General features: G+C 64.5%; 62 protein-coding genes and 1 tRNA gene (1 of these 63 running past the window's edge). 33 read left to right on the plus strand and 30 right to left on the minus strand.

From position 1 onward, the window contains the following. Positions 1 to 22 precede the first annotated feature (22 nt). From L0C59_RS08745 to L0C59_RS08770, 6 genes are read right to left on the minus strand one after another with little or no spacing between them, the layout of a single operon-like run. Positions 23 to 679: a hypothetical protein gene (locus tag L0C59_RS08745; protein ID WP_243090977.1), complete on the minus strand. Its 657-nt coding sequence runs from the start codon at positions 677 to 679 to the stop codon at positions 23 to 25. A gap of 9 nt (positions 680 to 688) precedes the next feature. After that, on the minus strand, positions 689 to 1,168 hold the full coding sequence (locus L0C59_RS08750; RefSeq protein ID WP_243090978.1) for a flavin reductase family protein: 480 nt from the start codon (positions 1,166 to 1,168) through the stop codon (positions 689 to 691). A 13-nt stretch (positions 1,169 to 1,181) separates the two neighbouring features. Further along, the gene (locus L0C59_RS08755) at positions 1,182 to 1,976 is read right to left on the minus strand and encodes an inositol monophosphatase family protein (protein WP_243090979.1); all 795 of its coding nucleotides are present in this window, start codon (positions 1,974 to 1,976) and stop codon (positions 1,182 to 1,184) included. A gap of 7 nt (positions 1,977 to 1,983) precedes the next feature. After that, positions 1,984 to 2,598 (minus strand): phosphoribosylanthranilate isomerase, encoded by a 615-nt coding sequence (locus tag L0C59_RS08760; RefSeq protein WP_243090980.1) that lies wholly within the window; start codon positions 2,596 to 2,598, stop codon positions 1,984 to 1,986. A gap of 23 nt (positions 2,599 to 2,621) precedes the next feature. Then, complete coding sequence (locus L0C59_RS11140) at positions 2,622 to 2,858, minus strand: Uma2 family endonuclease (protein WP_279232635.1); 237 nt, start codon at positions 2,856 to 2,858, stop codon at positions 2,622 to 2,624. A gap of 53 nt (positions 2,859 to 2,911) precedes the next feature. Beyond that, positions 2,912 to 5,884, minus strand: coding sequence for an adenosylcobalamin-dependent ribonucleoside-diphosphate reductase (locus L0C59_RS08770; protein WP_243090981.1), 2,973 nt, complete (start codon positions 5,882 to 5,884; stop codon positions 2,912 to 2,914). 174 nt (positions 5,885 to 6,058) lie between these two features. On the opposite strand from L0C59_RS08770, the gene L0C59_RS08775 reads away from it, so the two are divergent. Both L0C59_RS08775 and L0C59_RS08780 read left to right on the plus strand, forming a co-directional pair. Continuing rightward, positions 6,059 to 7,366, plus strand: a complete 1,308-nt coding sequence (locus L0C59_RS08775; RefSeq protein WP_243090982.1) for a MiaB/RimO family radical SAM methylthiotransferase — start codon at positions 6,059 to 6,061, stop codon at positions 7,364 to 7,366. A 9-nt stretch (positions 7,367 to 7,375) separates the two neighbouring features. Beyond that, a complete protein-coding gene (locus tag L0C59_RS08780; protein WP_243090983.1) occupies positions 7,376 to 7,699 on the plus strand; it encodes a histidine triad nucleotide-binding protein in 324 nt (107 codons plus the stop codon). Here the strand turns inward: L0C59_RS08780 and L0C59_RS08785 are convergent. Both L0C59_RS08785 and L0C59_RS08790 read right to left on the minus strand, forming a co-directional pair. Next, positions 7,680 to 8,447, minus strand: coding sequence for a metallophosphoesterase (locus L0C59_RS08785; protein WP_243090984.1), 768 nt, complete (start codon positions 8,445 to 8,447; stop codon positions 7,680 to 7,682). The genes L0C59_RS08780 and L0C59_RS08785 overlap by 20 nt on opposite strands. After that, a complete protein-coding gene (locus L0C59_RS08790; RefSeq protein ID WP_243090985.1) occupies positions 8,447 to 8,875 on the minus strand; it encodes a bifunctional nuclease family protein in 429 nt (142 codons plus the stop codon). The genes L0C59_RS08785 and L0C59_RS08790 overlap by 1 nt, the downstream gene beginning before the upstream one ends. A gap of 22 nt (positions 8,876 to 8,897) precedes the next feature. Between L0C59_RS08790 and L0C59_RS08795 the strand changes: the two genes are divergently transcribed. Then, a complete protein-coding gene (locus L0C59_RS08795; protein ID WP_243090986.1) occupies positions 8,898 to 9,434 on the plus strand; it encodes a phosphoribosyltransferase family protein in 537 nt (178 codons plus the stop codon). Between the two features lie 8 nt (positions 9,435 to 9,442). Then, positions 9,443 to 9,970, plus strand: a complete 528-nt coding sequence (locus tag L0C59_RS08800) for a type I phosphoribosyltransferase (RefSeq protein ID WP_243090987.1) — start codon at positions 9,443 to 9,445, stop codon at positions 9,968 to 9,970. Here the strand turns inward: L0C59_RS08800 and L0C59_RS08805 are convergent. Both L0C59_RS08805 and L0C59_RS08810 read right to left on the minus strand, forming a co-directional pair. Continuing rightward, a complete protein-coding gene (locus L0C59_RS08805; protein WP_243090988.1) occupies positions 9,965 to 10,621 on the minus strand; it encodes an HAD family hydrolase in 657 nt (218 codons plus the stop codon). The two genes, L0C59_RS08800 and L0C59_RS08805, sit on opposite strands and share 6 nt — an antisense overlap. Positions 10,622 to 10,658: 37 nt before the next feature. After that, entirely contained in the window at positions 10,659 to 11,180 is a 522-nt protein-coding gene (locus L0C59_RS08810; protein WP_243090989.1) for a 5-formyltetrahydrofolate cyclo-ligase, read from the minus strand. Positions 11,181 to 11,255: 75 nt separating this feature from the next. On the opposite strand from L0C59_RS08810, the gene L0C59_RS08815 reads away from it, so the two are divergent. Continuing rightward, entirely contained in the window at positions 11,256 to 11,483 is a 228-nt protein-coding gene (locus tag L0C59_RS08815; protein WP_243090990.1) for an FmdB family zinc ribbon protein, read from the plus strand. Positions 11,484 to 11,518: 35 nt separating this feature from the next. Here L0C59_RS08815 and L0C59_RS08820 read toward each other — a convergent pair whose 3' ends face one another. From L0C59_RS08820 to L0C59_RS08835, 4 genes are read right to left on the minus strand one after another with little or no spacing between them, the layout of a single operon-like run. Next, positions 11,519 to 11,968 carry a DUF192 domain-containing protein gene (locus L0C59_RS08820; RefSeq protein WP_243090991.1) on the minus strand — a complete coding sequence of 150 codons (450 nt, stop codon included), beginning with the start codon at positions 11,966 to 11,968 and terminating at the stop codon, positions 11,519 to 11,521. A 1-nt stretch (position 11,969) separates the two neighbouring features. Further along, entirely contained in the window at positions 11,970 to 12,455 is a 486-nt protein-coding gene (locus L0C59_RS08825) for a DUF192 domain-containing protein (RefSeq protein ID WP_243090992.1), read from the minus strand. A gap of 7 nt (positions 12,456 to 12,462) precedes the next feature. Then, entirely contained in the window at positions 12,463 to 13,062 is a 600-nt protein-coding gene (tmk, locus tag L0C59_RS08830; protein ID WP_243090993.1) for a dTMP kinase, read from the minus strand. Next, a complete protein-coding gene (locus L0C59_RS08835) occupies positions 13,059 to 13,787 on the minus strand; it encodes a Nif3-like dinuclear metal center hexameric protein (protein WP_243090994.1) in 729 nt (242 codons plus the stop codon). Before L0C59_RS08835 ends, tmk begins: the two co-directional genes overlap by 4 nt. A 65-nt stretch (positions 13,788 to 13,852) precedes the next feature. Between L0C59_RS08835 and L0C59_RS08840 the strand changes: the two genes are divergently transcribed. Beyond that, positions 13,853 to 15,661: a S9 family peptidase gene (locus tag L0C59_RS08840; protein ID WP_243090995.1), complete on the plus strand. Its 1,809-nt coding sequence runs from the start codon at positions 13,853 to 13,855 to the stop codon at positions 15,659 to 15,661. A gap of 49 nt (positions 15,662 to 15,710) precedes the next feature. Here the strand turns inward: L0C59_RS08840 and L0C59_RS08845 are convergent, their stop codons facing one another. From L0C59_RS08845 to L0C59_RS08870, 6 genes are read right to left on the minus strand one after another with little or no spacing between them, the layout of a single operon-like run. After that, positions 15,711 to 15,977 (minus strand): DUF3467 domain-containing protein, encoded by a 267-nt coding sequence (locus tag L0C59_RS08845; RefSeq protein WP_243090996.1) that lies wholly within the window; start codon positions 15,975 to 15,977, stop codon positions 15,711 to 15,713. Beyond that, positions 15,974 to 16,324 (minus strand): roadblock/LC7 domain-containing protein, encoded by a 351-nt coding sequence (locus L0C59_RS08850; protein ID WP_279232632.1) that lies wholly within the window; start codon positions 16,322 to 16,324, stop codon positions 15,974 to 15,976. The genes L0C59_RS08845 and L0C59_RS08850 overlap by 4 nt, the downstream gene beginning before the upstream one ends. A gap of 13 nt (positions 16,325 to 16,337) precedes the next feature. Continuing rightward, on the minus strand, positions 16,338 to 16,667 hold the full coding sequence (locus L0C59_RS08855; RefSeq protein WP_243090997.1) for a roadblock/LC7 domain-containing protein: 330 nt from the start codon (positions 16,665 to 16,667) through the stop codon (positions 16,338 to 16,340). Continuing rightward, on the minus strand, positions 16,655 to 17,065 hold the full coding sequence (locus tag L0C59_RS08860) for a roadblock/LC7 domain-containing protein (RefSeq protein ID WP_243090998.1): 411 nt from the start codon (positions 17,063 to 17,065) through the stop codon (positions 16,655 to 16,657). The genes L0C59_RS08855 and L0C59_RS08860 overlap by 13 nt, the downstream gene beginning before the upstream one ends. A gap of 16 nt (positions 17,066 to 17,081) precedes the next feature. After that, a complete protein-coding gene (recR, locus tag L0C59_RS08865; protein ID WP_243090999.1) occupies positions 17,082 to 17,666 on the minus strand; it encodes a recombination mediator RecR in 585 nt (194 codons plus the stop codon). Between the two features lies 1 nt (position 17,667). After that, positions 17,668 to 17,985: a YbaB/EbfC family nucleoid-associated protein gene (locus L0C59_RS08870; RefSeq protein WP_243091000.1), complete on the minus strand. Its 318-nt coding sequence runs from the start codon at positions 17,983 to 17,985 to the stop codon at positions 17,668 to 17,670. A 30-nt stretch (positions 17,986 to 18,015) separates the two neighbouring features. On the opposite strand from L0C59_RS08870, the gene hemB reads away from it, so the two are divergent. Continuing rightward, entirely contained in the window at positions 18,016 to 18,996 is a 981-nt protein-coding gene (gene hemB / locus L0C59_RS08875) for a porphobilinogen synthase (RefSeq protein WP_243091001.1), read from the plus strand. 1 nt (position 18,997) lies between these two features. On the opposite strand, the gene L0C59_RS08880 is transcribed toward hemB, so the two are convergent. After that, a complete protein-coding gene (locus tag L0C59_RS08880; RefSeq protein ID WP_243091002.1) occupies positions 18,998 to 20,203 on the minus strand; it encodes an MFS transporter in 1,206 nt (401 codons plus the stop codon). A gap of 41 nt (positions 20,204 to 20,244) precedes the next feature. After that, entirely contained in the window at positions 20,245 to 21,996 is a 1,752-nt protein-coding gene (locus L0C59_RS08885; protein ID WP_243091003.1) for a hypothetical protein, read from the minus strand. A 23-nt stretch (positions 21,997 to 22,019) separates the two neighbouring features. On the opposite strand from L0C59_RS08885, the gene L0C59_RS08890 reads away from it, so the two are divergent. From L0C59_RS08890 to L0C59_RS08925, 8 genes are all read left to right on the plus strand, one after another. Continuing rightward, complete coding sequence (locus L0C59_RS08890; RefSeq protein ID WP_243091004.1) at positions 22,020 to 22,775, plus strand: PP2C family protein-serine/threonine phosphatase; 756 nt, start codon at positions 22,020 to 22,022, stop codon at positions 22,773 to 22,775. Next, positions 22,775 to 24,730, plus strand: coding sequence for a protein kinase domain-containing protein (locus tag L0C59_RS08895; protein WP_243091005.1), 1,956 nt, complete (start codon positions 22,775 to 22,777; stop codon positions 24,728 to 24,730). Before L0C59_RS08890 ends, L0C59_RS08895 begins: the two co-directional genes overlap by 1 nt. Further along, positions 24,727 to 25,380: a response regulator transcription factor gene (locus L0C59_RS08900; protein ID WP_243091006.1), complete on the plus strand. Its 654-nt coding sequence runs from the start codon at positions 24,727 to 24,729 to the stop codon at positions 25,378 to 25,380. Before L0C59_RS08895 ends, L0C59_RS08900 begins: the two co-directional genes overlap by 4 nt. Then, positions 25,355 to 26,659, plus strand: coding sequence for a sensor histidine kinase (locus L0C59_RS08905; protein ID WP_243091007.1), 1,305 nt, complete (start codon positions 25,355 to 25,357; stop codon positions 26,657 to 26,659). Before L0C59_RS08900 ends, L0C59_RS08905 begins: the two co-directional genes overlap by 26 nt. 24 nt (positions 26,660 to 26,683) lie before the next feature. Continuing rightward, positions 26,684 to 27,262 carry a hypothetical protein gene (locus L0C59_RS08910; protein ID WP_243091008.1) on the plus strand — a complete coding sequence of 193 codons (579 nt, stop codon included), beginning with the start codon at positions 26,684 to 26,686 and terminating at the stop codon, positions 27,260 to 27,262. Positions 27,263 to 27,264: 2 nt separating this feature from the next. Next, a complete protein-coding gene (locus L0C59_RS08915) occupies positions 27,265 to 27,699 on the plus strand; it encodes a hypothetical protein (RefSeq protein WP_243091009.1) in 435 nt (144 codons plus the stop codon). Positions 27,700 to 27,816: 117 nt separating this feature from the next. Further along, entirely contained in the window at positions 27,817 to 30,015 is a 2,199-nt protein-coding gene (locus L0C59_RS08920) for a PD-(D/E)XK nuclease family protein (protein ID WP_243091010.1), read from the plus strand. Further along, the gene (locus L0C59_RS08925) at positions 30,012 to 32,636 is read left to right on the plus strand and encodes a UvrD-helicase domain-containing protein (protein WP_243091011.1); all 2,625 of its coding nucleotides are present in this window, start codon (positions 30,012 to 30,014) and stop codon (positions 32,634 to 32,636) included. Before L0C59_RS08920 ends, L0C59_RS08925 begins: the two co-directional genes overlap by 4 nt. Here L0C59_RS08925 and rpsI read toward each other — a convergent pair. Together rpsI and rplM are read right to left on the minus strand one after the other, a co-directional pair. Further along, entirely contained in the window at positions 32,633 to 33,019 is a 387-nt protein-coding gene (gene rpsI / locus L0C59_RS08930; protein WP_114312894.1) for a 30S ribosomal protein S9, read from the minus strand. The genes L0C59_RS08925 and rpsI overlap by 4 nt on opposite strands. Next, positions 33,019 to 33,450 (minus strand): 50S ribosomal protein L13, encoded by a 432-nt coding sequence (gene rplM / locus L0C59_RS08935; RefSeq protein ID WP_243091012.1) that lies wholly within the window; start codon positions 33,448 to 33,450, stop codon positions 33,019 to 33,021. Before rplM ends, rpsI begins: the two co-directional genes overlap by 1 nt. Positions 33,451 to 33,586: 136 nt before the next feature. On the opposite strand from rplM, the gene L0C59_RS08940 reads away from it, so the two are divergent. Next, complete coding sequence (locus L0C59_RS08940) at positions 33,587 to 35,248, plus strand: CTP synthase (protein WP_243091013.1); 1,662 nt, start codon at positions 33,587 to 33,589, stop codon at positions 35,246 to 35,248. A gap of 3 nt (positions 35,249 to 35,251) precedes the next feature. On the opposite strand, the gene L0C59_RS08945 is transcribed toward L0C59_RS08940, so the two are convergent. The 6 genes from L0C59_RS08945 to cycA form a co-directional block, all read right to left on the minus strand. Continuing rightward, a complete protein-coding gene (locus L0C59_RS08945) occupies positions 35,252 to 36,982 on the minus strand; it encodes a GmrSD restriction endonuclease domain-containing protein (protein ID WP_243091014.1) in 1,731 nt (576 codons plus the stop codon). Positions 36,983 to 37,015: 33 nt separating this feature from the next. Next, the gene (locus L0C59_RS08950; protein WP_243091015.1) at positions 37,016 to 38,062 is read right to left on the minus strand and encodes a DUF815 domain-containing protein; all 1,047 of its coding nucleotides are present in this window, start codon (positions 38,060 to 38,062) and stop codon (positions 37,016 to 37,018) included. A gap of 36 nt (positions 38,063 to 38,098) precedes the next feature. Beyond that, positions 38,099 to 38,174 (minus strand) — tRNA-Lys (locus L0C59_RS08955). A gap of 79 nt (positions 38,175 to 38,253) precedes the next feature. Then, entirely contained in the window at positions 38,254 to 38,865 is a 612-nt protein-coding gene (locus tag L0C59_RS08960; protein WP_243091016.1) for a thiamine diphosphokinase, read from the minus strand. Beyond that, on the minus strand, positions 38,862 to 39,812 hold the full coding sequence (locus L0C59_RS08965) for an ABC transporter ATP-binding protein (protein WP_243091017.1): 951 nt from the start codon (positions 39,810 to 39,812) through the stop codon (positions 38,862 to 38,864). The genes L0C59_RS08960 and L0C59_RS08965 overlap by 4 nt, the downstream gene beginning before the upstream one ends. Before the next feature lie 55 nt (positions 39,813 to 39,867). Further along, positions 39,868 to 40,314 carry a cytochrome C-552 gene (gene cycA / locus L0C59_RS08970; RefSeq protein WP_243091018.1) on the minus strand — a complete coding sequence of 149 codons (447 nt, stop codon included), beginning with the start codon at positions 40,312 to 40,314 and terminating at the stop codon, positions 39,868 to 39,870. A 240-nt stretch (positions 40,315 to 40,554) separates the two neighbouring features. Here cycA and L0C59_RS08975 point away from each other — a divergent pair, with 240 nt between their 5' ends. From L0C59_RS08975 to ccsA, 17 genes are all read left to right on the plus strand, one after another. Next, positions 40,555 to 40,989: a SoxW family protein gene (locus L0C59_RS08975; protein WP_243091019.1), complete on the plus strand. Its 435-nt coding sequence runs from the start codon at positions 40,555 to 40,557 to the stop codon at positions 40,987 to 40,989. After that, positions 40,982 to 41,434: a thiosulfate oxidation carrier protein SoxY gene (gene soxY / locus L0C59_RS08980; protein ID WP_243091020.1), complete on the plus strand. Its 453-nt coding sequence runs from the start codon at positions 40,982 to 40,984 to the stop codon at positions 41,432 to 41,434. The genes L0C59_RS08975 and soxY overlap by 8 nt, the downstream gene beginning before the upstream one ends. Before the next feature lie 11 nt (positions 41,435 to 41,445). Then, on the plus strand, positions 41,446 to 41,772 hold the full coding sequence (gene soxZ / locus L0C59_RS08985) for a thiosulfate oxidation carrier complex protein SoxZ (protein ID WP_243091021.1): 327 nt from the start codon (positions 41,446 to 41,448) through the stop codon (positions 41,770 to 41,772). A 53-nt stretch (positions 41,773 to 41,825) separates the two neighbouring features. Further along, the gene (gene soxA / locus L0C59_RS08990) at positions 41,826 to 42,608 is read left to right on the plus strand and encodes a sulfur oxidation c-type cytochrome SoxA (protein ID WP_243091022.1); all 783 of its coding nucleotides are present in this window, start codon (positions 41,826 to 41,828) and stop codon (positions 42,606 to 42,608) included. A 10-nt stretch (positions 42,609 to 42,618) separates the two neighbouring features. Then, positions 42,619 to 43,197 carry a sulfur oxidation c-type cytochrome SoxX gene (gene soxX / locus L0C59_RS08995; RefSeq protein ID WP_243091023.1) on the plus strand — a complete coding sequence of 193 codons (579 nt, stop codon included), beginning with the start codon at positions 42,619 to 42,621 and terminating at the stop codon, positions 43,195 to 43,197. After that, on the plus strand, positions 43,194 to 44,915 hold the full coding sequence (gene soxB / locus L0C59_RS09000; protein ID WP_243091024.1) for a thiosulfohydrolase SoxB: 1,722 nt from the start codon (positions 43,194 to 43,196) through the stop codon (positions 44,913 to 44,915). The genes soxX (L0C59_RS08995) and soxB overlap by 4 nt, the downstream gene beginning before the upstream one ends. After that, positions 44,912 to 45,475: a sulfur oxidation c-type cytochrome SoxX gene (gene soxX, locus L0C59_RS09005; protein WP_243091025.1), complete on the plus strand. Its 564-nt coding sequence runs from the start codon at positions 44,912 to 44,914 to the stop codon at positions 45,473 to 45,475. Before soxB ends, soxX (L0C59_RS09005) begins: the two co-directional genes overlap by 4 nt. Before the next feature lie 3 nt (positions 45,476 to 45,478). Next, positions 45,479 to 46,282: a sulfur oxidation c-type cytochrome SoxA gene (gene soxA / locus L0C59_RS09010; protein WP_243091026.1), complete on the plus strand. Its 804-nt coding sequence runs from the start codon at positions 45,479 to 45,481 to the stop codon at positions 46,280 to 46,282. A gap of 2 nt (positions 46,283 to 46,284) precedes the next feature. Beyond that, positions 46,285 to 46,731 (plus strand): rhodanese-like domain-containing protein, encoded by a 447-nt coding sequence (locus L0C59_RS09015; protein WP_243091027.1) that lies wholly within the window; start codon positions 46,285 to 46,287, stop codon positions 46,729 to 46,731. After that, positions 46,728 to 47,579 carry a translation initiation factor 2 gene (locus L0C59_RS09020; protein WP_243091028.1) on the plus strand — a complete coding sequence of 284 codons (852 nt, stop codon included), beginning with the start codon at positions 46,728 to 46,730 and terminating at the stop codon, positions 47,577 to 47,579. Before L0C59_RS09015 ends, L0C59_RS09020 begins: the two co-directional genes overlap by 4 nt. Before the next feature lie 10 nt (positions 47,580 to 47,589). Then, positions 47,590 to 48,879 carry an FCSD flavin-binding domain-containing protein gene (locus L0C59_RS09025; RefSeq protein ID WP_243091029.1) on the plus strand — a complete coding sequence of 430 codons (1,290 nt, stop codon included), beginning with the start codon at positions 47,590 to 47,592 and terminating at the stop codon, positions 48,877 to 48,879. A 68-nt stretch (positions 48,880 to 48,947) separates the two neighbouring features. Next, positions 48,948 to 50,231: a sulfite dehydrogenase gene (gene soxC / locus L0C59_RS09030; RefSeq protein WP_243091030.1), complete on the plus strand. Its 1,284-nt coding sequence runs from the start codon at positions 48,948 to 48,950 to the stop codon at positions 50,229 to 50,231. Then, positions 50,224 to 50,772: a c-type cytochrome gene (locus L0C59_RS09035; protein WP_243091031.1), complete on the plus strand. Its 549-nt coding sequence runs from the start codon at positions 50,224 to 50,226 to the stop codon at positions 50,770 to 50,772. The genes soxC and L0C59_RS09035 overlap by 8 nt, the downstream gene beginning before the upstream one ends. A 9-nt stretch (positions 50,773 to 50,781) precedes the next feature. After that, positions 50,782 to 51,450 (plus strand): cytochrome c biogenesis CcdA family protein, encoded by a 669-nt coding sequence (gene ccdA, locus L0C59_RS09040; RefSeq protein ID WP_243091032.1) that lies wholly within the window; start codon positions 50,782 to 50,784, stop codon positions 51,448 to 51,450. 73 nt (positions 51,451 to 51,523) lie between these two features. Then, on the plus strand, positions 51,524 to 52,093 hold the full coding sequence (locus L0C59_RS09045; protein ID WP_243091033.1) for an ABC transporter ATP-binding protein: 570 nt from the start codon (positions 51,524 to 51,526) through the stop codon (positions 52,091 to 52,093). Further along, the gene (locus L0C59_RS09050) at positions 52,090 to 52,812 is read left to right on the plus strand and encodes a heme exporter protein CcmB (RefSeq protein ID WP_243091034.1); all 723 of its coding nucleotides are present in this window, start codon (positions 52,090 to 52,092) and stop codon (positions 52,810 to 52,812) included. The genes L0C59_RS09045 and L0C59_RS09050 overlap by 4 nt, the downstream gene beginning before the upstream one ends. Positions 52,813 to 52,883: 71 nt before the next feature. Next, a protein-coding gene (ccsA, locus tag L0C59_RS09055; protein WP_243091035.1) for a cytochrome c biogenesis protein CcsA crosses the window boundary here: on the plus strand, positions 52,884 to 52,940 show its beginning. 630 nt of this gene lie beyond the right edge of the window; only the first 57 of its 687 coding nucleotides appear in the window; it begins with the start codon at positions 52,884 to 52,886; the stop codon falls past the right edge of the window.

The following is a 52,940-nucleotide window of genomic DNA, read 5'->3' on the forward strand; positions in this document are numbered from 1 at the left end:
AAGGCGCGGAAGTCCCTTGGGGTTATGCCCTATGGAGGTTTTGACGTGTACATAGCCCTCGGTCTGTCTGTTTGATAAATTCTCTGGTTACAACTTGACGCACTTGGTGCTGTGAAGGGCGCAGGTAAACGCCTTTGGCTATCCTAACGCTAATCCCGAAGCCCGAGGAAGTGTAACTTCTCTCTGTTTTGTATTCATATAAGGGCACATTTTCTTCTACCCAGACAGGCTGCTCGCCTTTTTGTAGAATAAATGGAATAGATCCTTGGATGCTTACGTTAGGAAGACGACCTTCCTGTAGATACGCTAAAATCGTAGCTTTCTTCAAGGTGTTAATTGCCGGAGTAATCCTTTCATAGGCCTTTTCGGTAAGCAATTGTGTCGCTTTATGGAGGACCAGTATCTCGGCTTCCGTTAGCACATGGTCCTCCAGGGCTTTGTTTAGAGCCTTAGGGAAAAGTTCGGCAACTATCTCGGAGATCTCTTCGGTACTCACAAAGGATTGCTGGGCTCTAGTCTCAGCAATCTGAAGGTCTTCGAGCTGATGTGATTCAAAGAGGGCTCTCTGTAAACGTAAGCGTATTTCTTCTAAACCTTTTTTGTGTGTTGACTCGCACTCGGGATGCGCCCTTGCAAACCAGCTCGCAGTTGGTTGCTTACAGTATTTGCACCTAGGCATAAGCAGAATTTACCCCCCGTAGAACCACCCCGTGTCCCACATGACCAGGGGCTTGTCCTCGTAGTGTACCCCGGCCTCCACCACCTCGGCCACCACCAGGCTGTGGTCCCCGCCCTCGTAGAGGTGGCGCACCTCGGCCTCGAGCCAGTAGGGCAGCTCGGTGAGGAGGGGAAGGCCAAAGGTGGGGGAGGGTTCAAAGGGATGGCCGTTTAGGGTGTTCCCCTCCCGCACCGTGGGTTTGAAGAAGTCCTGGGCGATGGGCTTCTGGTCCTGGGCCAGGGTCATGAGGGCCAGCTTGCCCGTGCGCTGGATGAGCTCGTGCAGGCGGCTGTCCCGCTTAACCCCTAAGGCGATGAGGGGAGGGGTGAAGGAGGCCTGGGTCACCCAGTTCACGGTGCCGGCGGCGTAGTCCTCCCCGTTCTTGGCCGTGAGGATGTAAAGGCCATAGGTGAAGCTCCGCAGGACTTTCTTTTTGGCCTCGAGGTCCATACCGCCTTTCATTCTAGCCCTGGGCTAGAAGGGTTTGGATAAGGGCCTCGTGGATGTGCCCGTTGGTGGCCACGATGTAGCGGTGCCCTAGGCGGTAGGGCTTCCCCTCCAGGTCGGTGACCTTACCCCCAGCCTCCTCCACGATGAGCCAGCCTGCAGCCACATCCCAGGGATTCAGCTTCACCTCCCAGAAGCCCTCCAGCCGCCCGGCGGCCACATAGACCAGGTCCAAGGCCGCCGCCCCTGGCCTGCGCACCAGGAGTCCCTTGGACAGGGCCCGGTGAAAATAGGTGAGGTTTTCCGGGTCCTTGGCCACATCGTAGGGGAATCCCGTGGCGAGCAGGCTTCCCAAAAGCTCCTTCCGCTTTGTGACCCGGATGGGCCTGCCGTTTAAGAAGGCACCTTCCCCCCGCACCGCGTAAAAGGCCTCGTCCCGGCTGGTGTCCAGCACCACCCCCACCTGGATATGCCCCTCCACCTCGAGGGCAAGGGAAACCCCATAGAAGGGAAAGCCATGGGCGTAGTTCACGGTGCCGTCCAGGGGGTCCACGATGAAGCGCAGGGCCTTTCCCCCCTCGCTTCCCCCCTCTTCCCCCAAAAAACCCGCCTCGGGGAAGCGGGAGAGGAGGAGTTCCTTGATGGCTTCCTCCGACTCCCGGTCCGCCTGGGTGACCAGGTCGGTGGGGCCGGACTTGGTTCCGTGGGTGAAGCCCTTGGCCTGGTAATAGGCGTGGATGCCCTTGGCCAGATGGGCGGCTTCCAGCATGGTTTCCAGATAAGGGAAGTAGGGGTGCTTCCGGCCAATCACCTCCCCATCATACGCTGGAATCCCATACCCTTCCCCTGGCGAAAAGGGCCCTTAGCTTGGCCTCGTCCTTTATCCCCGGGGCCCTTTCCACCCCGCTGGCCAGGTCTATGGCGTAAGGCCTGAGGGCCAAAACCTCCTCCAGGTTTTCGGGGGTTATCCCGCCAGCCAGGATGATGCGCTTTCCCGTTTGCAAAAGGGGTTTGGCCCAGTCCCTCGGGTAGGTTTGGCCGCTTCCTGGAGCCTTGCCGTCCAAGAGAAGGGCGCCTGCGGGGTACTGGGCCCAGCCAGGATCCGCAGGGCCGGCGAGAGGAAAGGCCTTGATGACGGGAAAGTACCTGCCGATGGCTTCTGCCCACTCCGGGGGCTCCTGGCCATGGAGCTGGACCACCTGGAGCCGGGCCTTCTCCATGATGGGAAGCACCTCCTCGGGGCCTTGGTCCTGGAAGACCCCCACCCTTACCACAAAGGGGCCCAAAGCCTCGGAGATGGCCCGGGCCACCTCGAGGGCCACCCGCCTTCTGGAGCCTGGGGCAAAGACAAACCCCACGGCGAAGGCCCCCAGGGCCTCCGCCAGAAGGGCGTCCTCCAACCGGGTGATGCCGCAGATCTTGATGCGGGTCAAGGCAGGATCTCCCCTACCTCCAATTAAACCTGAGGGAAGGCCCTGGGGTATAGGGTGTCCTCAGGGCTTGGCTCCCGCACCCCCGGGTAGGCTCCTCCCGGGGGATCCCGGTAGACCTCCACCCCCTTTCCCTCCAGGCTCTCCAGCCAGACCTCGGGAATCCCGGCCTGGGCGTGGAGGGGAAGCTGGACCTGGCGGTCATGGGCTTGGGAAGCCTTGGACCCCTGGATTGCCCTGGCCTCGAGGAGGCCGGCCCTCAGGGTAACGGCCCCACCAGGGGGGCTGGTGGGGCCAGGACACCCTTACCTAGGTCTTAACCGCACTTGGAGTAGCCGCAGGCCTGGCACTTGTAGCATCCTTCCTCCCGCACCAAGGCCTTTTCCCCGCAGACCGGGCAAGGGATGGCCCCCGGCAGGGACAGGCTACCTCCCGATAGGGAGGGGACCTCCTCCAGCTTTGCCTCCTCCTTAAGGGCCTCTCCCCGCAAGCTAGCCCCGCGAGGTAGCCCCGCAAGGGCTGACTCGGGGCTGGCCAAGGCCTCGGGGATGGTCTCCAGGGCCACGGCAATGAGGTCCGCCTTGCTGGAGACCAGCCTGCCCCCGTAGGTGCCATAGAGGCCCCCGTTGATTCCCCTTAGGGTCCTCACGATGGCCTCCGGGGGCACCCCGTACTGGAGGGCAATGGAGACCACCCGGCCCAGGGCCTCGGAGTCGGCGTTGGCCTCATCCCCCGCCTTCCCCGAGGTGAGGATGACCTCTATGGGCCTTCCTTCCAGCATGTTCACCGTGACCAGGAAGCTCCGCTTGCCCCCGTCGGGGGAGAGGAGCTTGACCATGTCGGTGAAGCCCATGAGCCTGCCCGGGCGCTCGTACACCGGGCCCTCCGGCTTCCTGAGGATCTGGGGGGAGGCCGCTTTGGGGCCCCCAGCCCCCAAATGAACCGCCCTCGCCTCCCCTTTTACCTCCTTTACCTCCGCCTTCTCCTTCTTCTCCTCCTTTACCTCCTTCTTCACCGTGAGCACCTGGAACTCCCTCGAGCCGTCCCGGTACACGGTGATCCCCTTGCACCCCGTGCGGTGGGCTTCCAGGTAACAGGCCTCCACTTCCTCCACGGTGGCATGGTTGGGCAGGTTGACCGTCTTGGAAAGGGAGTTCCCCGCGTACCCTTCGGCGTCAAAGGCCCGCTGGACAGCTCCTTGCATGCGCACGTGGTCCAGGGGGTGGATGTCGTGGGCGCACTCGAAGACCTGGCGGATCCCCTCAGGGACGAAGGAAAGCCCCTTCACCGAGCCGTGTCCGTCCTCCTGGATGGCGGCGACGATCTTCTCCCAGTCCCACTTTCCCTCCTTCTCGTAATCGGGATGGGGCGGGTAGGCCTCCATCATTTCCACAAAGAGGGGGTGGAGGAGGGGCTTGTACTCCCCGCCGATCCTGCGCCACACGAAGGGGCTGAACACGGGCTCGATGCCGCTACTGACCCCCATGAGCATGCTGGTGGTGCCCGTGGGGGCCACGGTGAGGAGGGCTACGTTGCGCCTGGGCCTGATCCCTAAGGCCTCAAAGTACTCCCGGTGCTCCTCGTAGAGGGGGAAGACCCCCCTCTCCTTCGCCAAGGCCTCCGAGGCCCTGATGGCCTCCTCCCGCATGGCGGACATGATCTCGTAGACCTTCTCCCTGGCCTCTTCCGAGGAGTAGGGGAGGCCCATCTTCATGAGGGCGTCCGCCAGGCCCATCACCCCAAGGCCAAGCCTCCTGAGCTTTCTGGCCGCCTCCTCGTTGTCCTTCAGGGCGAACCGGTTCACGTCCAGGACGTTGTCCAGGAAGCGCACCGCCGTGTGGACGTCCCTACGGAACTCCTCCATCATGAAGGCCCCATCCTTCACGTAGGCGGCGAGGTTTAAGGCCCCTAGGTCGCAGGGCTCGCCCACGGTTAGGGGAATCTCCCCGCAGGGGTTGGTGGAGCGGATCTGGTACCTGGGCCCAAGCCCCTTCAGGGCGGAAAGCTGGTTGATGCGGTCCACGAAGATAAGCCCCGGCTCCCCCGTGGCCCAGGCGTGCCAGGCGATCTCGTGCCAGAGCCAGCGGGCGGGGACCTGGCCCCCGAAAAGGGGAACGGGTTTAGCCCCGTCCTCCCGCTCCGGAAGGTTGGGGATCTGGCCCCTGTAGGTGCCTTCTAAGGGATAGGGGTAGTACTTTCCCGGCACCTCAATGGGGGTCACGGGCCAGAGGGCGTCCTCCTCGAGGGCCTTCATAAAGGCTTCAGTGACCAGGACGGAGATGTTGAAGGTGGAGATGTCCCCCTCGGCCTTTTCCCGGTCCAGGTCCTTGGCGGTGAGGAAGTCCAGGAGGTCGGGGTGCTCTATGGAAAGGGTGGCCATCCCTGCCCCCCGGCGGGTCCCGCCCTGGCGCACCACCCGGAGCACCGGGGCGTACACATACCGTAGGGTGGCCACGGGCCCCGCTTCCTCCCCTCCCAGGGCGGCCCACTCCAGGAAGTTGTCAAAGATCTCCACAAGGAAGCTTACCGGGCCAGAGCTGGTACCCCCAGAGCCCCGGATGGGGGCTCCCTCAGGCCGAAGGAGGGAGAAGTCCACGTGGGGTGAAAAGCCCTTGCGGGCCAGGTCCGCGGCCTTTTGGGCGGCGTCCACGATGCCCCCCATGTCGTCGGGCACCTGGATGGCTTCCGGGGGGGGCTCCTTGACGATCTGGACCCCGTAGCCTTCCGCCAAGGCCCTAAGCTCAGGGGAAACCTCCCCGTAGACGATGCGGGCGAAGTTCTTCAGGGCGATCTCCTCCTTTTCCCCTTCCGGGTTGGTGGGGGGGCGCATGAGGCCCCGGATGAAGTCGGCCACATCGGGGTGGCGGGCGGAGAGGTAGGCCACGCCTCGCACCGCCCGGCGCTGGCGGTTCCCCTTGGAGCGGTAGGGGTCCAGGTTGACCCCGTTGCCCCCGCCCACCTTGGTGACCAGGGCCAGCTTTTTGGCCACCTCCATGATGCCGGCGAAGCTTTCCGGTGGGTTCTCGGTGGCTCCCTGCACGAAGCAGTTCAGAAGGTTGCCGTGGGCGGTGCCGGCCCCCGCCAGGATGCGCCCCCCGGGGGAGAAGCGCTTGGAGGCCATGAGATGGTAAAACTTTTCCTCCCAGAAGGCGCGGTCTTCCGGCTTCTCCACCTTGGCGATCTCCCGGGCCACCCGGCGGAACATGCCCAGGATGTCCCCATCCCCCTCCTGCAGATACTGGCGTTTGGCGATGGCTTGGGCGTGCTCATCAAAGAAATACCGTTCCATAAATCCTCCGGCTCATTCCACCAGACAAAACCGCCAGCCCCAGGGACATTCCCCCATATCTTGGGGCGGACGAAAGTGATGCTACAATCTCTTGGGCTTTCACCGCAAGTGGGGAGAATCACACTCTACCCCCGGTTGTTGACTTGACCCCCCTAGCCTACCAGAATGGGAAGGATGCGCGCGGCCTTCCGCACCTTAGGGTGCAAGGTGAACCAGGTGGAAACCGAGGCCCTTTTGGGCTTCCTCAAGGCCCTGGAGCCGGAGGTGGTCCCCCTCGAGGAGGGGGCGGACTTGGTGGTCATCAACACCTGCGCGGTGACCACCACCGCCGAGGCCGATGCCCGTAAGGAGATCCGCCGGGCCAGGAGGGCCAACCCCCAGGCCTTCATCGTGGTCACGGGATGCTACGCGGAGCTTTCCCCAGAGGAGGTGCGGGCGCTTGGGGCTGACGCCGTGGTGCCCAACTCCCGCAAGGCGGAGCTTCCTCGGGTGATCCTGGAGCGCTTTGGCCTCCCCTCTGACCCCATCACCACCCCCCCCAACGAGTTCTGGGGGGCGGGGGAGAGGGGGCTTCTCAATAGCCGGGTCCGGGCCTTTCTCAAGGTGCAGGATGGCTGCCAGGTGGGCTGCGCCTACTGCATTATCCCCCGGCTACGGGGCAAGGAGCGCCACCGGGACTATCGGGATGCCTTACAGGAGGCGGAGACCCTCTTAAGGAGGGGCATAAGGGAGATCGTGCTCACGGGGGTGCGGCTTGGGAGTTACCGGGGCCACCCCAGGGGCCTTGCGGGTCTGGTGGAGGACCTGTACCACCTGGGGGCCAAGGTGCGGCTTTCCTCCATCGAACCCGAGGACACGGGGGAGGATCTCCTTCGGGTCATGGCCCGGTATGCCCCTGGGATCAGGCCCCACCTGCACCTTTCTCTGCAGACGGGTTCGGACCGCCTCCTGAGGCTTATGGGCCGCCGCTACGACAAGGCCTACTACCGCCAGCTGGTGCAGAGGGCCTACGAGCTCATCCCCGGCTTTGCCCTCACCACGGATGTCATCGCCGGCCTTCCCACGGAGACCGAGGAGGAGCACCGGGAAACCCTGGCCTTTCTGGAGGAGCTTAAGCCCACCCGGGTCCACGCCTTCACCTATACCCCCCGTCCCAAGACCCGGGCAGCCTCCATGCCCCAGGTGCCGCCGGAGGTGCGCAAGCGGCGCACCAAGGAGATCATCGCTTTGGCCCAGCGTCTCGCTGAGGAGCGCATTAAGCCCAAGCTGGGAAGCCAGGTGGAGGTTTTGGTGGAGAGAGTCCAAGGGGGCCTTGCCCTCGGCCACACCCCGGACTATTACGAGGCCCGGCTTGCCGGCCTTGCCCGGCCTGGGGATACGGTTTGGGCGCGGGTGGAGGGGGCCGAGGGGTACACCCTTTTAGGCCGGGTGGAAAGGGTAGAGCAGGAGCCCTCGCTTCCCTTGGAACTGCCTATAAGGTAGACTGTTCCCATGGAGTGCGTGTTCTGCCGCATCATCGCCGGGGAGCTACCCTCCCGGAAGGTCTACGAGGATAAGGACTTCGTGGCCTTTCACGACATAAGGCCCAAGGCCCCGGTGCACGTGCTGGTGGTGCCCAAGGAGCACATAGAGAAGCTTTCCGACTACCCCGACACGGAAGAAGGGGAGCGGAAGCTTGGGGCCCTCTTCCGCACCGCCAACCGGGTGGCCCGGGCCCTGGGCCTTCAGGGCTACAAGGTCCAGGTGCACGTGGGGGAGAAGGGAGGCCAGGAGGTCTTCCACGTGCACGTGCACATCATGGGGAGTCCTGCTTGAGGACGAATCGGTCCAGCACCTGGCCGCCTGGATCTAGGGCGTAGCCCAAGAGGCTTTCCCCTTCCACCTCCAGGAATAGGGCATGGTGGGCCACCACCAGGGCCCGGGTGTATGGGGAAGGGGGCTTGGTGGGGTAGAGGCTCGCCCCACCTCCGCCCACCACCAGGTGGGTGGTATAGCCCACCTGGAGGCGTTCGTAATGGTGGTCGTGGCCTGCCAAGACCAAGGGTACCCGATGTTGGCGTAAAAGGGGCTCGAGGAGGCTCCGTAGGCCGGGGCTTCCTCCATGGAGCCCCGAGGAGTAAAGGGGGCGGTGGAGGACCACTACCCGCCAAGGCGCTTGAGCGCGGCTAAGGGCCTGGGCTAGCCAGGCCCGCTGGGCTCTTAGGTCTCCCTCCGTGTAGAGGATGAGGAACTCTATGGCCCCCAGGCGCACGTGGTAGTAGGGCCTTTCCAGGTGGAAGCGCTGGAGTTGCTCCTCTAGGTGTGGGGCGTCATGGTTGCCAAAAGCGGGGTAGAGGGGCACGGGGGGGAGCTCCTGGAGGAAGCGTTCCACCACCTGCCCCCGGGGATAGAAGTTGTCCCCCGCGGTGAAGAGGGCAGCCAAGGGCTTGCGGGCATGCTCAGCCCGAAGCAGGCTGGCCACCTGGGCGCGGCCCAGGGTGTCCTGGCCCCAATCCCCTATGACCGCCACCCGCTGGCCAAAGGCCAGTCCAAGGGAAAGAAGGAGGAAAAGGAGCTTACGCACTAGGCTTCAGCGGCCCCGTGGGGCTTTAAGCTGGCCTCCTCCACCCCAGCCCTTTCCACCACCTCCTCGGCCACCAGGATGGGGGCCCCGGCCCTTAGGGCTAGGGCCATGGCGTCGGAGGGCCTTGCGTCCACCTCCAGCTCGATGCCCCGGTGCTCCAGGATCAGGCGGGCGTAGAAGGTGCCGTCTCTTAGGTCAATGATCTCCACCCGTAGCAGTTTGCCTTGGAGCATTTCCATTACGGATAGCAGGAGGTCTGGGGTTAAGGGACGGGGGGGTTTCTCCCCTTGCAGGGCCACCACGATGTGGTGGGCCTCGAGGGGACCGATGACGATGGGGAGGAGCTTGTCGTTCTCCGTCCTGAGCAGGACCACCACGCTCCCGTTCTGGGGGTCCACGCCCAGGGTCTCAATCTTGGCGTTCAGCATATCTTGAGTATAGACTAGCGGCGTGAGGACCTACCCTGTGGAGATCGCTGGGGTTCGGCGCGAACTTCCCATCGTCCAGGTGGGGCCGGATGTGGCCGTGGCCCTTTTGAACCTTCTGGGGGACACTGAGCTCACCGAGGCCGCCGCCGAGGAGCTGGCCAAGCGCCTACCCCCTGAGGTGGAAACCCTGGTCACCCCTGAGGTCAAGGCGGTACCCTTGGCCCACGCCCTTTCCCGGATCGCCAAGAAGCCCTACGTGGTGGCCCGGAAGACGGAGAAGCCCTACATGATCAACCCCATAAGCCGCCAGGTGCTCTCCATCACCACGGGAAAGCCCCAGCTTCTGGTGCTGGATGGAGCGGACATCCCCCTCATCCGGGGGCACAGGGTGGCCATCGTGGACGATGTGGTCTCCACGGGTTCCACCCTTTCGGGGCTCCGGGAGCTCATCGAGAGCGTGGGGGGCCAGGTGGTGGCGGTGCTGGCGGTCTTCACCGAGGGCACGCCCCGCCAGGACGTCATCGCCCTAGGCCACCTGCCCCTCTTCAAGCCGGAATAGGAGGTCTTATGGAAACCTATCCCATCACCATCGGCGGCGTTACCCGTCACGTGCCCCTTATCCAGCCTTTGCCAGGGCGGCGCATCCCCCTGGTGGAGTTCTTGGGGGACCCCGAGCTGGTACGGGCCGCGGCCCAGGCCCTGAAGCCCTTGGTGCCCGCAGGCACCGAGGTGCTTTTCACCACGGAGACGAGCCCGATTCCCCTGACCCATGTGCTGGCGGAGGAGATGGGCCTACCCTACGTGGTGGCGAGAAGGCGGCGCCGGCCCTACATGGAGGATCCCATCATCCAAGAGGTCCAGACCCTGACCCTGGGGGTAGGGGAGGTTCTTTGGCTGGACCGGCGCTTCGCCGAAAAGCTCCTTAACCAGAGGGTAACCCTGGTGTCCGATGTGGTTTCCAGCGGGGAAACCATGAGGGCCATGGAGCGGATGGTGCTCCGGGCAGGAGGGCGGGTGGTGGGACGGATCGCCGCCTTCCGCCAAGGGGCTCCGGCCCTGGATGTGGCCACGGTGGCCGAGCTCCCGATGTTATAGCAAACCCCTTGTGGACGCCTTTCCGCTCTGAGGGCTGGGCTCCCAGATGAGGTATACAGCGGCTTGAAGTCCGAGGCTCGAGGCCACCTCCACGTTCTCCGGGTCGTCGTCCAGGTAGAGGGTTTCCTCAGGAGCTAGGCCAAGGCCCTCGAGGGCCATCCAAAACGCCCTGGGATCCGGCTTGGCTACCCCCAGGGAGCAGGAGGCGAAGAAACCGTCCACATACCGGTCTAGTCCGTGGTAGGCCAGGCTTTCCCGCAAGCTTGGCAAGGTGTTGGAGAGCACGCCCACCTTGAGCCCCTGTTCTTTTAAGCTCCGGAGAAGGGCTTCCGCCCCAGGGGCTTGGCGCATGAAGTGGTAGTAGCGCCAGGAGTGGAGTTCCCCCGATGCCGAGGATTTTCCGGAGCCGGAAAGCCCAAGCTCCGCGGCCACCTTTTGCACCAGGGAGTTCCAAAAAAGGGCTTCCTCCTCGAGGGTGCGTACCCTAAGGGTACGGACGGCCTCGTTGATTTCCCGCTCCGCCCGGGCCAGAACCGCCAGGGTCTTTTCCAGGCCAGCCCCGTGGATGGAAAACTCCAGGGCCTTCTTGTAAAGGGCTTCCTCGTCCATGAGGAGGAGAACCCCATCCCGGTCCAAAAGGGCTCCCCGCATGGGCCTAAGTGTAGCATCCCCGGGCCTGACCCAAGGGTCATTTGCCCAGAAGCACCCCTTCCTCGGTGGCCAAGGAGTTGACCGGCACGTCCCAAGGGTCCCGGGGAAGGCGGGGAAGCAGGAGGGCTTTGGGGATGACCCCCAGCTTCTCGGCCCGGACCGTGGCCAGGAAACGGTCGTAGTACCCCTTGCCGTGCCCCAGGCGGTAGCCTTCCTGGTCGAAGGCCAGTCCCGGAATCACCAGGAGGTCCAAGACCCCGGGGTCCACCGCCGGGGTGGTGGGTTCCAGGAGGCCGAAGGGTCCGGGGGCCAGGGGGCCCAGGGGATGAACCGTAAGCCCTGGGCCAGCCACTTTGGGCAGGTAGTAACGGGCGGGGTAAAGGTGGGTAAGGGAGAGGAGGTCCAGCTCGTGGGGCAGGGGGTGGTAAAGGAGGATGGCGCGGAAGCCCCTGGCCTTAAGCCAGGGCAGGAGGACCTCCACCACCTGCTGGGAAAGGCGTGCCCGGTCCAGGGTTCGCCAAAGGCGGAGGCAGTGACGGCGCAAGGTGGGCTTATCCACGGGGGGAGGGTACCACTCCACCCCCTTGACACTCAAGGTAGTTGAGTGTCAAAATACCCAGACAGGAGGGTAGGTATGCCGGTCTACGTCTACAAGGGCCTGGAGACGGGCAACTACTACGAGTTCGAACAGGGCTTCCACGAGGAGCCCCTCAGGGCGCACCCGGAAACCGGCGAGCCCTTGAAGCGGGTCATCACCCCTCCCGCCATCATCTTCAAGGGCTCGGGCTGGCACGTGAAGGACTACGCCAAGAAGGACTCCAGCTCCCAGCCGGAAGGCGGGGAGTCCAAGGATAAGGAGTGAGGGCTTAGGTTCCGACCCCGGGCCTAGGCCCGGGGTTAGTGTTGCACCCGGTCCCCCGGGGAGAGGTCTAAAAGCCCCTCCCGCACCTCCAGTATCCCCCGGTAGGCAAGGCCGGGGGCGTAGGTCTCCCCGGGCTGGACCCGGCTCACCTTGAGCACCCGGCCTTTGGCGTCCAGGAAGGCCAGGAGCACGGGAAAGCGGTAGCCTTCCGTGTTGAAAGGGGCGTCGGTGGCCTCGGGAAATAGGTAAAGAAGGGCCTCGAGCTCCTCCTTCCGCACCCCCAGGCCCCGGCTCCAGGCCTCTGGGGTGCGGGCCAGGCGGGCCTGGAGCACCCTTTGACCCTGGGCTGTTTCCACCACCACCCTTTGGGGTGGGGGAGGGGTTTGCAGCCTTCTGGCGGCGAGCAGGTAGCCCATGAAGGAAAAGACGGAGAGGACGATGAGTAGGGCAAAGGCCACCAGGGGAAAGAAGGGATTCCGTTCCACCTTACCTCGGCCAGAGCCTCAAGGCCTCGCCCCCCACCCTGGCCCCGGGGGTGAGGCCACGTTTTTGGAACCAGCCTTGGTTCACCTCGAGGGCCCCCTGGTACACCACCCCGGGGTAGTACACGGGGCAGGGGTCTTTGCGGCAGGGCTCCATGTCCAGAATGCGGAGGATCACACCTTGACGGTCAAAGAAGGCGATGGAAAGGGGAATGAGGGTGTTCTTCATCCAAAAGCCCCCGGCCGTGGGGGTAGGGAAAAGGAAGACCATCCCCTCGTCTTCCCCCAGGCTTTTGCGGAACATGAGGCCCTGGGCCTGGCGCTCGGGAGTGTCCGCCACCTCCACCCTGAGGGGGTAGCGCTTGCCTCCTTGCTCCACGAAGAGGGTGCTTTTGGGGAAGGAAAGACCCTGGCCTAAGGCCCAAAGCCCCAGGGCAAGCCATAGGGCTAGGCTGAGGCCAGGCCGCCAAGGGGGAGGGGAAAGGCGCATAGGGCCATTATGGCAGAAGGGGAAGGAGGCCAAGGCGGAGGGCCGCCTGGACTTCCTCCACGGGACGGGTGGCATCCAGCACCCTAAAGCGCTCGGGCTCCTCCGCCGCCAGCTTTAGATAGCCTTCCCGTACCCGCCCAAAGAAGGGGAGGCCCATCCTTTCCAGGCGGTCAGGAAAGGGGACCCGCTTAAGGGCCTCCTCCGGGGGTAGGTCCAGGAGGAAGGTGAGGTGGGGTTTTAGGCCCAAGGTGGCCTCCTTGGCCACTTCCTTAAGCCAAGGGAGGGGAAGGCCCCTGCCATAACCCTGGTAGGCCAGGCTGGAGTCCAGGTAGCGGTCGGAGATAACCCAAAAGCCCTCCTCTAGGGCGGGAAGGATCACCTTGCGCACGTGCTCCGCCCGGTCGGCGCTGAAGAGGAGGTACTCGGCTTCTGGGGAAAGGGACTCACCCGTTAGGAGAAGGTCCCGCACCCCGGGAAGCCCCCCGCCGGGCTCCCGGGTCAGGCGCACCGGGATCCCTTTGCCCTCCAGGAAATCGGAAAGGAGCCTGGCTTGGGTGGTTTTGCCTGAGCCATCCAGGCCCTCGAGGGTGAGAAAGATGCCCTTCATAAGCCCGTGGGGTGGTCCAGGAAGACCCAGGGCAGGCCGAAGCGGGCCTCCAGGTGCTGGGCCAGGGCTTTGACCCCGAAGACCTCGGTGTCGTAGTGACCGGCGTAGATGACGTTTAGGCTCCGCTCAAAGGTCTCGTGGAAGACGCTATGCTTGGGTTCCCCGGTGATGAAGAGGTCCGTGTCCACCTGGCCTATCAGGCCGGCCGCCCCGCCGGACACGATGGTCACCGTTTCCACCAGGCCCTTGCCCCCTTGGTGGACCAAAGGCTGCATCCCGGTGAGCTGGCCCAGCATGTCCGCCACCTGCACCAAGGGGGTGGGAAGGGGGAATCGCCCTCTTACCCCCACGTCAAAGGGTTCCACCCCCACCAGGCCCAGGGCCCTGGCCAGCTGGTGGTTGTTGCCCACCTCGGGGTGGGCGTCCAGGGGGAGGTGGGCGGCATAGAGGTTGATTCCTCCCCGAAAGAGGAGTTCCAAGCGGCGCTTGTGGTGGCCCACGATGGGAAAGGGTTTGCCCCAGAAAAGGCCGTGGTGGACCAGGAGGAAGTCCACCCCCTCCTCGAGGGCCTTCTGGAAGATGGCCTCAGCGGCGTCCACCGCCGCCCCCACCTTGCGCACCTCCTTTTTCCCCTCCACCTGCAGGCCGTTTAAGGAGACGTCCTGGGGGAAGTCCTTCAGGCGTAGGTACGTGTCCAGGTAGCGCACCAGCTCATCCCGGTCCATGGCGCCCAGCTTACCGGAAAGCCGGGCTTGGGGACAGGCGAATGACCGGTCAGTATTATGGGGGCATGGAGCCGCAAATCCTCTTTAAGCTCCGCTTCCTTTCGGACCTGACCCCTGGCCCCGACGGCTTCCCCCTCTTCCTGCTCACCGATATCCAGGAGGGGGATCCCCCCCGGTACCGCTCGCGCCTGGTCCTTTTTGACGGCGCCTTGCGCTTGCTCACCCAGGAGGAGGCCAAAAAGCCCCGCTATGCCCATCCTTACGTCTACTTCCTGCGCAAGGTGGGGGAGGCCCAGGAGCTTTTTCGCCTGGACCTGAGGGGTGGGGAGGCGGAGAGGCTTACGGAAACCCCGGGGGTCTTGGACTACGCCGTGGGTCCTGAAGGGGAGGTGGTTTTCCTGGCCCTGAAGGAGGCTCCCAGGCCGGGTAGCCCCCGCACCTACGAGGGATGGCCCTTCAAGTTCGACGGCCGGGGCCTCCTCCCCGAGGGGAATGTGGCCCTTTATGCCCTCGAGGGGAGCCGAAAGAGGCTTCTTCTGGACCGCTATCCTGCTCCCAAGGAAATGGTACCCTCCCCCGAGGGGCTTTACCTGGTGATGGCCGAGGATGTGCAGGCCCAGGCGGAGTGGCGGGACACCCTCTACTTGCTTGGGGAAGGGGGGCTACGAAGGGTCTACGGTGGCTTTGGCCCCATCTTCGCCCTGGAGTGGAGCCCGGAAGGGCCCTTCTTCCTGGGCCACGCCTTTGAGCACGGAGGGGGCACGGAGGCCCGGCTTTACCACCTGCGCGGCGGGGAGGCCCGGGTTCTCCTTGAAGGGAGCCTGCACAACTCCATCAACTCTGATCTCCGCCACGGGGCCCATATCCAAGGGCCCAGGTGGGCCGGGGATGGGGTCTACATCGTGCGCACGGAGGAGGGGACGGGAAGGCTTTACCGGGTGGGCCTCGAGGGGGAGGCCGAGGCCCTGCCCATAGAGGGGAGTGTCCTTTCCTTTGCCCTCACGGAGCGGGGCCTCTTCCTCCTCACCGAGGACTTTACCCACCCGGCCCGGCTTTGGGGTCCCTTAGGGGTCTACGACCCCAACGAGGGGGTTTCCCTGCCCCTGGCCGAACCCATCTACACCGAGTGGCCGAGCCCGGAGGGGCACCGGGTGCCGGGGTGGGTCCTGCTTCCAGAAGGGCCAGGCCCCCACCCGGTCATCCTTTACATCCACGGGGGGCCCCACACCGCCTTCGGGCGGGCGCCCATGCTGGAGCTCCAGCTTTTCCGGCAGGCGGGATATGCGGTGGCCTTCGCCAATCCGCGGGGTTCCACCGGCTACGGCCAGGACTTTGCCCTCCTCCAAGGGGAATGGGGGGAGCGGGACGAGCGGGACCTCCTGGGTTTTTTGGACCATGTCCTGGCCCATTTCCCCTTGGATCCTGGCCGCGTGGGGGTGGCGGGGGGTAGTTACGGGGGCTACATGGTGAACTGGCTTACCGCCCGCCACCCGGAACGCTTCAAGGCGGCGGTCACCGACCGGAGCATCGCCAACTGGTTCAGTTTCTTCGGGGCCAGCGACATCGGTCCCCGCTTCGCCTTTATGGAGCTTAGGGCTAGGCCCTGGGAGAGGCCGGAGGTGCTTTGGGAGAAAAGCCCCCTGCGCCATGTCCACCGGGTGCGGACGCCCACCCTGGTGGTCCATTCCGAACAGGACCACCGCTGCCCCATAGACCAGGGGGAAACCTGGTACACGGCCCTCCTCCACCTGGGGGTTAAGGTGCGCTTTTTCCGCGTTCCCGAGGAAGGGCACGAGCTTTCCCGCTCCGGCAGGCCAGACCGGAGGATCGCCCGGCTCCAGGCCTACTTGGACTGGTGGCGGGAAAACCTCTAGTACCTACCCCGCCCTGGCAAAGCCAGGGCGGGGAGTCCCGCCATCCCCATTAGGCCTGGCTCTCGGCCACGGGCTCGGGAATGGGGCCGAAGACTTCCTCGTACCGGGCTACGTTTTCCGCCAGGCTCCGGAGAAGGGCCTTGGCGTGCTGGGGGCTGGTGATCACCCGGCTGACCACCAGGGCCCCGCCCTGGGGTTGCAACAGGGCGAAGTCCAGGATGAACTCGTTCTTGGTGTGGGCGATGAGGGCCAGGTTGGTGTACCGGCCCAGGGCCACCTCCTTGTCGATTTGGATATCCAGTTTCAGCTCGCTCATCTAAGGGCCTCCTCCAACTTGGGTACGGTCCTCTTCAAGGCCAGGCGTACCCGCCCCAGGCTTCTCACGCTGTCCAGGAGAAGGAGCAGGTGATAGCCGGGAAGGGGCACCAGTAGCAGGGCCCCCTCGGGGTACTCTACCATGACCTCCTCCACCCCTTCCTGGCCCAGGATCTGGGCCAGGGCCTTGGCGGTGCCCAAGACCGTGGCCGCCCGGGCGGAAAGAAGGCTGGCCTCAGGGGCCTCCGCCTCCCGGGCCTCCTCCACCACAAACCCGTCCTCGCTGAGGAGGGCGGCCACCCGTACTCCCCTGGTGGCCTTGAGTTCCTGTAGGGCTTGTTCCACCATGCCTCCTTAGCCGTCAGAGGTTCTGCACCCTGAGGGCGATGCGGGAAAGCTCCTGTCCGATGGCCTTGCGGTCCATGCCCCGCTCCACCACCGCCCCCAGGATGTACTCCCCTACCCGTAGGGCCAGGATTTCGTGGGTGTCCGTGGCAAGGGTAAACCGGCGCACCTCCCCGGAGAGGGCTTCCGCCAAGGGGGTCATGTGCCGCACCAGGGAGGCCAGCTCCGCCGCCAGCACCTCCGCCGGGGGGCTTCCCCGGCCCAGGGCCTCGATGACCAGGCCGTCCAGGCCCGTGAGCACCGCCCGCTTAACGCCAAAGGGGGTCAGGCTCTCTAGGTAAGCCATCCCGCCACCTCCGCCAGCCTATCCGCCGCCTTGGCTGTCTGCACGCGGGCCTGGCCCAGGTTGGCTTCCGGCCCCAGGAGGAGAAGGAGGAAAAGCTCCTCGTGTCCCTGGCCTCGAGGCGAGGGTCCCTGGGGTCCTGGGCCTATCCTGCGCACCACGCGGGCATAGCCTACCACGGGATTACCCCCCACCAAAAGCTCGTGCACCCGGGAGGTGCCCAGGCTTGCGGCATAGGCGGCCTTGGCCTGGCGCAAAAGGGCGGCGTGTTCCGCCACCGCCGCCTCGAGGTCAAGCCGCCTGCGCCTGGCCCCTTCCACCAGGAGCCCGTCCAGGGTGCCAATGGCGGCGGCAAGGGCTCCTTCCACCTGGTCCAGGAGGTGTTGCAAAAGCTCCTCCATACCCCTTCCCCGGCGCCTAAAGGGATTTTCTCCCCTCCAGCGCCCGGCCCAAGGTTACCTCGTCCACGTACTCCAGGCTTCCCCCCACGGGGAGGCCATAGGCCAGGCGGCTGGCCCTGATCCCCCGGCGCTTGAGCTCCTCCGCCAGGAAGAGGGCGGTGGCCTCCCCCTCCACGGTCATGGAAGTGGCCAGGACCACCTCCTCCACCCCGGAAAGCCTGGCCCAGAGGCTTTCCAGGTTGAGCTCCTTTGGACCTACTCCCTCCAAGGGGTTCAAGACCCCACCCAGCACGTGGTAGAGCCCGTGGAACTCCCCGCTCCGCTCCAGGGCGTACAGGTCGGAGACCGTTTCCACCACGGCGATCACCGACCGGTCCCGGGTCTCGTCCTGGCAGATGGGGCAAACCTCCCCCTCCGCCAGGTTGCCGCAGACCCGGCAGACGCCCAGGGCCTCGAGGCCAGCCAAGGCCCTTTCCAGCTCCTCGGCCTCCTCCCGATGGAAGGCCAGGTGGAGGGAGAGCTTCTGGGCGGTTTTGGGGCCGATCCCAGGCAGGCGGGAGAGGGCACGGGCCAGCTTGAGGAGGCTTTCGGGGTACCTCATCCTAGAACAGTTTGCCCAGCATCTGCCCCACGCCGCCAAGCTCCCGGGCCATCTCCTTTTCCGAAAGCTCGTGGGCCTTCTTCTGGGCGTCCTGGATGGCCACCAGAAGGAGGTCTTCCAGGCCCTCCAGGTCTCCTTGGAAGCTCTCCAGCACCTCAGGCTTCAGGCGGACCGCCAGGATCTTGCCGTGCCCGTTGGCCTCCACCTCCACCAGGCCCTGGGCCGTGCCCACCACGGTCATGGTTTCCAGCCGCTCCTGGATCTCGGCGGCCTTCTTCTGGGCTTTCTGCGCTTCCTTCAAGAGCTTCTGAAGGTTCATGCTCCCTCCTCCCTGAGTATAGTGGAAGGCATGGAGCGCCCAAGGAGGCTGCGTTCGCCCCTCCTCCGGCCCTTGGTGGCGGAGGTGGAGCTTAGCCCAAGGCATCTGGTCCTGCCGGTCTTCGTGAAGGAAGAGGGGGAGCCGGAGGAGGTTTCCTCCATGCCCGGGGTCTTTCGGTATCCCCTGGCCCAGCTTTCCCGCCTGGGGGAGGAGGTGCTTAAGGCGGGCCTGGGCGGGGTGATCCTCTTCGGCGTGTTGCCCGAGGAAAGGAAGGATGCCCTGGGGCATGGGGCCTATGCGGAAGACGGGATCGTACAGCGGGCCATCCGCCTTCTGAAGGGGGAGTTCCCTGAGCTTCTGGTCATGGCCGACACCTGCCTTTGCGAGTACACCCATCACGGACACTGCGGGGTGGTGCGGGAAGGCCCCTTGGGGTTTTACGTGGACAACGACGCCACCCTGGAGCTTTTGGCCAAGACCGCCCTTTCCCAGGCCCAGGCGGGGGCGGATGTGGTGGCCCCCAGCGCCATGATGGACGGGCAGGTGAAGGCCATCCGGGAGGCCTTGGATGGGGGAGGGTTCCCCCATGTGCCCATACTTTCCTATGCGGTGAAGTACGCCTCCGCCTTCTACGGCCCCTTCCGGGAAGCGGCAGGGAGCGCCCCCCAGTTCGGGGATCGCACGGGTTACCAGATGGACCCCAGGGCGGGCCTTTGGGATGCGCTGAGGGAGGCCAGGCTGGATGACCTCGAGGGGGCCGATATCCTCATGGTCAAGCCTGCCCTCCCTTACCTGGACGTGCTCTTCGCCCTTAAGGGGCGGTTTTCCAAGCCCCTTTTCGCCTACCAGGTGTCCGGGGAGTACGCCATGCTGAAGGCGGCAGGCCAAAGGGGTTGGCTGGACGAAAGGAGGGCGGTTCTGGAAAGCCTGTACGCCCTAAGGCGGGCCGGGGCCCAGGGGATCCTCACCTATTACGCCCTGGAGGTGGCCCGCTGGCTGAGGGAGGCCTAGGTCAGATCTCTTGGGTTTGCCGGGCCTCCCGGGGTGCGGGAATGCCCCCGGTGAGAAGGGTGTAACCCGCCGCCAGGCTCACCAGGCTGCCGGCCAATAGGAAGATCATGGGGGCTCCCATCCATCCCTCCAAGGCCCCGCCCCACATGGTGCCCAGGAGGACGGCGGCGTTCATCACCGCGCCGAAGGCGGCGAAGATCCGCCCCCGCATCTCCTGGGGGGTGTTGAGCTGCAGGATGGACCGGGCGGGCACGATGAAGGCCATGTTGAGGAAGCCGCTCACGAAGAAGGCCAGGAGCACCCAGGCGAAGAGGGGGAAGGCCCCGATGGAGGCTTCAAAGAGGCCGTAGAGGAAAAGCCCCAAGAGGAAAAGCCTCTCCCTGGGGATGCGCCTTAGGAGATAGGGGATGGCGAGGCCTCCCAGGATGGCCCCTAGGGCCATGGCGGCTTCCATGAAGCCAAACCCCGCCGAGCCCACCCCGAGCCACTTGATGGCGAGGACCACCCCCAAAGCGGTTTCCACGGAGCCGAAGGCAGCGGCCACGAACAGGGTGCCCACCGCCCGGCGGAGGGCAGGGTGGCCTGCTAGGTGGCCGATTCCCTCCTTGACCCGGGTGAAGAAGCCCGCCTTGGGAAGCCTTTGTGGCCTTAGGGAGGGGAGGCCCAGGAGGATGAGCCCGGAGGCCAGGTAGGTGGCGGCGTCCAGGTAGAAGGCGAAGGCCGGCCCCACCGCCGCCACCAGTACCCCCGCGGCCCCCACGAAGAGCACCTCGGAAAGGCGGTCCGCCAGCAGGACCAGGCTGTTGGCCTCGTCCACTTCCTCCTTGGGGACCAGGTCGGGAACCACGGCATTTTGGATGGGGTCGTGGAGGTCCCGCAAAAGCTCGATCAGGAAGACCAGAAGGAGCAGGATGGGGAGGCTTTTGGCCCCCAGGAGGGGGATGAGGGCCACCAGAGGGGCCCTGAGGAGGTCGGACCATACCAGAAGCCGCTTGCGGTCTTGGGTGTCGGCCCAGGCGGAAAGCAAGGGGGAGAAGACCACGGTACCCAGGAGCTGGACCCCCAGGGTGAGGGAGACCCAGAGGGCGTTTTCCGTGAGCAGGTAGACCAGGACCAAAAGGGCCACCCGGTGCACCTTGCTCCCCGCCTGGGAGACCAGATAGGAGAGGATCAACCGGGCGAAGGCTTTGTGCCGTAAAGGTTTCATACTACCCCCTTGCTCGGGAGTATACCAGGAATGGCTTTGGGTCAAGGGTTTTCCATCACCAGGTACGCAAGCCGCCTTCCCTCCCGGGCCAGGATCACCATCTCCTCGGGGAGACGGTAGACCAGGAGGTCCTTGAGCCTTTGGGGCACCTCCCCCGCCTGGCCCACGTAAAGGACGTCCTCCTGGGGATCTTGGGAAGGGGCGTTCCTTGGGCGCAGGGAAAGGACGGTTTGCCCCACCTTGAGGGCCAAGGGTTCGGCCCCGATGGAAAGAAGGTGCACTTCTCCTCCTAGGGTTTCCCGGGTGGGGGGGCGGCGGCCCAGGTACTCCCTTAGGGCCGCCGCCAGGACCAGGGCTTCCTGCTCCTGCCCCAGGGCCTGGCCCACCTCCTGGAGGAGGGGGGTAGGGTCCGCCCCACCCAGGCGCTTCAGGGAGAGCTCCAAGACCTTGCGGGCAAAGTCCTGCAGGGCTTCCCAAGGGGCCTGGCGGTACTTCCCTGCCAGCTCGGGGCCAAAGGCCTGGGGGCTGAACTCCCCTTTTAAGCGGGCGGAAAGGGCCCTGAGGAGGCGTAGGTAGACATGGTCCTGGCTAGGGTTTAAGAGGAGGGCCAGCATCCGTCCCTCGGCCAGGAGCTCGTAAAGCTTGAGCCCGCTTCGCGCCTCGAGCCTCAGGTGGAGGAGCTCTCCCTCCCGCACCGCCAGGACCTCGAGGTCCTCCCATGGGATCACCAGGGTGTCCTCCAGCACATGGTCCTCCCCGCCCAGCCCCAGGTGCCACGTCCCCTCCACTTGGCTCAGGGTGAGGACAAGGGGGCCTAGGGGGATCCGACCTGGCCTTAAGGGCAGGGTGAGGAGGTTTTCCTCCCCCTGGCCGGGTTCGGGAACCCTGGGCCACGGGGTTTCCCCTTGGGGGGTGGGAAGGAGGTTCAAGAGGGCCAGAACCTTTTCCGCCGCCACACGGAAGCGGCGCCGTTCCTCTTCCAGGAGGAGCTCCCGCCGCCTTTCCTCTTGGGCCTCTTTCCTAAGGCGCTCTTCCAGCCGGGCGATCTCCAACGCGCTGGCTCCCAGGTTCTTGGCCTCCTCCAGGGCCTTTTTCAGGGGCAAAAGGTCCCGCTTGGGAGGGAGGCCGTAGGCTTCCTCCCACTCCAGGATGCGGTTCAGGAAGCGGCGGATGTAGGTGCGGGTTTCCTCGGGGGGCAAGGGAAGGTCCTGGGGCAGGTGCAGGGTGGTTTCCAAAAACTCCGTTACCAGGGCCTCGGCTACCTTGGGGTCCTCGAGGTCCATGAGGCTATCGGAAAGCGAGGGGATGGGCTGGGTAGGATGGAAGCGGGAGAGGTTGAAGTCCCGCTTGAAGGTTTCCTTTTCCCGGTACTCCAGGTAATTCCCCAAGAAGGCGTGGATGAGCCTGAGTTCCTCCCGCCTTCCCGTGAGGAGGTCCTTGGCCCGGGCCTTGACCTCCCGCTCTGCCAGGAGGCGCCACACCTTTAAGGCCATGGCCCGTAAGGGGGAAGGCTTTTCGGTGGGGGTGGGCTCCTCCAGGTTCTCCGGGGCCGGTGGGAGGAGGTCCAGGGGAGGGGTCTCCGCGGGTGGGGAAGGGTTAAGGCTTTGCCGCAGGGCCCGGAAGCGGGCATCGGCCTGGCGGAAGCGCTTGGCCAAGGGCCCTGGCAAGCGAGCTTGGATGAGGAAGGCCCTCAGTTGCAGGAGAGCCCTCTTGCCCCCTTTGGGGGTGCGGCCTAGGGCCAGGTCCTCCACCCGGTACTCGTAGAGGTCCACCAGGTCGGCCAGGTGTTCCACCCATTCATCCTATAATGGGTCCGATGCGCCTGGCTCCCCGTTATAGCGTGGCCGCGGTCTCCCATGTGGGCCGTCGCCAGAACAACGAGGACTTCCACCGGGTGATGCGCCTCGAGGTCCCCCAGGGCAACCTCCTCCTCCTGGCGGTGGCCGACGGCATGGGGGGAATGGAGGCGGGGGAGTGGGCCAGCAAGGTGGCCATAGAGGCCCTTTCCGAGGTGGTGCGGGCCTATGCGGAGCACCTGAGGGGGGGCCGGCCCGCGGTGGGCCTGGCCCGGGTGATGGAAAAGGCCTTCACCCTGGCGGCCAGGCGGGTGGAGAAGGAGGCGGAGCGGCTTGGGAAAAGGGGCATGGGCACCACCCTCACCGCCTTCCTCTATGCGGACTGGCTCAAGGAGGGGGTGGTGGGGCACATCGGGGACTCCCGGGCCTACCATTTCAGCCCCAGGGGGCTAAAGCGGCTCACCGAGGATCACTCCTGGGTGGCGGAGCGCCTGAGGGAAGGGGTTCTGACCCGCACCGAGGCCGAGCGCCACCCCTACCGCAACGTCCTCACCCGGGCCTTGGGCCTGCCGCAAGCCCGCTTTGACCTCCAGGGGGTGCACCTGGCCCCAGGGGAAGGGGTGCTTTTGGTCACGGATGGGCTTTACGGCCTGGTGCCCGAGGAGGAGTGGATCTTGGGCAAGGACCTGCAGGCGAGCCTCGAGGGGCTCCTCTCCGAGGCTTTGCGCCGGGGCGGGGACGATAACGTCACCGCCGTGGCCTTACGGGTGGAGTGATGCAGGGACTTCTGGCCTTCCTCCTGGTTCTCCTCACCGCAGCCCTGGCCTCCCGCCTTTCCCCCTGGCCCCTTTGGTTCCTCCTGCTTTTCCTCGCGGGAGCCGCCTGGGCCACGGGGGTCCGGGCGGAGGCGGTCTTCCCCTGGCTGCTTTTGGGCCTGGGGTTCCTGGCCGCACCCCGGGTCTACCTGGGTCCCCGGCGGCGGGCCCCAAGGCGCCCCCGTACCCAAGGACAGGCTTCTTCCGCCTACAAGACCACGGAGGAGGCCCAGGCCCTGGGAAAACAGTACGAGATCCTGGAGAAGGTGGGCGTGGGGGGCATGGCCACCGTGTACAAGGCCAAGGACAGGAAAACCGGGCGGCTGGTGGCCCTCAAGGTTCCCCAGGAGCGCTTTGTGGGCGACCCCCGGTTCGTGCGCCGCTTCCACCGGGAGGCGGAGGTCCTGGCCAAGATGGACCATCCCAACATCGTTAAGGTCTACGACCACGGCCAGGTGGACGGGGTGCACTATATCGCCATGGAGTACCTGGAGGGGGAGGGTCTGGACAAGCTTATCGAGGAAAGGCGCCTTTCCCTGAAGCAGGCGGCAGCCATCCTGGCCCGGGTGGCCGATGCCCTTAAGCACATCCACGCCCAAGGCATTGTCCACCGGGACATCAAGCCGGGAAACATCATGGTGCTCAAGGGGGCCCTGAAGGAGGATGGGGTGGACCCCAGGGGGGTGCGGCTCATGGACTTTGGCATCGCCGCCGGCAAGGTGCTTACCCGCCTCACCATCACCGGGGCCCGCATCGGCACCCCGGTCTACATGAGCCCGGAACAGGCCAAGGGACAGAAGCTGGACCATCGCTCGGACATCTATTCCTTGGGCATCGTTCTCTACGAGGCCCTGACCGGCCAGCCTCCCTTCACCGGGGGGTACGAGACGGTGATCCACCAGCAGATCTTCCAGGTGCCCACCCCTCCCAAGCAGCTCAATCCCCAGGTTCCCCAGGTTCTTTCCGACCTGGTCCTGCGGATGCTGGAGAAGGACCCAGCCAAGCGTCCCAGTTTGGAGGAGGTGATCCAGGGGCTTTTGGGGCCCTGGGAGGAGGAACGGGGCCTGCCCCATCCCTTTTACCTGCTCTTGGGGGTGGAGGCCAAGAAGGGTACGGTGCGGCTTCTGGACCTTTCGGGCACCGCTGCCCGGCTCCTTTCCGGCATCGGTTCCGGCCCGGGCTACTTCCCGGCCCCTCCTCTCTCCGTGGCCGCCGATGAGGAGGGGGGCATCTGGATCTCGGTTTTTGAACATGGGGCTAGGCTCCTTCACCGCTTCTCCCCGGAAGGAGAGCTCCTTCTTTCCACCGGGCCTTACGGCATGAAGCCTGGGGAGTTCCTCTTTCCCGCGGCCCTGGCGGTGGCCAACGGTAGCCTCTTCGTCCTGGACTCGGAGACCGCCACGGTGAGCCGGCTGGACTTAAAGGGGCAGTACCAGGAGCGCTTTGGCGGCCAGGGGCCTGGGCGGGGCACCTTTCAGGATCCCAAGGCCCTGGTGGCCACGCCGGAGTTCCTCTTCGTCCTGGACTACGGTAACCGCCAGGTGCAGCGCTTGGCCCCGGATGGACGCTACCTTTCCCGCTATGCCTTCCGCCGTTCTAAGGAAAGCGAGGAGCTAAGGCTTTTGGGTGGGGTGGGGGTGGAGGGGGAAAGGCTTTACCTCTACGATGTGGAGGCGGCCAAGGTACGGGTGCTGGATTTTTCCGGGTCCCTTCTCGCCTCCCACGCCCTACCCCTTTTGGAGGGGGAGGACCGTATGAGCCTGGTGGAGCTTTTGCCCTTTGGGGGGATCCTCTATGCGGCGAGGCGTGGGGCGAGCCGCATCCACCGCATAGACCTGAGGACCGGGGAGGCCCTGCCGCCCTTGGAGGTTTATGCTCCCGTGCGGGCCCTTTCCCTTTGGCGAAACCCGGCATGAGGGTGCTTCTGGTGGAGGACGACCCAGGGGTTCGGGAGGCCTTGGAGCTGGGGCTTTCCCTCGAGGGGCATGAGGTCAAGGCCACGGAGAGCCCGCAGGAAGCCCTAAGCCTTCTTCCCTGGGCGGAGGTGGTGGTTTTGGATGTGCTTCTGCCCGAAAGGGACGGCTTTTCCCTGCTTAAGGATATCCGCGCCCGTTCGGAGGTGCCCGTGCTGATGCTCACCGCCTTGGACGCGGTGGAGTGGCGGGTGAAGGGCCTCAGGGAAGGGGCGGACGACTACCTGGTCAAGCCCTATAGCCTCTCCGAGCTCCTGGCCCGCCTCGAGGCCCTCTGGCGCCGCGCCCATAGGGGAAAGGAGGCCCGGGAGGCTTTGGCCTACAAGGACCTGAGGCTTTATCCCAGGCGCATGGAAGCCTTCCGGGGGGAGAGGAGGCTTTCCCTTCCCCCCAAGGCCTTCCTTCTCCTGAAGGCTTTCTTGGAATCCCCGGAGGAGGTGCTTTCCAAGGAGGCTTTGATGCGGAGGGTTTGGGGGGAGGAGGTGGACCCCGCCACCTTGGAGGTGCACCTTTCCCTCTTAAGGAAGGCCCTGGGGGAGCCCAGTCCCATCCAGACGGTGCGCGGCTATGGCTATCGCCTTTTCCTCCCTTAGGGGGAGGCTTTTCGCCCTTCTCTTCCTGGCCCTTTTGCTTCTGGCCCTGCCCCTGGCCTTCCTTTCCGCCAAGGAGGCGGAAAGGGCGGCCAGCGAGGACCTGCGCCGGGCCCTTTACACCCGGCTTTACCTCCTGGGTGAGGAGGGACCCAGGGAAGAAGGGGCCCTGCTTCTTGAGCTTTTCCGCCTAGCCCAGGCTTACGGGGGCGGCACGGGTTTCGTGATGGGGAAGGAGGGTGTGGCCTTCACCGAGGTGCCCTCCCCGGACCTTCCCCCTGGTCTCCTCGAGGCCCTCGCCCAAGGGCGGGCCTACCAGGGGGTGTGGCGGGGGGTGCTCTACGTGGCCCTGCCCCGGGAGGGGGGAGGGTTCGGCCTGGCGGTACCCTTGGAGGGGGTTGCCGGCCTGGGACGCAGGCTTCTCCTCCTCTACGCCACCTGGGGTGGCGGGGTGCTCCTGGCCATCTTTCTCCTCTCCGCCCTGGGGCTTGCCTGGGCCCTCCGTCCCCTGGGGCGGCTGGCAAAGCTCCTCCAGGCACGGCGGCCCGAGGACCTAAGCCCCCTTCCCGACCCGGGTCTGGCGGAGCTTCGGCCCTTGGTGGGGGCCTTAAACAGCCGTTTGGCCCAAGTGGAGGGGCTTCTTAGGGAGCTTTCCGAAAAGGAGGAGGCGGCCCGCCGCTTTGCCCGCCATGCCTCCCACGAGCTCCGCAATCCCCTGGCGGCCTTGAAGGGGTACTTGGAGGTGCTCCTGCGCAAGCCCGAGCCCAGGGCCCTCGCCGGGGCCTTGCGGGAAGCGGAAAGAATGGAGGCCCTGCTCTCCGGACTCCTCAGGCTGTCCCGCCTCGAGGCCGCCTCCCCTAGGCTTACCCCCTTGGACCTGCGGGCTTTCTTGGGAAGGTGGGGCCTGGAGGTGGAAGGGGAAGGCCAGGTCTTGGCGGACCCCGAGCTTCTCGCCCTGGCGGTGGAAAACGTGTGGGACAATGCCCGCCGGCACGGGAGGCTTCCCCTCAGGGCCAGGATCCAGCGGGAGGAGGAGGGGGTTTGGCTATGGCTTGTGGACTCCGGGCCTGGCTTTCCCAAGGAGCTTTTGCCCCGGGTCCTGGAGCCTTTTGTCCATGGGGGAAAGGGCACGGGCCTGGGCCTGGCCTTGGTGGCAGCGGTGGCCCGGGCCCATGGGGGAAGAGCCTGGGCGGAGAACCAAAAGGGGGCGGCGGTGGGGCTATGGTTGCCTTTGGCTTCCCTTAAGGTTTCGCCCGATGCGCCCTTTAGCCAGAGGGGATAGCCTTTATGGCGGAGGTGATAGGGGATGAAGCGGGCGTTCACGGGTTTGGTTCTCCTGATGGCGGGCCTTTCCTTGGCCCAGGGTACGGATTACGGGCAGGCGGCGGTGGCCTCGGCGACCTTGGCCAGGCTCCAGACGGTGGCCCAGGGGGCCACGGGGGAGGAGAAGCTTCTCGCCTGGGCCAAGGAGGTGAAGGCCCGGGCGGAGGGGAGCTACGAGGCCAAGGCGTACTTCAAGGCGGCGCGGGAGGCCCAGGCCGCCCTTCTCCTTTTCCGGGCGGCCTCGGGGGAGTCCCAGGTGCAGGCCCGGGGGCCGAAGCCTGCCCCCCGGATGGGCATGGGGAGGCACCCTTCCTTTGGACCCAGGGGCCATGCCTCTGCCCCCTGGGGTAAGGGGTGGCCGGGCCTGGATGCCCGCCGGGCCCAGCGGGTCCCGGGGGTGGTGGACCGGGCGGAGAAGGAGCTGGCCTACTACCGGGCCCAGGACAGCCTGGTGAAGGACCTGGTGGCCGAGGCCAAGGATAGGCTTTCCAAGGAGCCTGGCCGGGCCTTCCTGCTGGCCCGGGCGGCCTTGGCCCTGATCTCGGCGGAACGGGGCTTCTAAGGATGCGATGGCTTGGGGTCTTCCTCCTCCTGGCCCTTGGGGGCTGGGCCATGGGGGAGGAGGGCCCCAAGGGCTTTGGCCCCTCGGCGGAAGAGGCGCTGGCGCGCTGCCTTAAGGTGGTGCGGACCCTCGAGGTCCAGGCCCTCTACCGGGAAGGGGATACCCTGGTCCTGGCCCTGGGCCAGGCGGAAGGGAGGCCCCTGTTGCTTTTGGCCCTCGAGGGGGGAAGGCCCATGCCCTACATGGGCCCCATCCGCGGAAAGCCCATGCGAAAGCGCCCCTTTTTCTTCCTGCGGGAGCTTTCCCTGGCCCGGCGGGTGCTGGTCTTGCCCGAGGGGTACCGCTGCTTTGTCCTCCACCGGGGGCGGGTGGTGGGGGTGTTGCGCCTGGGCTTGGACCTCGCTCCCCTACCCCTTTCCCCGGAGGCCACCCCCTGATGCCGCCCCGATTGAGCCTTCTGCGGGTCGGGGGTTTTCGGCGAACCCCTTCCGCAAGGGGTGCGGTTTGGAGCCAAGGGGGGATTCCTGGGCCTTGGGGTTTTAAAATGGCCCCATATGAAGCCGGGCCTCTATCCCCTCCTGGGCCCCCCTGCCTCGGGGAAGACCACCCTGGCCCGGGAACGGGCCCTGGAGGTCCTGAAGCGGCGGGGGAGGGTCTACTGGGTGGGCCTGCCCCACCAAAGGGCCTACGTGTACCGCCTTTTCGGGGCGGAGGGAGCGGTGCTGGGCCTGGAGTTCATGTCCTTCCAGGCCCTTTACTACCGGGCGCTGGCGGAGGTGGGCCGGCTTGGGCCCTTGCTTCCCGGGGCGGGAAGGGTGGCCCTGGTGGCGGAGGCCCTTAGGAGCCTCTATGGGGAAGGGATCGCCCCAGGGGAGGCGCGGCTTTTTGCCCGGGCCATTGCCGAGCTCAAGCGCTTTGGCCTCTCCCCCTTTGCCCTGCCCAAGGAGGGGGAGGCGGGAAGGCTCAGACAGGTCTACTTCGCCTACGAGCGCCTGAAGGGAAAGGCCTTGGACTATGACGACTTCCGCCACCGGGCGGGACGCGTGCCCCTTCGCCTTTTCCCCAGGCCCGATCTGGTGGTGGTGGACGGGTTCCGGGAGGTGGGCCCCTTGGACCTACGCTTCCTTAGGCGCTTGGCCAAGGAGGTGCCCGTTCTCCTCACCCTGGAGGTTCTTCCCGAGGGGTTGGAACCCTGGCAGACCCTTTCCCCCAGGCCGGTGAGGAAGGAGGTCTGGGCCCTGGCCAACCCCGTGGAGGAGGTGCGCCACCTTCTCAGGGCCTTGAAGCGGGCCCTGGCCCCTAAGGAGATGGATGGGGAAGGCCTGGATCCCTGGGAGGTCCTGGTGGTGGCCCCTGAGGAGCGCATTGGGGGGCTTCTCCTCCTCAAGGACGAGTACGGCCTGCCCCTTTACGATGGCCGGGAAAGGGCCCTGGCCGACACCGAGGAGGGGGAGCGGGTCTTGGCCCTTTTAAACCCCTTTCCCACGGGGCGGGACCTTCTGGCCTTGGGGTTTTCCACCCTGGGAAGGAAGGCCTTAAGGCTGGGCCTGGCGGGAGTGGAGGCCTTGGGGGCCTTGGCGGAGCGGGAAGGGCTCCTTGAGGAATGGCGGGCCTTCCAAAAGCTCCGCACCCCGGGGCCCGAGCTTTTGGCCTGGGCGGAGGAGGTGTTGGAGCACCTGGGGATCGGGGCTAAGGAGCCCTTTCTCTTCCGCCTCCGCCTGGCCTTAAGGGCGGATGCGGGAAACCCTTTGGCCTGGTGGCGAAGCCTGCTTCTGGACGAGAGCCTGCCCCCTGAGCCCAACCGGGGGGTGGCCCTCCTTCCCCCCTTGCGGGCCCTGGGCCTAAGGGCCAGGAGAGCCTATGTGCTGGACTGGATGAGGGGGCGCTATAGCCTAGGGGAGCGGGAGGACTACTTCCTCCTGGAAGAGCTTAGGGAAAGGGGGCTTCTAAAGGGGCTACCCCGGCGGCTTAGGGGTTTTGATCCCCTTTTTTGGGAGGAGGTGTCCACCCGAGGGGACGAGGTCTTTCTCCTGTACCCGGAGGCGGGTCCTTCGGGGCTTTATCCGCCCATGGAGGAGGGGAAGAAGCCCGAGCCCCTGCCCCCGGCAAGCCGCCTCGAGGCCCTTCCCCAGCTTCCCTTTACCCCACCCCTGCCCACGGGGCGGGAGCCCCCGCCCCACGTGGAGGTCCTCCGCCGCTTCCTGGAATGCCCTTTCCGGGCCTATATGGAGCGTTGGTCTTTAAGGCCCAGGGATGGAGGGTTGGGTTGGCACCTCCTGCCAGAGGAGCAGGAACGGCTCTTGCGCGACCCCCAGGTGGGCCCCTGGCTGGAAGCATATAGAGAACATTGGCAAACCATGCAGTTTTGGAAACTGTGGCAACGAAAGTCCCTGAACCTGCGCCTGGATGGGGTCCGGAGGGAAGGCAATGTCATCCACCTTTACCGCCTTTTGCCCCAGGGAGGAGAGCCCGACCTAGGACCCCGGAAGCGTTGGACCGAGTGGTACGCCTTGGGGGTCTTAATGGAGCATAGGGATATCCGGGAGGTCCACCTATGGACCTGGCCCTGGATGGGGAAGCCTAACCTTCACCTCCGTCAGCGGTCGGCCTCACTTCCCAAGGCCGTGGAGGAGGTGCGGCGACAGGTGGGCCAAGCCTACGGGCTTTGGCAACAAGGGTCTTTCCGCCCAGCACCGGGTAACCACTGCTACGCCTGCGACCTCGAGGATCTCTGCCGAAAGGAGGAGGCGTGAAGCTCTACGTGGCCTCGGCGGGAACGGGGAAGACCCACACCCTGGTGCAGGAGCTTCTCGGCCTTCTGCGAAAGGGGGTGCCCCTAAGGCGCATGGCCGCCCTGACCTTCACCCGCAAGGCCGCCGAGGAGCTTAGGGAACGCATCCTGAAGGAGGTTGAAGCCTTTGGGGAAGGGGAAGCGGCAAACGCCAAGCGGGAGCTCTACGGCGCCCTTTTCACCACCATCCACGGCTTCATGGCGGAGGCCCTGCGCCACACCGCTCCCTTCCTCTCCCTGGACCCAGACTTCGTCGTACTGGATGAGATCCTTGCCGAAGCCCTTTTTCTGGAGGAGGCCCGAAGCCTCCTTTACCTAAGGGGTCTGGACCTGGTGCAGGAAGGGGAGCTTTTGGAGTCCCTACGGCTCCTGTATGAAAAGCGTTCCCTGGCCGCGACCCTCAGGCCCTTGCAGGGGGCGGAAGAGGTCTATGCCCTTTTCCAGGAAGCCCTGAGGAGATACCAAGAGCGCACCCCCGACCTCCTGGGGCCAGGGGACCTCGAGGCCCAAGCCCTCCGCCTCCTGGAACACCCCATGGCGGTAAAGCGAGTGGTGGAGCGATTTTCCCACATTTTCCTGGACGAGTACCAGGATGTAAATCCCTTGCAGGGGCGGTTTTTCCAGGCCCTGGAGGAGGCGGGGGCGCAGGTGGTGGCCGTGGGGGACCCCAAGCAGTCCATCTACCTCTTCCGCAATGCCCGGGTGGAGGTCTTCCGCCAGGCCCTAAAGGAGGCGAAAGAGGTCCACCCCCTCGCCGAAACCCGGCGCCATGCCAAGGGGGTGGCAGACTTCCTGAACCGTTTTGTGGAGCGCTTCTTCCCCGAGCCGGAGCGGGTGCCGGTGGTGCCCCTAAGGCAGGAGGAGGGCCTGGTGGAGGTGCACTGGGTGGTGGGGGAGGGAGGGCTGGAGGAGAAGCGGGAGGTGGAGGCCAGCCTTCTGGCCCGGAGGCTTCTGGACCTCAGGGAGAAGGGCTATCCCTTCAGCCGTATGGCCGTCTTGGTGCGAAGCCGCCGCAGCCTCCCCCATCTGGAAAGAGCCTTCCGCGCCCTGGGGGTTCCCTACGGCATCCGCCGGGGGCGTAGCTTCTTCAACCGCCCGGAGGTGCGGGATATCTACCACGCCCTCAGGGTGGCCCTCCTGGAAGGGCCACCTTCCCCGGAGGAACGCCTTTCCCTTTTGGTCTTCCTGCGGGGTCCTTTTGTGGGCCTGGACCTGGGGCAGGTGGAGGAAGCGTTTAGGCAACCCGATCCCCTGGCCCACCTGCCAACGGAGGTAAAAGCCCGCCTGGACTGGTTAAGGGGTTTGGCGGGGAAACGGCCCCTAGAGGCCCTCAAGGCTTTGGTTCGGGATGAGGCCTTCTTCACGCGGCTATCCCCCAGGGCCCGCACCAATCTGGATACCCTCCTCCTTCTGGCCGCTTCCGAGCGTTTCCCCGACCTCGAGGCCCTCTTGGAGTGGCTAAGGGTGCGGGTGCAGGATCCCGAGGCCGCCGAGCTTCCCGAAGGGGGCGAGGGGGTGAACGTCCTCACCGTCCACGCCGCCAAGGGGCTGGAGTGGTCGGTGGTGGGGGTCTTTGACCTTGCCAGGCAGGAGCGTACCTCGGAGGAGCCCCTTCTGGTGGGGCTTGGGGGAGAGGTGGCCCTTAAGGGCACGCCGGCCTACCAGGAGGTGAGGCATGCCTTGAGGAAGGCGGCGGAGGAGGAGGCGTGGAGGCTTCTCTACGTGGCCCTTTCCCGGGCTCAGGATGTCCTTTTGCTCACGGGAAGCGCCTCTTCCCGGCCCGGACCCTGGGCCAAGGCCCTCATGGACTTGGGCCTGGGCCCCGAATCCCGGGATCCCCGGGTGCGGGTGCATGCCCAGGGGGATCCCTTGCCGCCTCCTTCCCTCGAGCCCGGGGTTTCCCTTCCCCCCGCCCCTTACGCTCCCTTGACCCTGGAACCCAAGCCCTTTCCGCCGGTGTATTCCCCCAGCGCCCACCTCAAGGCGGAAGGGGAGCCCCTGCCCCTGGCCGAGGCCCTGGAGGGGGAGGTGTTGCCAGAGTTCGCCCGGGCCGTGGGTACCCTGGTTCACTACGCCATCGCCCGCAACCTGGACCCGGAGGACGAGGGAGCCATGCGGGCCCTCCTCCTGCAGGAGGTGGCCTTCCCCTTCTCCGAGGAGGAGCGGGAGCGCCTGCTTGCGGAGGTGCGGCTCCTCCTGGGGAACCACCGGCGCATGCTGGGAAAAAGCCTCCCCGCCTTGGAAATCCGGGAGGAGGACCATGCCGAACTCCCCTTGGTCCTGCCCCTCGCGGGCACCGTGTGGTACGGGGTGCTGGACCGTCTCTACCGCGTGGGGGGACGTTGGTACCTGGAGGACTACAAGACCGACCGGTCCGTGGCCCCGGAGCACTACCTCCGGCAGCTTGCCCTTTACCGGGAGGCGGTGCGGCGGGCCTGGGGGGTGGAGGCCGAGGCCCGTTTGGTCTATCTAAGGCAGGAAAGGCTTCACGTCTTCTCGCCAAAGGAGCTTCAGGAAGCCCTAAAGCAGTTGGAAAAAGCCCCCGGGATCCTCTCCCAGGGGCTTGAGCCAGGCCTCCTTTAGCGCTTGGAGTACTGGGGCGCCCGGCGGGCCTTGTGCTTGCCGTACTTCTTCCGCTCCACCACCCGCGCATCCCGGGTGAGGAAGCCCAAGGGCTTCAGCTTGGCGCGGTAGTCGGGGTTGTACCGGAGAAGGGCCCGGGCCACCCCCAGCTTGATGGCGTCCACCTGGCCGCTCTTGCCGCCCCCCTTCACGGTGATGTAGGCGTCAAAGCGCCCCAGGGCGTCCACAACCCGCAGGGGCTCGAGGGCCGCCACCGCCCGCACCAGACCCTGGAAATAATCCTGGAAGTCCTGGCCGTTCACGGTGACCTTACCGCTTCCAGGCCTCAGGAAAACCCTGGCTACCGCCTCCTTGCGCCTACCGGTGCCGTAGTACTGCTCCATCACTTGACCTCCAGCTTAACGGGTTTCTGGGCCTGGTGGGGGTGGGTGGGGCCGGCGTAGACCTTGAGGCGCTTGAAGAGCCTCCGCCCCAGAGGCCCTTTGGGGAGCATGCCCTTCACCGCATGCTCCAGTACCCTTTCGGGGTGGGTGGCCAGCATCTTCTCGGCGGGGATCTCCTTAAGGCCCCCCTGGTAGCCGCTATACCGGGTGTAGATCTTCTGCTTTAGCTTCTTGCCCGTGAGGCGGATCTTGTCGGCGTTCACCACCACCACGAAGTCCCCCATGGGAAGGTTGGGGGTCCAGTCGGGGCGGTGCTTGCCCCTTAGCAGGGTGGCGATCTGGGTGGCTAGCCGCCCTAAGGTCTTGCCCTCGGCGTCGATGAGAACCCACCGGGGTTCGATCTCCTTGGGTATGTACGTCTTGGGCTGCATGCGTTTGGGCCCTCCTTGAACTCTGTGTGCCAAGCACCATGTTCTTGCCGGGGGATCGGGGGACCCCGCAAGAACGCCAAAGAAAACTCTACCATAACCCCGGGGTCTTTTGCCAGATGTGGTAGGCTGAAGTCCCGTGAACGGGGTTTCCGAGAACGCGCCAAGACCGAGGAAGTACGTGTTTGTCACCGGGGGTGTGGTGTCCAGCCTGGGCAAGGGCATCCTCACCTCTTCCCTGGGCGCCCTCCTTCGCGCCCGGGGGTATAGGGTTACCGCCATCAAGATCGACCCCTACGTGAACGTGGATGCGGGGACCATGCGCCCCTACGAGCACGGGGAGGTCTTCGTCACCGCCGACGGGGCGGAGACCGACCTGGACATCGGCCACTACGAGCGCTTCCTGGACCTGGACCTCTCCCGGGGCAACAACCTCACCACGGGCCAGGTCTACCTTTCCGTGATCCAGAAGGAGCGCCGGGGGGAGTACCTTTCCCAGACGGTGCAGGTGATCCCCCACATCACCGATGAGATCAAGGACCGCATCCGCAGGGTGGCCGAGGAGCAGGGGGCCGAGGTGGTGGTGGTGGAGGTGGGGGGCACGGTGGGGGATATCGAGAGCCTCCCCTTCCTGGAGGCCATCCGCCAGTTTCGCTTTGACGAGGGGGAGGACAACACCTTCTACATCCACCTCACCCTGGTTCCCTACCTGGAGACCAGCGAGGAGTTCAAGACCAAGCCCACCCAGCACTCCGTGGCCACCTTAAGGAGCGTGGGCATCCAGCCCGATGCCATCGTCCTCCGCTCCGTGAAGCCGGTGCCGGAGGAGGTGCGCAAGAAGGTGGCCCTCTTCACCAACGTGCGCCCAGGGCATGTGTTCAGTAGCCCCAACGTGGAGCACATCTACGAGATCCCCCTTCTCCTCGAGGAGCAGGGCCTGGGCCGGGCGGTGGAGAAGGCCTTGGGCCTCGAGGCCGTCTTCCCCAACCTTTCCTTCTGGCAGGAGGCGGTGCGGGTCCTGAAGCACCCCGAGCGCACCGTGAGGATCGCCATCGCCGGCAAGTACGTGAGGATGCCGGATGCCTACCTTTCCCTTCTGGAGGCCTTGAAGCATGCGGGCATCCGGCACGGGGCCCGGGTGGAGGTGAAGTGGGTGGATGCGGAGGGCCTCGAGGGGGCCGACCTGGACGAGGCGTTTAGGGATGTTGCCGGCATCCTGGTCCCCGGGGGTTTTGGCGTGAGGGGCATCGAGGGCAAGGTGCGGGCGGCCCAGTACGCCCGGGAAAGGGGAATCCCCTATTTGGGCATCTGCCTGGGGTTGCAGATCGCGGTCATCGAGTTTGCCCGGCATGTGGCCGGGCTCAAGGGGGCCAACTCCACGGAGTTTGACCCCTACACCCCCCACCCGGTGATCGACCTCATGCCCGAGCAGCTGGAGGTGGAGGGCCTAGGAGGCACCATGCGCCTTGGGGACTGGCCCATGCGCATCCGCCCGGGCACCCTCCTCCACCGCCTTTACGGCAAGGAGGAGGCGCTGGAGCGCCACCGCCACCGTTACGAGGTAAACCCCCTCTACGTGGACCAGCTGGAGCGGGCGGGCTTGGTCATCTCCGCCACCACCCCGGGGATGCGGGGGCGGGGGGCCGGTCTGGTGGAGGCCATCGAGCTAAAGGACCACCCCTTCTTCCTGGGCCTCCAGAGCCACCCCGAGTTCAAGAGCCGCCCCATGCGCCCCTCGCCCCCCTTCGCCGGGTTCGTGGAGGCGGCCCTTCGATACAGCGAAGAGAACATGCAGCATTGAAACTCAAATTTCTTCGTAGGGTTCGCCGAGGTGATCGGCGAACCTGTTACCCGTGACTTCTTTTATTTTCTGAAGAATGAGCTTGCCGCGCTCCTGAACAAAAACTTCGTAGTGGTCGTCTGACAGAATGCTTGGTTTGATATCACCTTGAGGGCCTATCCTAATAGGCAAAAGGGCGCCAGCGAAGCGTTCATTCTGAACGCTGAAGTTGCCCTTTTCTACCAAGTCCTTTATGTACTCTGAGGGATTGCGATTAGAAAGAAAGCGGTTGGTTTCTTTGGTAACCGGAACCAAGTTGGCGATGCTGTCAATATACTTCTTTCTTGCTCCAAAAGAGCGAGGGAAGAAGTGATGCATTTCGAAATTTTCAGAAGTTATGGTTGCGCCGGAATAAAAGTCGGATTTAATGTGTCGGCGTAAAAGAGCCAAAGCGGCCTTGTACCTATTGTCACTTTTAGCCAAGCGGACTAGCGTTTCCAAATCTAATTTGACAAGAGGGATGTCTTCTTCTGGCAAGTATCCACTTTTTTGCAAGCTATTTAGGCTTTGATAGTGAACAAAAATCCTGTAATTTGTGGCACGAAATCCACTCTGCATAACGTTGGCGAAAAACCATTGGACCAGTTGATCATGCTTTTGAATTAGGAAATTTTCTTGTTCTTTCTCCGATAATCCAGCGAGCACGGAGGCTAAAGCAACGAGCTGGCTTTCTCCAACATAGAATTGGGGTTCTAGTCCGCATTCCCGGCGTGCCCAAGTAATAGCCTTTACCAACGCATTTACGGCAGCTTCCCAGTGCTTGATGATGTCGCTTTTGCTAAGGCCAAGTTGCTCGCTTCGAGAAGGTTCCCTTCCCTTCTCCAAAAGGACGATTACTTGTAATAGCCGTTCGCCATCCACATCGAATTCGGATAAAACCGGATGGCTCTGGCGAGCCTTGTCAAATAAGTCCCGAAGGTCAGGGTAGGGGAAATAACGCGCTACAGCCAGATCGAAGGTTGTCAAGCGCGTGCCGGTCGAGTTAATGGTTTCAAAAATCCGACATATGGCTTCAACACCTTCTTGGCCTTCCAATAAGATGTAAGGCACCTGGTAATTGCGTATGGTTTCAAATACCCTATGCACTTTTTGAATAGCCTGCATTGCTCTTTCTTCTTGCTCCAAAAGGTGCTTCAGAAAATATTTGATAACGTATTGTTGTTCCTCACCTTCCAATATTAAATCTGCCCTAATCCAACGACCATCATTCCGGGTAGTATCTTCGCTTTTCCCCTTAGTTTGTTTGATCCAATCCGATCTTTCTTCATGGAAAGATTCGTAAATTTCCCCCAAATCAAACCAATATGTTTTAGATGGGTTTGCGTTTAAGAGAACTCGCACAATGGAAGTTAACCTCTGTTGGCCGTCGAGGATTAGAAACTCTTGTGCTTCGGGAGTCACATCCTTGTTGGAAGGAGCATCTTTGTTATCAAGTTCAAAGTTTTGATTGTTTATTGAATCAGCATGCTCGGAATCCGCAATGGCAGCTTGCAGCGAGCGGGTGCTCAATTGGATGTCGGGGCTCGGTTCTAAAAGCAAAAGGGAGCCTATGGGATAGTTTCGTGCAATGGAGTCGATCAGGAGTGCTACTTGAGCTTCATTCCACACAAAATCCCTTTGAAACTGAGGCAACTTAAATTGTCCCGCCTTGGCTTTTTTGAGCAATTGTCTTATTGAAAGAGAACCTGTTTGCATGCCAAAATTCTAAATGGTGCGGATTGAGGGTTGTCAAGGGGTTGTACCCAATTGAGAGAGGGCGAACTGCCGGGCTACCCGTCCGGAGAAACCCTTCTGCAGGGCGAAGCGCAGGGCCTCGGCCTCCTCCTTGGGGGTCAGGGAGCGGCCCAGGTGGTGGACCACCGCCTGTAGGTAGAGGGCCTTGTCAAAGGGGGGGAAGGTGAGGACTAAGCCGAAGCGCTCGGAAAGGGCCAAGGCGTCCTGAAGGGCATCCCAGGCCGTGGGGCCTTCCCCAGGCAGGGGGTTTTCCCCAAGATGGCGCACCAGGTGGCGGCGGTTGGAGGTGGCCACCAGGAGGACGTTTTCCGGGGGACCCTCGAGGCTTCCTTCCAGGAGGGCCTTCAGGTGGTGGAAGGCCTCCTCTTTGGGGTCCAGGGAGAGGTCGTCCAGGAAGAGGAAAAAGCGGTGGGGAAGAAGGGCCAGCCTCTCCAGCAGGCTTTCCAGGTGGTCTAGGGCCTTGGGCTCCACCTCCACCATGCGGGCTTGCGGAAGGTGCAAAAGGCTCTTGGCGGCGGTGCTTTTGCCCGTGCCCCGGGCCCCGTAGAGGAGGGTGTGGAGGGCGGGTTTCCCCGACAGGAACCGGAGGGCATTGGCCTTGAGGGCCTTAAGCTGCTCCTCGTAGCCCAGAAGCTCGTCCTCCCGGGGCAGGCGGGGGTTTTCCAGGGGACGCACCTCGCCAAAGAAGCGGAAGGTCCGGTAGAGGGCAAAGGGATAGGGCCCGTGGGCTTGGAGTACCCGGGCCAGGGCCTCGGGGTTGCGGGCGAGGAGGGCGGCCAGGGCCTCTTCCTCAGCGGGGTAGGGGGGGCGTTCCCCCAGGTCGGCTAAAGGGTACTCCCTTCGCCTCTCCTCCAGTTCCAAGGAAAGGGCCTCGAGGTCCTGCCGCAAAAGCTGCATCAGCCCCGGGGTGGGCCTTAGGGCCCGCCAGGCCCAGGGGGCTTTGAGGAGGCTTTGGGCGAAGGCGTAGCCCCAGGGTTCCCCCCGGGGCAAGTCCAGGTCCAGGAGGTCCAGGGGAGTCTTGGGGAGCTCCATGGGCCCCATGGTAAGGGAAAGCCCCGGGGGTTTCCCGGGGTCTTGTGGTGGGCCGCACAGGACTCGAACCTGTAACCCACCGATTAAGAGTCGGTTGCTCTACCGGTTGAGCTAGCGGCCCAAGCCACACCGTGGGCGTACGGCGCTGGCCTTAACGCCAAAAGCCAGTGTAGCCTTCCCTCAAGGCTCTGTCAAGGCGGCTAGAACAGGTAAAGCACCGCCCTTCCCCTTTCCACCCGGATGCGGATGGGTCCTAGGGCCTGGTTCTCCAGGGTAAGGGTGGTGGCCTTAAGGGGGGTGGGGGGAAGGTTCCAGCGGGCTCCTTCCACGGCCAAGGTAGCCTCGGGGAAGGGCAGGAGGCTGAAGGAAGCCCCCTTTTCCAAGGGAAAGGTGTGAAGCCCAGGGAGGAGGGGGAAGGCTCGGGTGAGCCCGTCGGCGAGCTCTGCCCGTACCCCCTTTTCCGCCAGCAGGAAGGCCAGCTCCAGGTGGGCCAAGGTGTGGTCCAGGCGGCCCCCGATACCCCCCAGGAGGAGAATTTCCTTGGCCCCCAGCTCCAGGGCTTTTCCCACCAGGGCTTCGCCGTCCGTCAGGTCCTTTTCCCGGGGAAGCACCTCCTTGGGGGCAGGAAGGATGTGCTGGAGCCAGGGGGGGCTTGAGTCAAAGTCCCCAAGCCATAGCTCCAAGGGAAGCCCCAGGGCCAGGGCGTGCCGGCCACCGGAGTCCGCCGCCATTAAGCGGTAACCCTTCAGGCGCTCCCTTAGACCTTCCCCAACCAGAAGGGGACCCCCTAGCAAAAGGGCAAAGCGCCTCATCCCTCCAAGGGTACCGCTTGGGAAAGGTCCAGGTGGAGATGGACCTGGGCCCCCTCTGGGGGGCCTTCCAGGGCCTCGAGGTAAAGCCGCACCGTTCCAAGCCGCACCCAAAGCCCCACCCTGCTTCCGAAGAAAAGCCGTTCCTCCACCTCCCCCGGGTGCTCCCCCCCCAGGCGAAGAGCCTTTGGCGGAAGAAGGTGGGGTCTGGCGGGTAGACCCAGGGCCCGGCTTTCCTCCGGGGAGAGGAGGTTTTTGTGCCCGAGGAAACGGGCGGTCCAAAGGTCCTTGGGCCTTGCGTACACCTCTTCCGGAAGCCCCACCTGCACGATCCTTCCCTGGCGCAAAAGGGCCACCCGGTGGGCCAGGAGGAAGGCCTCCCCCTGGTCGTGGGTGACCACCAGGGTGGTCACCCCTTCCCTCCGGAGGGTCCTGCGCAGGAAGAAGAGGAGCTCCTCCCGTAGCCTTAGGTCCAGGGCGCCTAGGGGTTCGTCCAGGAGGAGGAGCCTAGGCCTTGGTGCCAGGGCCCGGGCCAGGGCCACCCGTTGCTGTTCTCCCCCGGAAAGCTCCTGGGGGCGCTTTCGGGCATGGGATACGAGTTCCATGCGTTCCAGGAGTTCCTTCACCCGCGCTTCCCGTTCCTTCCTGGGCCAACGGGCTTCCACCAGGCCAAAGGCGATGTTTTCCGCCACGGTGAGGTGAGGGAAGAGGGCGTAGTCCTGGAAAAGAAACCCGATCCCCCGCCTTTCGGGGGGCAGGGGGGTGAGGTCGCGTCCCCCGAAGCGCACAAAACCCCGGTCGGGGGAAAGGAGCCCGGTGATGAGCTTTAGCAGGGTGCTTTTGCCACTTCCCGAGGGTCCCAAAAGGGCCAGGACCTCGCCCTCCAAAGCGGTGAGGTCCAGGGCCAGTTGGAAGCCGGGGAAGCGCTTTTCCAAGGAAAGCTCCAGCACCCCTCCATTAAACAAGGAACCCGGGGATTACCCCCGGGTTCCCCACCGGCTTTCTTTACTTTAGGCCGAGCTTCTTGCGTTCCTCCAGCACCTGCTGAGGGGTGAGCTTCTTGTCCCTAAGGGCCTTGACCTCAGCGGCGGTGAAGGGCTTGAAGCCCTGGACCTTCTTGTCGTCCCCCCAGGCGGTGGCGATGTGGTTGAGCAGGGCGGCGATCTCCTCGTCCTTAAGGCCGTTGTAGGCGGGCATGGCCCCGTTGTACTTCATGCCCTTGACCTCGATGGACCCCTGAAGGCCCCAGAGGAGCACCTTGATGAGGTACTCGCGGCCGCCCTTGGGGTTCAGGATCTCGGCCACATGCCCCGCCAGGGGCGGGAAGGCCCCAGGAAGCCCCTGGCCGTTGGCCTGGTGGCACCCCGCGCACTGGGCATAGAGCTTGGCGCCGTCCGCCTGGGCAAAGGCCAGGCTACCGATAAGGAGGAGAGCGGTTAGGGTCCGTTTCATCTTTACCCTCCGGGGTATCAGGGTATTTTGTCCCTCGCTCCTTGTCAAGGCCTTTGGCCAAGCCTAATCTTTAACTTTCCTTAAGGGTATAGTCCCGGGGGGTAGGCGGGATTCCCGGGGGAGGAGGCTACATAAGCAGGTTTTTATGAGAAGGAGGCTCCGTGTCAAAGGAGCTTGACATGGCCCCGGGAGGGGTGCTAGGGTACAAATGTCCTTGGGTGTACCCAGGCGGTGTATAAGATGTACGCATACCGGGTACTTTGGTCCCTTCTGGTACTAACCCTGGCCGCAGCCCTGGCTGCCCCGGACTTCGGTCGCTGGTACCCTTTTGGGGCGGCGCTGGACCTGGCCCGGGCCCACGGGCGGGTGGTGTTGGTGTACTTTCACTCCCCCCACTGCCCCTACTGCGACCAGATGAATACCTTCGTCCTCTCCGATCCCCAGGTGAGCCAACTTCTGGAGGACAGGTTTGTGGTGGCCTCCGTGGGTACGGAAACCCCGGAGGGCCAGGAGCTTGCCCGGCGCTACCGGGTTCCGGGCACCCCAACCTTTGTCTTCCTCGCCTTCCGCAAGGGGGCGTGGGAAGAGGTGGGCCGGTTTTTTGGCAGCCGGCCTCGGGCGCAGTTCCTTGCGGAGTTGCGCCAAATGTGTGCCAAAGGAGGTGTGTGTGAATAGGCGAGCGTTTCTAAGGACCACCGGCGTAGCCCTTGGGGCCGTTGCCTTGGCGGGGCTTCCCGTGAGGGCGCAGGGTTTGGAGGGCGAGGATCTGGCCAACTTGGAGAAGGCCCTGCAGGCGGTGTTGGGCAAGGGGTTTAAGGACCTTACACCCTCCAACGCCATCAAGCTCACCATGCCGGCCATTGCGGAAAGCGGGGCCAACGTTCCCGCTGAGGTGGAGGTGAACCTGCCTTCCGATCAAGTGAAGGCCATCCATCTCTTCGCCGACAAGAACCCCACCCCCCACCTGGTGGCCTTCATGCCCATGAAGGCCCTGCCCTACTACGCCACCCGGGTGCGGCTGGCGGAGACCAGCGCCATCCGGGCGGTGGTGGAAACGGCGGACGGCAAGCTCCTGTTGGCTTCGGCCAGCACCCGCGTGACCGTGGGTGGCTGCGGTTAAGGAGGTAGAAGATGGCCATTCGTACCATTGTTCGTTTGACCCCAGCCAAGCCCAAGGCGGGCGAGAACTTTAAGCTTCAGGTGGTGGCCCAGCATCCCAACGAGCCCGGAACCCGGAAGGATGCCGAGGGCAAGGTCATCCCCGCCAAGTACATCAACCAGGTGGAGGTCTACTTCGAGGGGGAGAAGGTGGCCGAGGCCAAACCCGGCCCCTCCACCAGCGCCAACCCCCTTTACGGCTTCATGTTCAAAGCGGAAAAGGCGGGGACCTTTACCGTCAAGCTTAAGGACACCGACGGGGACACCGGCGAGGGCACGGTAAAGCTGGAGCTGGCCTAAAGGTGGCGCCCGGGGGGAACCCCGGGCGCCGGGTATGGCGTGGAGGTGGGGGTATGGCCTTACGTGGCTGGTGGTGGGTGGTTGGCCTTTTCTTGCTGGGTCTGGCCTTGGCCCAGGCGGAGGTGGATCCCAGGGAGGAGGCCAAGCGGCAGAAGCAACTCCTTTTGGAAACCGCGGGGATCCTGCCCACGGAGCTCATCGTGGAGCAGGGCAAGGAGCTCTTTAACCGCAAGGGGCCAAACGGTAAGACCATGGCCGAGTGCGACTTTGGCCTGGGGAAGGGGGTTCTGGAGGGAGCGGCGGCCCGGCTACCCCGCTACTTCCTGGACACGGGCAGGGTGGAGGACCTGGATAGCCGCATCCTCACCTGCATGACCCGGGTCCAGGGCTTCCGGCCCGACCAGATCAAGCGCCAGGAAGTGGTGGCCATCGCCTTCTACATCGCCAGTTTCTCCACGGGGAAACCCATCCAGGTACGCCTCCTCTTTCCCCAGGAACGGGAGCTCTATGCCCTGGGCGAAAAGCTCTTTTATGCCCGCAGTGGGGCCCGGGATGTGGGTTGTGCCACCTGCCACGTGTCCTACGTGGGCCGGCGGGCGGGGGTCCTGCCTTACGCGGATGTCTTGGGCAAGGATAAGTCCTGGACCCACTGGCCTGCCTACCGTTACTCCAACGACCAGATCTGGACCATGCAGGACCGTATCCGGGCCTGCTACGGCAACATCGGCCATCCCCAGCCTGCCCTTTACTCCTTGCCCATCCTAGCCCTCGAGCTTTTCATGGCCTATCAGAACAACGGCGCGGTGGTGGAGGAGTGGCCGGCTTTTGTGCGGTGAGGAGGCGGCGATGAAGGCGAAAAGGCTTATCCCCATCCTGTTGGCCGCGCCCCTGGTGGTGGCCCTGGCCCAGTCGTACTTTGGCCCTTCCGAGCTGGAGGCCATCCAGACGGGTGGCAAGGCTTATGCGGAAGTCTTCCTTAACCAGCGCCCCGACCAGGCCCTTTGCTCCCTCCACCGGAACCGCCTGCCCGCGGATACCCTGCCCAAGTTCCTGGAAGAACAGCGGGCCCTCATCCAGTACCCGGCAAGCGGCAAGCTCATGGGGGACTGGAGGAAGGGCGGGGCCATCTTCAACAACCTGCAGAAGGCCAACTGCTTCTCCTGCCACTTTGGCTCCCCGGTGCACCTGGGCGGGGACGTGGGGCCCAGCCTGGAAAAGTACGGCCTGAACCGGGGCCAGTCCGAGGCGGTGCAGCGCTACACCTACGAGGTCATCTACAATGCTTGGGCCTTTTTCCCCTGCACGGTCATGTACCGCTTCGGTGCGCAGGGGCTTCTGACCCCCGAGGAGATCGCGGACGTGGTGGCCTACTTGTTGGATCCGGAGTCTGACTTCAACACCAAACCCGCAGTGGGGTCCAAATGAACCGAAGGGAGCTCCTTTTCTGGATTTCCGCGTTGGCGGGGCTTGGGCCCAAGGCCTTGGCCCAAGTTCTGGAGAACCCTTCCCGGCTTTACGACCTTCCTCCCTATGGCAACGCCACCCTCCTCTACTTCTCCGACCTCCACGGCCAGGCCTTTCCCCACCACTTCATGGAGCCCCCTAACCTCATTGCCCCTAAGCCCCTGATGGGCCGGCCCGGCTACCTCACCGGGGAGACCGTCCTGCGCTACTACGGGGTGGAGCGGAAGACCCCCTTGGCCTACCTGCTTAGCTACCTGGATTTCGTGGAGCTGGCCAAGGCCTTTGGCCCCATCGGGGGCCTAAGCGCCCTCACCGCCCTTATCCGCCAGCAGAAGGCCCAAGCGGAAGCGGCAGGGGGAAGGGTGCTCCTTTTGGATGGCGGGGACACCTGGACCAACTCCGGCCTCTCCCTCCTCACCCAGGGGGAAGCCCTGGTGGAATGGCAGAACCTCGCGGGGGTGGACCACATGGTCTCCCACTGGGAGTGGACCCTGGGGCGGGAGCGGGCGGAGGCCCTTTTCCAAGGGCTTAAGGGGGAGCACCTTTCCTACAACGTGGTGGATGAGCTTTTCGGCGACCCCCTTTACCCCGCCTACCGGATCCACCAGATGGGCCGCTACGCCCTGGCCATCGTGGGGGCCACCTACCCTTACGTGAAGGTTTCCCACCCCGAGGAGTTCACCCAAGGCCTTTCCTTTGCCCTGGACGAGCGCCGTTTGCAGGAGGCCGTGGACCAAGCCCGGGCCGAGGGGGCGGATGCGGTGGTCCTTCTCTCCCATAACGGCCTGCAGCTGGACGCGGCCTTGGCCGAGCGGGTGAAGGGGATCGACCTGATCCTTTCCGGGCACACCCACGACCTCACCCCTTCCCCCTGGCGGGTGGGCAAGACCTGGATCGTGGCGGGAAGCGCGGCCGGCAAGGCCCTGATGCGGGTGGACCTGGAGCTTTTCAAGGGGGGCATCGCCAACTTAAGGGTTCGGATCCTGCCGGTTCTGGCCCACCATCTCCCGGGGGCTCCCGACGTGGAGGCCTTTTTGGAGAGGACCCTGGCTCCCCACCGCCAGCACCTCTTTGAACCCCTGGCGGTCTCCGAGTCCTTGCTGTACAAGCGGGACACCCTGTACTCCACCTGGGATGAGCTGGTGGGGCGGGCGGTCAAGGCCCTTTACCCGGAGGTGGACCTGGTCTTCAGCCCGGCGGTGCGCTGGGGCACCACCATTCTTCCCGGCCAGGCCATCACCCGGGATCACCTCTACGCCTACCTGGGCTTTACCTACCCTGAGCTTTACCTCTTCTGGCTAAGGGGGGAGCAGATCCGGAACACCCTCGAGGACATCGCCAGCAACGTGTTTACCCCCGATCCCTTCTACCAGCAGGGCGGGGACGTGAGCCGGGTCTACGGTATTCGCTATGTTTTGGACCCCGATGCCCCCACCGGCAAGCGCATCCGGGAGATAGAGGTGGGGGGCAAGCCCTTGGATCCCAACCGCCGGTATCTGGCGGCCTCCTATGGGGGAAGGCTCCAGCGGGTGGGGGAGGCCAAGGGGGGGTACGAGCCCAGGCCCATCTACCAGGTCCTCGAGGAGTACCTGAGGGCCGAGGGGCGGGTGAAGGTTCTGCCCCAGCCCAACGTGAGGGTTATCGGGCGCAACTACCGCATACCGGAGGTGAGTTCATGAGGAAGAAAGTCGGATTAATACTGGCCTTGGTCTTGCTTCTAGGGCTCGGCCTGACCCAGATGAGCCCTTTCAGGGCCCGCCTCGAGGCGGCTTTGCATGCGGGTGGGCGCGAGTTTGCCCAGGTGATGCTCTCCCAGGACAAGGGCCAGGCCCTTTGCTCCCAGTACCGGGACAAGCTTCCCCCTGACCTTATCCCGGGCTTCCTGGCGGAGCAGAAGGCCCTCATCCAGTATCCGGCAAGCGGCAAGCTCATGGGGGACTGGAAGAACGGGGAGAAGGTTTTCACCGATCCCAAGCGGGGTAACTGCTATGCCTGCCACGCCGGGGTGGCCAGCGAGGTGGCCCACGGCACCATGGGCCCGAGCCTGACCAACTATGGGCAACGGGGCACCTCGGAGGCAGTGGTGCGCTACACCTACGAGAAGATCTACAACGCCTGGGCCTTTGTGCCCTGCTCCCTCATGTACCGGGGCGGGGTGCACCGCCTCTTCACCCCCGAGGAGACCGCCGACCTGGTGGCCTTCCTCCTGGACCCCGAGTCCCCCATCAACCGGAGGTGAGCCATGAGGAGAAAGAACCGTTACTTCTTCCTGGGCGTATTGGCCTTGGGGACCCTGGTGGGCGTGGGGGCCTACACCCAGCAGCAAAAGCCCCTGGACCCCTTTGAGGAGGCCATGCGGCAGCGGCAGATGTACCTGGAGACCTTTGGTGTGCTCCCTGGGGAGCTTTTCGTGGAGGAAGGGAAGGAGCTCTTCTTCCGTAAGGGGCCAAGCGGCAAGACCCTCGAGGAGTGTGATTTCGGCAAGGGGAAGGGGGTTTTGGAGGGGGTCTATGCCATCCTCCCCAAGTACTTCCCCGACTCCAAGCGGGTGGAGGACCTGGAAACCCGGGTCTACACCTGCATGCAGACCGTCCAAGGGTACAAGCCCAGCGAGATCAAGCGGGAGGAGGTCCGGGCCATCACCACCTACATCGCCTCCTTCTCCTCCAAGGCTAAGATCCAGGTGGTGCCCAAGCACCCCGCGGAGCTGGCCATGTACAACCTGGGGCGGGAGCTTTGGTACACCCGCGCGGGGGCAAGGGACATGAGCTGCGCGGTCTGCCACGACCAGTATGCGGGGCAAAGGGTGCGGCTTTCCCCGGTCAGGAGCCCCAAGCAGGGCCTGGGGAACGAGTGGCCCGCCTACCGCTTTGAGGAGGACAAGCTCTACACCATGCAAGACCGTATAGATTTCTGCTACGAATCCATCGCCATCCCCAAGCCGGAGTACTACTCGGATGTCCACATCGCCCTGACGGTGTACATGCTGGCCGAGGCCACCAAGGCTGGGCACTCCTTTGAGGAGCTGCCCTTCTTTACCCGCTAGCCATGCGCCGCCGCGACCTCCTTGCCGTGCTTCCCCTCCTCTCCCTGGCCCGGGCCCAGGGGGGAGGGGGAGCGGGCGGGGATTGGGTGAGGGCCTTTGGGGAGTTCATCCAACGCGTGCCCCCTGCCAGCTACCTGGTGTACCCCACCGAGGCCAAGGACCTCTTCCTCTTTGATCCCTTCATCCTGGACGTGCGCACCGAAGAGGAGCGGAAAAAGGGGTATATCCCGGGTTCGGTGCACATCTACGCCGGCCAGGTGCCAGACCGCCTGGCTGAGCTTCCCAAGGATAAGGAGACCTTGATCCTGGTCTACTGCAACTCGGGAAGCGTTTCGGCGGTGGTGGCCGCATATTTGCAGGCGCTGGGCTATAAGAATGCCAAGAACATTGCCCATGGGTTCAAAGGCTGGCTGGACGCTGGCCTGGAGGTGGAAGGAGGTTCGCAATGAGGAAGCTTTTGGCTCTGGTAGCCCTTTTGGGCTTAGGCTTGGCGCAGTCCTTGCTGGTGGAGGTTAGGGGTTCTTTGGAGGAGGTGGAGGCCAAGACCCTTCAGGCCCTTAAGTCGGTGGGCCTCGAGCCGGATCGGGTGCTGAACCTGGGGGAGCAGGTGCGCCAGGTGACAGGCCCGGGCTTCCCCGAGTACCGCCTGGTGGTGCTTAAGCCGGATAGGGGAAGCATCGAGGCGGTTTCCAAGAACCCCATGGCCGCCATTGTTCTTCCCCCCACGGTCTTTATCACCGGTCAAGGGGGGAAGTACATGGTGGGCACCTTTGACGGGCGGCTCCTCTTCTCCATGCTCCAGGTCTATGGGGGCGAGGTGGAGCGGCTGGTGTGGCGCCTCGAGGGGGCCCTGGGGCGGCTTGGCATTGTGAAGCGCCTGCCCCCCGCCATGATGCCCGATCCCGCCAGCGGCATGATGCCGGCCCTCCTGTACCGGGTACCCTCCGCCAAGGTGGAGGACGTGGTCCTCATGGTGGAAACGGAGCTCACCTCCAACGGTCTTAACCTTCTCCCCAACGTAAAGGTGGGCCCGGTGACGGTGATCATGCCCTGCAAGAGCGAATGGGCCAGGGTTATGTTCCTTGCCCAGCCTGCGGGAGGCTTTGCCGCTCCTTGCCGCTTCTTCGCCATGCAGATGGGCAACGACGTCTTGGTGGGGGCCATCGAGCCCATGCTCATGACCATCATGCCCGGGGTGATGGGCACCCCGGCGGTGGCCATGCTCCAGGAGGCCCGCCAGGTGATGACGGAGATCTTGGAAGCCACGGGCGGGGCTCCTTACCGCCCTGGCCAATAAAGGAGGGAGTATGAGCAAGGTGAATCGGCGTCAGGTTTTGAAGACGGGTGCGGCCTTGGCCGCGGCAGGGGCCCTTTCGGGTTCGGCCTTTGCCCAGGAGTTCTATAGCCGCCCGGCCACCCTGCTTCCCCGCACGCGCAAGCCCCGAGTGGTGGTGATCGGGGGCGGCTGGGGCGGCACCACGGTGGCCCGGAAGCTGGTCCAGTCCGGGGTGGACGTGGAGGTGGTGCTTATTGAACAGAAGCCCATCTTCATGTCCTGCCCCATGTCCAACCTCTTCCTGGCGGGGGTCAAGCCCCTGGAGTGGTTGGTCTTTGACTACACCCACGTGGTCAAGGACGGGGTGATCTTCGTTCAGGAAAGGGTCTTGGACATCAACCGGGACCGCCGCCTGGTGCGAACCGCTGGTGGGTACATCGGTTACGACTACTTGGTCCTGGCCCCGGGCATCGACTACATGTACGAGGCCATCCCCGGGTACGCGGAGGTGAAGCACCTCATGCCCGTGGGCTTCAAGCCCTTTGAGCACATCGCCTTGAGGCGGATGCTGGACCAGTTTGACGAGACGGGCGGGGAGCTGGTCATGTACATCCCTAACCCCCCTTACCGTTGCCCTCCTGGGCCCTACGAGCGGGCGGCCATGCTGGCCTGGCGGCTTAAGGAGAAGGGAGTTAAGGGGAAGGTCATCGTTCTAGACGCCAACCCCCAGCCCATCTCCAAGGCCCCGGGCTTCCTGGCCGCCTACAACGACCTCTACAAGGACTACCTGGAGTACGTGCCCAACACCAAGATCACCGGCCTGGACTACGGGAAGAAGGTGGTGAAGACGGAGCTTGGGGACGTGCCCTTCACCGTGGCCGATATCATCCCCCCCATGAAGGCGGGGGAGCTGGTGCGGGTGGCGGGCCTGGGAGAGCGCTGGGCCAACGTGAAGATCCCCTACTTCCTCTCCGAGAAGGATGACCGCATCTACCTGGTGGGGGATATCACCGGAAACACCCCTTACCCCAAAAGCGGCATGGTGGCCTACGTTTCCGGCACCATCGTGGCCCGGCACCTGGTGGAGCGGCTCAAGGGCAAGCCCTTGGCGGAAATTCCTCCGGAGCTTCCCCACAACATCTGCTATTCCTTCGTGGACAAGGAGGAGGCCATCTGGGTGGCGGCCAACTACTCCTGGGACGAGGCGGCCAAGCAGATCAAGTCCCAGGGCTCCGTGGACAACCAGCGCTCCGCCGCCAACGGCACCGCTGCCATCGGCTGGGCCACGGGCATTTGGAACGACATGTTCGGCCCGGCTTAAGGGTTTGGCCCCGCCCCCCAAAGGGGGCGGGGTTTTCCTTGCGGGAAAGCGATACGATGGGAGGGTATATGGACCGAAGGAAGTTCTTCCGGCTTTTGGGCGCAGGGGGCGTATTGGGGCTTCTTAAGGCCAAAGCCCAGACGCCTCCCTGGGATGAGGAGACCTTTGCCCCCATGAAGACCCTGGGGGCCCCCCTTTCCGAGTACGGCCAAAGGAGCCCCTTTGAGGAAGGGGTGGTGCGCTACATCTCCCCCAACCTGCGCACCCGCCACTCTGGGGCGGACTTTGCCCCCTTGGAGAAGCTGGAGGGGGTGATCACCCCCAACGGCCTCCACTTTGAGCGGCACCATGGCGGCGTGCCCCAGGTGGACCCGGCCAAGTACCGCCTGGTGATCCACGGGATGGTGGAAAGGCCTATGGTCTTCACCTTGGAGGACCTAAAGCGCTTCCCCTCCGTGACCCGCACCTACTTCATCGAGTGTGCTGGGAACGGGCAAAACGGCTACCGTAACCCCCCCGACCCCAACCTCACCGCCACCCGGAGCCGGGGCCTGGCCTCCAACGCCAGCTGGACCGGGGTTCCCTTGGCCTTGCTCCTCAAGGAGGCGGGGGTGAAGCCGGAGGCCAAGTGGCTGATCCCTGAGGGCATGGATGCCGCCGCCTACACCCGTTCCTTGCCCCTGGAAAAGGCCATGGAGGACGTGCTGGTGGCGTATGCCCAAAACGGGGAGGCCTTGCGTCCTGAGCAGGGCTACCCGGTGCGCCTGGTGGTGCCCGGATGGGAGGGAAGCATCCAGGTGAAGTGGTTAAGGCGCATCCTGGTCACCGACCTCCCCGCCATGGCCAAGGACGAGACCAGCGAGTACACCGACGTGATGGCCGACGGCAGGGTCTGGGCCTTCACCTGGATCATGGACCCGGAGTCCATCATCACCTACCCCTCCGGCTTGCAGCAGATCAAGCCGGGCTTCCACGAGATCCGCGGCCTGGCCTGGAGCGGGTATGGGCGCATCACCAAGGTGGAGATCTCCTTTGACGAGGGTAAGACCTGGCGGCAGGCCACCTTGGAACCCCCGGTGGAGCGCTACGCCTTCGTGCGCTTCAAGATGCCCTGGCACTGGGACGGTAAGGAGGTGGTGCTTTGGAGCCGGGCCTGGGACGAGAAGGGGAATACCCAGCCCACCCGGGAGGAGTTCTTCAAGAAGTGGGGCAAGAACAACCGCTACCACTACAACGCCATCCAGGCCTGGCGGATCCTGCCCGACGGCCGGGTGGTGAACGGGGATAGGCCCCTGGGCCAGCAGGCCTTTGGGCCCATGGGCGGATGCGGCGGGGAGGTGTTTGATGGTTAAGCGCACCCTGGTTCTCTTAGCCCTTCTGGGGCTGGCGGTGGGGGCCCGGTACAACCTGGGTAGCCCCATCTCCGAGGAGCTGGTGGTCCAGTACGACCTTAGGCCCGTGGTCCTCCCCGATGGCCGGGGACTTCCCCCGGGGGAAGGCAAGGTGGAGGAAGGGGAGCGCATCTACGCGGAGAAGTGCGCCTCCTGCCACGGGGCCCGGGGGGAGGGGTACCCCTTCAACCGGCTGGTGGCGGAGCCCTTCCCCATCACGCCAGATACCGAGCCCGCGGAGTTTGCCATTGGCAACTACTGGCAGTATGCCACTACCCTTTACGATTACATCCGCCGGGCCATGCCCTTTGGGGCCGCAGGTACGCTCACCAACGAAGAGGTCTATCACCTGGTGGCCTTCCTCCTCTACATGAACGGCATCATCGATGCCCACGAGCCCATCAACCAGAAGACCCTGCCCCAGGTGAAGATGCCGGCACGGGAGCTTCTGGAGCTAGATCCTGAGACCAAACGCCGCTTCCCCTGGCTCACCTTGCCCTAGGATGGAGGCATGAGCGTCTCCTTGGCGGCGGCCTTCTTTGCGGGGGTGCTCTCCTTTCTCTCCCCTTGCGTCTTGCCCCTGGTGCCCACCTACCTGGTCTACCTGGGGGGGGAGAGGGGGCGCCCCCTTTTCAACGCTCTCTTCTTCGTGCTGGGTTTTGGCCTGGTGTTCTTCCTCTTGGGCCTGCCTTTTACCCTTCTGGGTGGGCTCCTTTTTGAGCACCGACAGACCTTAGCCCGGGTGGGAGGGGTGGTCCTAATCCTCCTTGGGCTCTACATGCTGGGCCTGAGGCCCCGGTGGGGGGTGAGCCTGCGCTACGAGGGGGAGACGGCACGTCCCTTGGGGGCTTTTCTCCTGGGGGCTACCTTGGCTCTGGGCTGGACCCCTTGCATCGGGCCCATCCTGGGAGCCATCCTCACCCTCACGGCGGTGGGGGGTGGGGTGGGGTTTCTTTTGGCCTATATCCTGGGCCTGGCGGTGCCCTTTTTGCTGGTGGCCCTTTTTGCCGAGCGGCTTAAGGGTTGGCTGAGGCGGGCCGGGCGGCTATCCCACTACGTGGAGTTGCTGGCAGGGGTGGTGCTCCTCCTGGTGGGGGTTTTGCTTCTCACCGGGACCTACAGCGCCTTGAACTCCTTCTTCCTCCGGATTACCCCGGAGTGGTTGCAGAAGTACCTGTAGCGGGAGGGGCACTGGGGGGCTTTCCCCCTGGGGTAGGTTTGCCCCTCGAGGCCACCCCTAAACTGGTATAGGCATGCTGCTTCGCTTGCAGGGGATCTCCAAGCGCTTTGGCCGGGACTGGGTGGTCCGGGACCTTTCCTTCACCTTGGAGCGAGGGGAGGTGGTGGCCCTCTTGGGGCCCAACGGCTCGGGGAAGACCACTCTTTTGCGCCTCATGGCCGGGCTTCTCAAGCCCACCCGGGGGCAGGTGGAGCGGGCGGGCAAGGCCCTGTTCCTGCCCAACCCCCCGGCCTTTCATCGCCACCTTACCGCCCGGGAGCACCTCCTTTACGACCTGGCCTTCCACCACCAAGGCCAAGAACCTGAAGAAGCCCTGGACCGCTTTGGCCTGCCCGGGGACCTTCCCCTTTACGCCTTTTCCAGCGGCATGAAGAAGAGGCTCGCCTTGGCCCGGCTTACCCTTTTGTTCCCCGACATCTGGCTGCTGGACGAACCCGAGACCGCCTTGGACAAAGGGGGAAGGGAGCTCCTTCTCGCCACCTTGGCCGAGGCCCGGAAGGGGGCGGGGGTGGTGCTGGCCACCCACGACCGTACCCTGGCCGAGCAGGTGGCGGACCGCACCCTGGAGCTGGGGGGAGCATGAAGCTTCCCGTGGAAGGGTGGCCCCAGGCGGCCGGGCAGGGTAGGGTGGGGGTGGTGCGCCGGGTGGTTTTGCTGGCCTTAAGGGACCTGCGCCTCGAGGTGCGGGACCGGGCGGGGCTTCTCTCCATCCTGGCCTTTTTTGCGGTGATGCTCTTCATCATGGCCCTGGCCCTGGGGCCGGAGGAGGACCCCTTGCGCCGGGCCGCCCCGGGGGTCCTTTGGGTGGCCTTGGCCTTTGGGAGCACGCTCCTGTCCACCCGGGCCTTTGCCCTCGAGGTGGAGGAGGGCACCTTGGACGACCTCCTCCTGACCCCGGGGGGCAAGGAGTGGATCTACTTCGGCAAGCTTCTTTTCCAGATGCTCCTCCTCCTCCCCCTGGCCGCCCTGGCCCTCTTGATGGCGGCGGGCCTCTTTTACCTGCCCTTGGAGCGCATCCTTCCCCTCTTCCTGACCCTGGCCCTGGGGGTCTTGGGCTACGCCAGCGTGGCCACCTTTTACGCCGGCCTCCTGGCCCGGCTTAGGGGGCGGGAGGTGCTTTTGCCCCTTCTCCTTTTCTCCTTGGTGGTGCCCGTGGTCCTGGCCTCGGTGCGGGCCACCACCGGCTTGGCGGAGGGGTTGCCTTTGGCGGAGATCTCCGCCTGGTGGCAACTCCTTTTGGTGTTTGATGTGGTCTACCTCACCGCCAGCGCCCTCCTTTTCCCGGTGGTGATGGAAGGTTAGAGCTTGGGGTATGGGGGCCACAGATTTTTAACCCTTCCCTTGGCTATGCTAGGGGTCATGGAGGTCCAAGCATGCTGAAGTTGGCGCAACCCGACCGTCCGGACATCCTCACCCGGGTTTTCCTGGGG

The sequence above is a fragment of the Thermus neutrinimicus genome (assembly GCF_022760955.1).
In the GTDB taxonomy this organism is placed as follows: Bacteria; Deinococcota; Deinococci; order Deinococcales; family Thermaceae; genus Thermus; species Thermus neutrinimicus.

Coding starts and splice junctions, on each gene's coding strand:
- L0C59_RS08845 (WP_243090996.1), bottom strand. CDS start 15,977: ATGAGCGAGCTGAAACTGGATATCCAAATCGACAAGGAGGTGGCCCTG.
- L0C59_RS08890 (WP_243091004.1), top strand. CDS start 22,020: ATGCGCCTGGCTCCCCGTTATAGCGTGGCCGCGGTCTCCCATGTGGGC.
- L0C59_RS08880 (WP_243091002.1), bottom strand. CDS start 20,203: ATGAAACCTTTACGGCACAAAGCCTTCGCCCGGTTGATCCTCTCCTAT.
- L0C59_RS08835 (WP_243090994.1), bottom strand. CDS start 13,787: ATGGACCGGGATGAGCTGGTGCGCTACCTGGACACGTACCTACGCCTG.
- L0C59_RS08780 (WP_243090983.1), top strand. CDS start 7,376: ATGGAGTGCGTGTTCTGCCGCATCATCGCCGGGGAGCTACCCTCCCGG.
- L0C59_RS08960 (WP_243091016.1), bottom strand. CDS start 38,865: ATGAGGCGCTTTGCCCTTTTGCTAGGGGGTCCCCTTCTGGTTGGGGAA.
- L0C59_RS08920 (WP_243091010.1), top strand. CDS start 27,817: ATGAAGCCGGGCCTCTATCCCCTCCTGGGCCCCCCTGCCTCGGGGAAG.
- rpsI (WP_114312894.1), bottom strand. CDS start 33,019: ATGGAGCAGTACTACGGCACCGGTAGGCGCAAGGAGGCGGTAGCCAGG.
- L0C59_RS08945 (WP_243091014.1), bottom strand. CDS start 36,982: ATGCAAACAGGTTCTCTTTCAATAAGACAATTGCTCAAAAAAGCCAAG.
- L0C59_RS08905 (WP_243091007.1), top strand. CDS start 25,355: ATGGCTATCGCCTTTTCCTCCCTTAGGGGGAGGCTTTTCGCCCTTCTC.
- L0C59_RS08895 (WP_243091005.1), top strand. CDS start 22,775: ATGCAGGGACTTCTGGCCTTCCTCCTGGTTCTCCTCACCGCAGCCCTG.
- rplM (WP_243091012.1), bottom strand. CDS start 33,450: ATGCAGCCCAAGACGTACATACCCAAGGAGATCGAACCCCGGTGGGTT.
- L0C59_RS08800 (WP_243090987.1), top strand. CDS start 9,443: ATGGAAACCTATCCCATCACCATCGGCGGCGTTACCCGTCACGTGCCC.
- soxX (WP_243091023.1), top strand. CDS start 42,619: ATGAAGGCGAAAAGGCTTATCCCCATCCTGTTGGCCGCGCCCCTGGTG.
- L0C59_RS08950 (WP_243091015.1), bottom strand. CDS start 38,062: ATGGGGCCCATGGAGCTCCCCAAGACTCCCCTGGACCTCCTGGACCTG.
- hemB (WP_243091001.1), top strand. CDS start 18,016: ATGGAGCGCCCAAGGAGGCTGCGTTCGCCCCTCCTCCGGCCCTTGGTG.
- tmk (WP_243090993.1), bottom strand. CDS start 13,062: ATGAAGGGCATCTTTCTCACCCTCGAGGGCCTGGATGGCTCAGGCAAA.
- L0C59_RS08855 (WP_243090997.1), bottom strand. CDS start 16,667: ATGGCTTACCTAGAGAGCCTGACCCCCTTTGGCGTTAAGCGGGCGGTG.
- soxA (WP_243091026.1), top strand. CDS start 45,479: ATGAGGAGAAAGAACCGTTACTTCTTCCTGGGCGTATTGGCCTTGGGG.
- L0C59_RS09025 (WP_243091029.1), top strand. CDS start 47,590: ATGAGCAAGGTGAATCGGCGTCAGGTTTTGAAGACGGGTGCGGCCTTG.
- soxX (WP_243091025.1), top strand. CDS start 44,912: ATGAGGAAGAAAGTCGGATTAATACTGGCCTTGGTCTTGCTTCTAGGG.
- soxB (WP_243091024.1), top strand. CDS start 43,194: ATGAACCGAAGGGAGCTCCTTTTCTGGATTTCCGCGTTGGCGGGGCTT.
- recR (WP_243090999.1), bottom strand. CDS start 17,666: ATGAGGTACCCCGAAAGCCTCCTCAAGCTGGCCCGTGCCCTCTCCCGC.
- L0C59_RS08910 (WP_243091008.1), top strand. CDS start 26,684: ATGAAGCGGGCGTTCACGGGTTTGGTTCTCCTGATGGCGGGCCTTTCC.
- L0C59_RS08750 (WP_243090978.1), bottom strand. CDS start 1,168: ATGGACCTCGAGGCCAAAAAGAAAGTCCTGCGGAGCTTCACCTATGGC.
- L0C59_RS08815 (WP_243090990.1), top strand. CDS start 11,256: ATGCCGGTCTACGTCTACAAGGGCCTGGAGACGGGCAACTACTACGAG.
- L0C59_RS09015 (WP_243091027.1), top strand. CDS start 46,285: ATGCGCCGCCGCGACCTCCTTGCCGTGCTTCCCCTCCTCTCCCTGGCC.
- L0C59_RS08915 (WP_243091009.1), top strand. CDS start 27,265: ATGCGATGGCTTGGGGTCTTCCTCCTCCTGGCCCTTGGGGGCTGGGCC.
- L0C59_RS08860 (WP_243090998.1), bottom strand. CDS start 17,065: ATGGAGGAGCTTTTGCAACACCTCCTGGACCAGGTGGAAGGAGCCCTT.
- soxZ (WP_243091021.1), top strand. CDS start 41,446: ATGGCCATTCGTACCATTGTTCGTTTGACCCCAGCCAAGCCCAAGGCG.
- L0C59_RS08745 (WP_243090977.1), bottom strand. CDS start 679: ATGCCTAGGTGCAAATACTGTAAGCAACCAACTGCGAGCTGGTTTGCA.
- L0C59_RS08850 (WP_279232632.1), bottom strand. CDS start 16,324: ATGGTGGAACAAGCCCTACAGGAACTCAAGGCCACCAGGGGAGTACGG.
- ccdA (WP_243091032.1), top strand. CDS start 50,782: ATGAGCGTCTCCTTGGCGGCGGCCTTCTTTGCGGGGGTGCTCTCCTTT.
- soxA (WP_243091022.1), top strand. CDS start 41,826: ATGGCCTTACGTGGCTGGTGGTGGGTGGTTGGCCTTTTCTTGCTGGGT.
- L0C59_RS09050 (WP_243091034.1), top strand. CDS start 52,090: ATGAAGCTTCCCGTGGAAGGGTGGCCCCAGGCGGCCGGGCAGGGTAGG.
- L0C59_RS08805 (WP_243090988.1), bottom strand. CDS start 10,621: ATGCGGGGAGCCCTTTTGGACCGGGATGGGGTTCTCCTCCTCATGGAC.
- L0C59_RS08975 (WP_243091019.1), top strand. CDS start 40,555: ATGTACGCATACCGGGTACTTTGGTCCCTTCTGGTACTAACCCTGGCC.
- L0C59_RS08790 (WP_243090985.1), bottom strand. CDS start 8,875: ATGCTGAACGCCAAGATTGAGACCCTGGGCGTGGACCCCCAGAACGGG.
- L0C59_RS08825 (WP_243090992.1), bottom strand. CDS start 12,455: ATGCGCCTTTCCCCTCCCCCTTGGCGGCCTGGCCTCAGCCTAGCCCTA.
- L0C59_RS08775 (WP_243090982.1), top strand. CDS start 6,059: ATGCGCGCGGCCTTCCGCACCTTAGGGTGCAAGGTGAACCAGGTGGAA.
- L0C59_RS08900 (WP_243091006.1), top strand. CDS start 24,727: ATGAGGGTGCTTCTGGTGGAGGACGACCCAGGGGTTCGGGAGGCCTTG.
- cycA (WP_243091018.1), bottom strand. CDS start 40,314: ATGAAACGGACCCTAACCGCTCTCCTCCTTATCGGTAGCCTGGCCTTT.
- L0C59_RS08870 (WP_243091000.1), bottom strand. CDS start 17,985: ATGAACCTTCAGAAGCTCTTGAAGGAAGCGCAGAAAGCCCAGAAGAAG.
- L0C59_RS08770 (WP_243090981.1), bottom strand. CDS start 5,884: ATGGAACGGTATTTCTTTGATGAGCACGCCCAAGCCATCGCCAAACGC.
- L0C59_RS09035 (WP_243091031.1), top strand. CDS start 50,224: ATGGTTAAGCGCACCCTGGTTCTCTTAGCCCTTCTGGGGCTGGCGGTG.
- L0C59_RS09045 (WP_243091033.1), top strand. CDS start 51,524: ATGCTGCTTCGCTTGCAGGGGATCTCCAAGCGCTTTGGCCGGGACTGG.
- soxC (WP_243091030.1), top strand. CDS start 48,948: ATGGACCGAAGGAAGTTCTTCCGGCTTTTGGGCGCAGGGGGCGTATTG.
- L0C59_RS08840 (WP_243090995.1), top strand. CDS start 13,853: ATGGAGCCGCAAATCCTCTTTAAGCTCCGCTTCCTTTCGGACCTGACC.
- L0C59_RS09020 (WP_243091028.1), top strand. CDS start 46,728: ATGAGGAAGCTTTTGGCTCTGGTAGCCCTTTTGGGCTTAGGCTTGGCG.